Here is a 57,671-nt window from a genome sequence, read left to right as displayed (position 1 = left end):
CTGACCGCTGCTGTCCAACCGAGCCTTCACATCGCCCGCCTGAAACTCCCCGCCACCACCAGCCTGCGACAAACCAGTATCAAGCGCCTGCTGGATAACAGCCAGATTCGAGACTCCATCATTGGAGCCCGTGGTGCCATCGCCATCGACGGTCACATCAATTTCCACACCGTCAACCGTTAAACGGAACGTCGCCGGGCTGGCACCAAAATCAACGCCGGTCGACAAATCCACACTACCCGACGCTGTTGTCGCACCCATACCGTCTTTGGTGATCACCAGGTTTTGACCTGAACCGGTAGCGTTCGTCGTCAACACCAGGCCATCACTATCCAGCGAAGCAGTAATAACGCCGGCACCCAGGGCTCCATCAATCGCGTTTTGGATATTACCAAGGGTATTGCCTTCCGTTTCCGCATTCACATTAACGGTGTAATCGGTACCATTGAGCGAAAACTGGATCTGCGATGGGTCACTGGCAAAATCGACGTTGGTGCCCAGAACACGGCTGCCTTTGGTGGTTTCAGCACCGGCAGCACCCGCAACGACATTGGCATCCGCGTTAATCTGATCCTGAATTGCCTGGGCCAGCGCCTCACCCGTTTCATACGTACCTGCGGGGACTGTTATTGCACCGCTGGTTACCGATGACTGGCGGTTACTGTAACTAAGAGAGAACTCAGCAGGATCTGCCAGGGTGACGCCACTACCGCTCAGCCCTGCTTGTAGGCCGAGCGGGTCGGTACCAGAGGCAGTAATATTACTGATCTCAATGGATTGCGCGCCGGCGTCAGGCTCGGTACGGAACACCAATCGATTCGCACTGTTAAACTCAGCCCTAACAAAGCCGGTTAACCCCGCCCCATTCAATTCAGATTGAATGTAGGCCAGTACATCATCACGATCACGCTCTGTCGTGACTTCACCACTGGTGTTGAGCACATCACTCCAGTCCTCATCCAGCGTAATGGTTACGGGCGAGGGAGCACCGGTGCCGGTGACTGCCAAATCGAAACTCAGTGTATTGGTGCTGAAATCAATACCTTCATCAGGGTTGACAGCTTGGGTACCCGGGAGGGTAGAGGCAGCGAAACTGGCATCATTCAGGCCACTGAAATTTTGTCCGGCAACCTGGCCAGTGCCAGCAGGCGCCAACCCCAGGGTAGCGGCCAGTGTGGGGTCAACTGACGATATGTTAACGGTTGAGGCTGACCCAAAGCGGGATGAAGTAATCGCGAGGCTTTGAGTGGTTGCATCAAAATTGACGGTCGCAGATTGACCGGAATCCACGAACGCTGTATTGATGGCTGATTGAAGCATCAGCGACAGTTCGTCGCCATTGGCATAATTGCCCTGCTCGAGTACGACGGTACGTTCCGTACCATTTAACTGCAACGTGAATTCATCGTTACTGCCGCCAATGACCAGATCGCTACCAAAATCCAGGGCATCGGAACTCAAACCCTGCCATTTGGCCTGGGTTGCAGCCTTTTCGATAAACACATCATACTGGCCAGGCTTGGTTTCGCCACTTTGGGTGACATACCGAATTTGGCTATCGGAGACTTCCTGTTGGCGAGCAAGCAGACCCGCCATCGCATCGGCATTGGCATTTAATGCCGCCTCGAACTTGGTGCGGTTGAACTGGAACTGGAAATTCTGAGTCTGGTCCGTCTCCAGGCCAACATCGGCCAGGCTTCGGAAATTGGCACCCGTCAGGTTGTCGACAATAGCGTTCAATCCGCTGCGCAACTGACTGTAGGTGCTGCGCAGCGTAGAATCACCCAGCAGCAGACCACCCTGATTGGTATCAGGATCGAATTTATTGACCTCATCATAGACAAACTTGAATTCGTTGAAGGCCTCAACGAAGGCCTCCATCTTATCCGCCACATCGCCGGTGTTGCGGTTGACGTTGAGGTTGATGCTACCCGTCGTTTCCTGGTTGACATTAATCGTAACGCCACGAATCACTTCGCTCACCTGGTTACTGGCTGAGGTAATCTCCAAACCATTGACCCGCAATTGGGCATCTTCGCCGCGCTGGGTTTCACGCAGGTTGCTGTCAGGGTCGTTCTGAGCAGCATTGTAGGCCAGTGACTGTATGCCAGCATCGCCAGTAGCGACGATCTCCATGCTCGATTTTTCACCGGTCTTATCGCTCGACATCAGCAAACGGTATCCGGAGCCATCGAATACAAGACTCGCCGTAACGCCCTCTACGTTTTTGTTGATGGTGTCTCGTAAACCAGACAAGGTGTTGTTTTCTGAGGTGATATCAATACTGAAGGACGCCAGATCGGCATTCTTTTCGAATCCGGCATAGTCACCGGTCACATCGTCGTATGACGTCGTGCCGAAATTAAACGTCAGCGTGCCGGTTCCAACCGTGTCACTCACGGATGTATAGGCTTTACTGGCTAACGTATGGGCGCTCGCGACCTGATCGACCGCAACACGGTAATTGCCAGGCTCGGCGGTGGAATTGGTGGTAGCGGTGAGGGCTGAATCGTCACTGCTGGTTGCCGTAGTGCCCCGAATAAGATTGTTACTGGAAAGCGCAGTAGCGGCGCTTTGCACTTTATCAAGCGCGCTGCGAACTTCGCCATAAGCAGTGATTTTGGCTTCAACCTCGGCTTCTTTGCGATCGAGACGCAATTCAGTCGGTGCGCGTTCGGCCTCGATAATGCTTTCGACCAGCTCACTGGTCAGCAAGCCTGAACCGATACCAAGAGACTCAATACTCGCCATGATTCACCCACTCGCTCAAATGTTCAGAACCTGCAAACAGAAAAACAGGATACTCAAGGTATCGGCTAAAATCGCCAACCCTTGATACCCTGTTTGTAAGTTTCTGTAGCGGCGAGCTGAGAGTTTGAAGCTGCAAGCTGCGAGTTTGGAGCTATGAGCTAAAAATCTTTAACTCAAAACTAACAGCTCGCAGCTAACAGCTTTCCCTTCAAACCTGCGCCGAAAACAGCAATAACGGCTCTTCTTCATTCAATTTCTGGGCCAACGATACGGCTTCTTCGTTGGGAATTTGCCGAATCAACTCATCAGTCTGTTTGTCGTAAACCCGAATGATGGTTAAGCCTGCGTCTTCATCCAACTGGAAGTTCAGCTTTCGCTCCGTGTTTTGAACGTAATCGTTCAGCGTTGCCACGGCCTGCTCTAACTCCTCAGCGCCTGAAGCTTTGGCCGGGCCCTGCCCTGCCATGTCTTCCTGTGCTTTGGTGTAGAGGCCGACAGGCGACAAAGCGTTCTTGCCGTCTGCCTGTTTCACAACCTCTGCCGGTAACCTGTTGCCGCTTTCGCCCTGAGGCTGTTGCGGCTTTGCCGTTACCGAACGGCTTTCAGGTGTGGAAGGCCGAGCATTCAGTGCCGCGTTATAGCCACTAAAATCACTCATCTTTAAACCTCCGGTCACACTCAGTTAATCAGAGTGGGTCGCCTCCCTTCTGGTGCCTTACTCCGGTTAGGAGGGGAACCAGGGCTGGGAGCCGACCCGGCTACCGGATTAACCCAGCAGTGACAACACCTGCTGCGGCCGCTGGTTGGCCTGGGCCAGAATCGAGATACCGGCCTGCTGCAGTACCTGAGTACGAGACAGCTCAGCGGTTTCAGCCGCGAAGTCCGCATCCCGGATTCGAGAGTTGGCTGCTGTCAGGTTCTCAGCGGTGATCGCCAGGTTGCTAACCGTAGACTCAAAGCGGTTCTGCAGAGCACCGAGTTCAGCACGCTGGCTAGCTACAGTTTGCAGAGCGTTATCAATTGCAGTAATCGCAGCCTGAGCACCTTCAAAGGTTGAGATATCAACATCTTTAAGGAACTGTCCGTCTTCACCACCACCGTATGAGCCAAGTCGCAAACCCAGGTCCTCTACAGCCGAAGCCCCATTGGTGCCAGCTTCAATGCTAATTTCACTAGCAGACTCAAGAGAGACCGTGCCATAGGTTGTCTCATAGACAAATGCTTCAGCGTCTGCTTCTGCGGTAAGCCCTCTTGATGCTTGCATCTCATCAAAACGTGCCTCACCAATCCCATCAACCGCAGAATCCAAACCAAATAGAGCACCAATATTCGGGCCTTTCTGGGTGTCATCGCTGACGTCTTCAGCACCCACTGTGTTGTTATCAATGGCGACGGATATATTACGGCCATCTGCTGCCGTTAGCGTCAAAGAGACGCCATTATCGACCGCTGTTACACCTGTCTTTCCTGATGCAGCATTAATTGCTTCAACAGTATCAGCTTTTGCCTTATCCAGATCTACATTGCCTGTTCCATCGTCTTGAAGAGACAAAATACCCAGGCTAATGCCGTTGATGAATAACTCAGCGCTATCGCCAACGGCATAGCGATCACCATTCACATTAGATCCATCTCCACCGGTAACCTCAGTTGCATTGGTTTCAGCGGTCACACCTGTTGCATCAGACACGGCGTTTATTGCAGCGGAGATTGCAATGGCACTTTTGGATTTGTCAGAGGAAACAATCGTCGCGCCGGTTGATGACGTCGTTGCGCTAGCAGTGTCAGCTGACTCAATAGCCGCACCGATAGAGACACCGTTTATCGCGAGATCACCAGCACCCAGTCCTTTTTGCACCCCTCCAGATACAGTTACAGACTCATTAGCGCCGGTAAATACCTCAGCAGCCGTAGCTGAAGAGTCAGTGACCGTTACAGTAGCTTCTTTGCCATCTGTGGACACGAACCTGATATCACCAGCCAAAAAGGCTGTATCGGTACCATCAGCAGTCACGGTTGTACCGTCAACGGTTACATCCAGTTCTGAAGTCGCAGCGCTTGACGCGAAAGTAACCTCATCGGCGCTATAGTTACGAATGCTGGCACTGATGTTCCCATCACTATCCAAAGAGGCCGAAATTTCAATATCAGCCGCACTGAAGTCTGCAGCGTTCAGCTTGTCGACCAGTGCAGCGTTGTCGTCACCGGCTTCCAGGGCAATCGCAACGCCACCAACAGTGATCGTGTCAGCCGCCGTTGCTGCAGTGAGATCAAGGGTCGCATCAATCTGCTCCCATGCCTGAATGTTTGCTCCTGCGGCATTGAGCTGGGTTGAGATGTCGCTCAAGGTGTCACCAGCAGTTGTCGCCGCTGCATAGGTCACACCATCTTGTTCGACTGCTAACGTTAAGGCAGCAGTTATTGGTGCTGTAGCGGTACCAACAGTGTTGGTTAAAGTACCACCTAGCCCCAGTGCGGTTCCTGAAGTATCTCCAGTGGTTTCAGAAGACACAATCGCTGCAGTCCCACGCCCGAATGTACCGGCCTTCAAGCCAGCATTTTCCAAATTGCCCAGGCCAGTGCCGTCACCACCATCGATTTGGATCTGCTGAGTATCCCCACGAGCGACCAGTGTGTAGCCACCCTCGACTGTGTTACTGAAAACAGTAGCATCGTTGGGGTCTTCAGTTAGACCACCCATCAAACCTGTTGCCTGATTGAACGTTGTTTCATCAAGTGTCGTTAAATCGTCGGTATCGATGGACAAAGTAATGTTCCGACCATCTTCTGCCACAAGCTGAATGCCATCTGCATCTGTTTCACCAGATACAGCAATCACACCTGTTTGCTCCGAAACAGCGTTAATCGCCTGGGCTACAGAGGCTCTCGTTGATGCTGTATCTGTAGAAGTAGTGAAGTCAATACTTACGCCGTTTAGTGTAAACGAACCACTACCAGCGGTGCCGGTCATCGAGGAGCCTGCTGCCAAGTTTTCATTGGCGAATGCTTCCACACCGGTTTGATCGCTGAATTTATTAATAGCAGCTGCTTTTGCAATAGCAGATGCCCCAGCATTAGCAAAAGAAGCGGTATCATCGCCAGCTTGTGAGGCGGTTATCGAGACACCATTTAGAGTCAAATCACCGTTAGAAATAGCGCGGTCAGATCCAATGGCACTTACACCAACTTGATCGGATGCGCCGAGGCGACCCGCTGTCAATTCACCAATCTGAACATCAACCGTCTGGCCAGCGTTCGCACCGATCTGGAACGTGCCATTAAAGTTACCATCGAACAGGTTACGACCGTTAAAGTTGGTCTCATCGGCTGTACGGGTAATCTCGGCAACCAGAGCACTCACTTCCTGCTGCAGGGCCACACGGTCTTCATCAGAGTTAGTGGCGTTGGCTGACTGAACCGCCAGTTCACGAACCCGCTGCAGGTTATCGGTCATTGAACCCAATGCACCTTCAGCCGTTTGTGCCAGTGAAATACCGTCACCGGCATTCCGAATGGCTTGGTTCAGACCTCGGGTCTGGGACTCGAATTTAGTGGAAATCGCAAGACCGGCGGCGTCGTCTTTGGCACTGTTAATACGCAGACCAGAAGACAGGCGCTCCAGGGCCGTACTGTTCGCGCTCTGAGAGCTGTTCAGGTTACGCTGAGCATTCAGCGAGGCGATGTTGGTGTTAATAATCTGGGGCATGATTCTCTCTCCTACGCTGTCCCGGAGGCCGGATGGCTCTGACCGTCAGCGATGTTCGCTCATTTACAATTGTGTTAACGGCGGAGGAAGAGAAAGCTTTTAGAGTTTTTTGGAATAAAAAGTGTAGTTTTTAGTATTTAGACGTGAGCTGCGAGCAAAAGAAGATGTTGCTACGACTTTCCAGCAACGTTAGAGCTTGCCGACGTCTTTATACCGGCCGGCTTTAGCTCTGCTTCGGGCTGCATTGGGCTGTTGCACGAGGGTATCGAGGATCGAGAGGCTTTCATTTTCGAACAGGGCACGATTTTCCCGGATGACGGCTTGAACTTCGTTTAGCAGGGCTTCGGCGCGGGCTTTTGATAGGGTTTGCAGGGCTTCAACCAGCGCTTCCTGCCAAGCCGGGAGTGTGACGGCAAGGCGGTCGGGCTGTTCGAGTGTCGCCTGAAGCCGTGTCACCAGGATGTGTTGTGCCACCGATACCTCCAGGATATGAAGCCACAAGGGCCTGATTTCGCCCCTGCATCAGAACTAAGCAGGGTTGGGAGTGACTGACATAGAGCATAACGGAACGACAAGACTCTATGCCAGCAGCTTGTCGATCTCCGTTTAGATAAAGTCGAACAGACTGAGTCGACTTGTCTGCGCAAAGCTCTGCTGCGCTGCCTGCAGAATGAAGCTCTCCATCTGCAACCGGCTGACCGCTTCGGCGAAATCGAGGTCTTCTATGCCGGATTTGATGTCTTTTGCGGCCAGTTTGTTGTCGGCATGCTGATTCATCACGCTTTCAGAGGTATTCATACGGGCGCCAATACGCGCTCGGACCTGGGAAACATTCTCAATGGTTTTGTCGAGATTGTTGAGCGTTTGACTGATGTTAGCGTCATAAACCTCATCAAAACCGGTGCCCGGAGGGTAGTTCTCCAGTGCAAACAAGAACTTTTCGAAGGTCGTAAGCACGCCCTGTTTGTTGCTGGATTCGATGATGAACTGATCACCCGCGTTTGGGTTGCCGGTGATGTTAACCGAGACGCCGCCTACCTGAATGGGTGAACCAGGGTTATAGGTCACGTTTTGCAGGCCTTCGAGCACCCGGCCATCGGATTTGCGGCGTACGGTGAAGTTTTGCTCTGGAGGATCGACATCGAGCGGGTTTTCGAAGCTGATGACGGCATCCTCCGGGTAGAAGGCATCGAGCTTTTCCTGATCCAGCGTGATGCCCGCCGAAACAATGCCCGGTGGGTTGCCGGTGTTTTGCGGATTGGCATAGCTGGTAAAGCTGGTTTTGTCGGACGGAATGTCCATAAATACGTCTTTACCGGAGTCGCTGGAGGCCAGGGTAATGGTCTGGCTAACCTGCAGGAAGCGCACACCTTCGTCGCCCTGATAGCCATAGCCACCGCCCGGATTCTCAACAAAAGGCTGAGTGTTGCCTGAAAAACCGGCAAACAGGTATTCACCGCTGCCGTCTTTGCTGTTCATCAGGTCGTACATCTCTTCCACGCGCTCACGTATCTCAGCGGCGATGGCTTGCCTGTCTGACCCGGTGAGTACACCCGCGTTACCGGCCTTGACGGCCAGTTCACGGATGCGGGCGACGCTGTCTTCCACAGCACCAAGCACACCCTCTTCTTGCTCCAGCCGGGCATCGAGCAAGGTAATGTTGCGCTCGTACTGGTCCATGAGCGCGATTTCCTGGTTCAGCTGCAATACGCGCGAGGCCCCTACCGGGTCATCGGCAGGGGTTAATATGCGTTTGCCTGTACTGATCTGCTCTTGCGTTTTGTTCAGGTTGGTTTGCAGTTGCAACATGTCGTTGACCGGCCGCTGGTAGATCCAGTAAGTAGACAGACGATCACTCATGATTTAACCCTCGTATTCATCGGAAAGCCCCTAACAAGGCATCAAAGGTTTCCTGTGCGATACTGATGACCCGGGCATTGGCGTTATAGGCAAGCTGGAACTCAATCAGCCGGGCAGCCTCTTCGTCGAGGTTAACGCCTCTTACGGAATTAAGAGATTCCTCAGTGGAGGCCAGCACACCTTCAGCAGCGTCGGTCTGTATCTGAGCCTGGCGGGTTTTAGTACCCACCTGCTCCACTGCTTGGCTGTAGGCTTCGGTAAAGGTCATGCCGCCATCGCGGTTGTTGACGGTGTCGGTGGTTTCCAGGCCGACCAGATCGAGCACGTTGCGGTTGTCGCTGACACCGCCCTCGTTCCAGTTAATGGTGAATTCGTCTCCGGTTTCCGGGCGACCGCCAATCTCGAACTGAAAGCCCTGATAGGTGGACTTGGCTTCCGGGGTGCCAGTAAAAATGGCCCCCGCTTCAGGCCGGGTTTCCAGTGAAATGCCGTCGGCCATGGTGACATCGACCTGGCCACCCACGTTGACGCCCACCGTATCGTCATTCCCGGTGCCTTCCACCTTCATGAAGACTTGATACTCAAGTTCACCCCGGGCCGTAATTCGAGCCTGAACCCGGCCCGGGCTGTCGAGCAGCGCACCGATTTTGGCTTCTACCTCAGCTTTAACGTCCTCTGCGGTAGCGTGGTTGCCTTCGAGCGTGATGCGTCCAGTTCGTCCATCGGGCAGATACATCTCGTAGGTATAGGGGCCGTCTTCACTGAAATCGAAGCCGGTCAGGTTATTGAGCTGGCCACGGGTATTGCCGGCAACCGGTTCTACTGGCCAACGTTCGCCCGTGCTGATTTCGAAGGTATCGCCGGGGTCGATGGCGCCGTTGGATGGCAAAGAACCGGGAATTGGCGGCGTCCCGACGATCACATCCTGAGGTTTGTCGCCGCGCATTTCGATGAAAATGTCTTCGCCGTTTTCCTGGGTGATCGTCAGCGTGTCGCCATCGCTTTTAGCGCGAATGCCGGCTTGCTGCAGGTCGTAATGCGCATTGATGCGGTCGGCCAGGAAGTTCGGGTTCATTTCTTCCGGCAGCTCTTCCGGGTACCCGTCCATATAGATGTTCTGGTTGGGGCCCAGGTCATTTTCGGTAAGATTAAACCCGTTTACCCAGACCTCAAACGGGTTGTCTGGGTCATAGGGAGTCCCGGAGTTGGTAAAGTTGGCAATCTGCACTTCGCTGTAGGCGCGCGCGGTGACGCCGTCGACCCGGTTCAATTCACCGGCAATCTCGGCTGCGCTGGCGCCACGCGGGGTAATCAGCGTCTCGTCTTGCGTCACTTCACCGGTGTTTGGGTCGGTTCTGGAGAACACAAAGCGTTCGGAATTGATGCCATTGTAGGGCGCTACGGTTGCAGGGCCATCCAACGCCAATGCGGGGTTCTCCGGTAAGCGCGGCCGCCAGCTACTGACAATGGTCTCGCCGGGGTCGTCCGTGAACAAGGTATTGGTGACGCCCGGCACGTACTCGATGTTCTCCAGCGGCGGGTCGAGTGAGACCGGATTACCGGGGTCGCTGTTGTCGTACACGGAGTATCGGGTTGGGCTTTCGAATACGATCACCAAGGGTGGCGACAGTTGTCCGTCGGCCGAAAATATGTTGCTGTCGCGACTCAGCATGGTGCCCTGGTTGATCTCACCGGTCCCCTGATTGCCAACCCCGGTACCCGCTCGCATGGGGTAGGAGAAGGCCAGCTCAGCGGGTTCATCAATCAGCCAGTCGAGTTGGGCAGGCGCGCCGCGCAGCGGATTGATGGTGAATTCATCCCCTTCTTTGAAGTTACCGCCTTCCAGTTGAACGCGCAGGCCATCGAATTCAATCGAGTCCGGGAAGTCGCCGGTCAGAGAGCCACTGGCCACTTCAGCCCCGTCGCTTTTACGAATGACTTCATAGCGCGAATTGCCGGGGCCGGTCAGGCTTAGGGTGTAATCACTCGTGGTCAGTTCCCGTGTGTCTTCAAAGAAAACGCTGAGCACCTGGTTCCTGGGCAGGACATTATCGCTACTGCCCTGGGCCCGGCCAATGGAGGCGAGTTCCGGATCATTCATATCGTGAAAGGCGTTCTGGCCAAAGTTACCGTTCAAGTCGATGCCAAGTTTGTGCTGGTTATTAAATTCCTGCGCGAAACTGACGGCAATGCGGCCCAGATTGTTAAGCGCCGGGTCAAGTGCGTCTGAACGGAAGTTCAACAAGCCGGCGAGCTGCCCCCCGGAAATATCAGCGGTAATGTCATTGCGCTCAATCGGGCTGACAAATCGAATACCAAAGCGTTGGGGGTCTTCGGTACCCGGCACGGCTTCAATACGGTTGGCCTGGTTGGCCAGCACCAGTGCCTGACCATTACCAATGGAAATATTGAACTGGTCGTTATCGACAGTCACGTCAATGTCCATATATTCAGACAACTGTCGAACCATTTCGTCTCGCTTGTCGATCAGATCGTTAGGCGGCTGGGCGCTGGCGCTGCCGCGTGCACTGACGATCTCGTTGTTCAACGTGGCAATGCCAGCCGCGAGCGAATTTACCTGCCCTGCCATGGCCTGCATCTGGCTGTTCAGGGTTTCGTTCTGATCGGTCAGGTATTTGTGAATGGTCTTGAACCGGTCGACCAGCCCCTGGGATTCACCCAGCACCACATCCCGCGCCGGCACATAGGCCGGGTTATCCGCGCCACCCTGCAAGCTGGCGAAAAAACGGTCCAGTTGTGGCTGCAGGCCGGTGCGTTCATCGGCCAGGATGCGATCCACCTGCTCAATGTTGACCTTGTAGGCATTCAGTTGCTGAAATACGCTGGTGTCGGTGCGTTGCTGGGCAATCATGAACTGATCGGTAATGCGCCGTACCGACTGAATATCCACGCCCTGACCCACAAAACCAAAGCCTCGAAACAGGGGGCTGTTGGTATCGAGCACCACTTCCTGGCGCGAATAACCCGGCGTGCTGGCATTGGAAATGTTATGGCCGGTTACCCGAAGGGCTTCCTGTTGCGCTTTAAGACCGGTAATTGCCGTGTTCAGCAGACTCATTCTGTAGCCTCCGGCTTACGCCTGACCCGAGCTGAGAGCAGCATCGGTCGTGGACAGGCTGTTGGCAATGCGCAGAATTTTATCGGCATAGTCCGGATCGGTGGCGTAGCCGGCAGACTGTAACGAGCGAACGAACTGCTCAGAATCGGATGCCTGATCCAGTGCAGCTTGATAACGCGGGTTGGTGCTTAAAAAGTCGACGTAATCGTTGAACGACTGGGACGGGTCTTCATAGGCGCGAAAGGCATCACGAATTGAAATCCGATTGCCTTCAACGTATTCGTGCGTCTGTGTATCGGCCACCGCACCCTGCCAGCGCTGGTCAGCCTTTATGCCAAAGAAATTGAAGCTGTTGGCACCCTGGTCGTCCTTAATCATCGCCCTGCCCCAGCCGGTTTCGAGCGCAGCCTGGGCCACCAATATGCGCGGCTCCACGCCCAATCGCTGGGCGGCTTGTTCGGCATGAGGTAAGAGGGACTCAATAAAGGCTTCTGGGGATTCAAACGCCGACAGTTTATCCAGCTCAGGGTTCGTCAAATCGACACTGGATGTCGGCTCTGTTGTGTCCAGCCCCGCCGGGTCACGGCGCGCGGGTGTAACCGGCAACTCAGGGCGCATGCTGTCGTTCAATGGCTTGACATCAATGTTATGAAAGTCAGCCGGACGCTGGGGCAAATTGGCCGACATCTGCTCAAACATCACTTCCGCCAGCCCATAGCCGCCGGTTTCTGCCAGGTGCAGACTGAGTTGCTGGTCGTGCATGTCGCGGTAGAATTTGGTTTCGTTACTGCTTAACAGGTCAGAGGCCATAACATCGGTGGCATCGCGCATGCTTTTCAGCATCATGTTGATGAACATGGATTCAAATTGCTGGGCAACACCTTTCAGAGCGGCCGCATCGTCTTTACGGGCCAGCGATTTCAGACTGTTTAGGCCATTGAGATCGTTGTAGTTAAAGGCTGCGTCGATTTGTGAAGCCATGATTTGCCGCTCTATGGGTTAAACGTTGCCGGTTCACCGAGGCGAACCGTTACACTCAGTTGTGCACTCAAGATATGTGCCAGAGTCAGATAACGATCAATTCAGCCTTCAACGCCCCGGCTGATTTTAACGCCTCCAGTATCGCCATCAGATCACCCGGCGCCGCGCCCACCTGGTTCACTGCATTCACAATGTCATTCAGGGTAACGGTACCGCCGAACAGGAACATCCGGTTATCACCTTCGTCGATATTAATGTCGGTATCGGGTACGACAACGGTTTCACCATCGTTGAAGCCTTCTGGCTGACTAACTTGCAAGGCGTTGTCGATGGTAACAGTCAGGTTGCCATGGGTAATGGCAACGGGGTCAATGCGGACGTGCTGGCCCACAACGATCGTACCGGTGCGGCTGTTGATAATGACCTTGGCGGACTCTTCGCCGGGGGTGACTTCCAGGTTTTCCAGTACGCTGATGAAACTGACGCGTTGGTTGGGGTCACGCGGGGCGGTTACCCGAACCGAAGCAGCGTCAACGGCAGAGGCTGCGCCGGGGCCAAGCAGGTCGTTGATGGTTTCCGACATGCGCCGGGCAGTGGTGAAATCGGGCCGGTGCAGGTTGAACGTCAGATAATCGCCTTGCGAAAAGGTACTGTTCACACCGCGCTCAACGATGGCGCCATTGGGGATGCGCCCGGCGCTGGTGACATTCACCTGAATGGACGAGCCATCCAACCCTTCAGCGCCAAAGCCACTGACGACAAGGTTACCCTGAGCGACAGCGTAGGTCTGACCGTCCGGGCCGCGCAGCGGTGTCAGCAGCAGGCTGCCGCCGCGCAGGCTGTCGGCATTGCCGATACTGGAGACGGTGATGTCAATTTCCTGACCGGGCTTGGAGAACGGCGGCAAGGTGGCATGCACACTGACGGCAGCAACGTTCCGCAACCGCGGGTCTTCCCCTTCGGGTATGGTGATGCCGAACTGTTCCATCATGTTGCGGAAGGTCTGATTGGTGAAGGGGGCTCTGTCACCCGTACCACCCAGGCCAACGACCAGGCCGTAGCCCACCAGTTGGTTGTTGCGAACACCCTGCACCCCAGCCAGATCTTTAATCCGGTCGGCGTACGCCAGGCTGCCCAGCAGCAGTAGAACCAGTGTGATCGTGAAGCGTTTCATGGTGTCACCTTGTTGGCGGTTTAGGGCGTGCGTTGATGAATTAGCAAGTTGCGGGCCATTCAATGGCCCGCTTAGCGCATGGGTTGTTAAAACGGAAACAATGGGGAATTAAAGAACCGGGTCAGCCAACCGGGCTGACTCGCACTGGCCAGTCCGCCGGCGCCGCTGTAGGAAATGCGGGCATCGGCCAATTTCTGGCTGGAGACGGTGTTGTCCAGGTTAATGTCTTCCGGTCGCAGCATGCCCTGAATGCGAATGAACTCGGCCCCGGTGTTAAGGGTGATCCATTTCTCGCCGCGAACGCGCAGTACGCCGTTTGGCAGTACTTCCGATACGGTCACCGAGATGTTGCCGCTCAGACTGTTGCTCTGATCCGCATCGCCCCGGCCCGAGAAGTTGCGCTCTCCCTGTATAGTGGCGCTCAGCGCTTCAATCGGCGCACCTCCGGCTATAACCGGTGCGTTCAGGCCTGCTTCGCTGGATTTGGACGATGAGCTCTGGGAAGACTTGCTGCCCTGGGTTTCTTCATCCAACACAACGGTGATGATATCGCCAGTGCGCATGGCTTTCTTGTCGCCATAGAGCGACATGCCATAAGCATCGTTGAACAGAGACCCATCGTTACTCGGCGGTGGTTCCAGTGAATCTGACGGAACCGGCGCGAAATCCGGGTCCCCGGGTTTGGGCGAATCGCTGAGGGCAGTGACTTGCATAGTGCCGCATCCCGCCAGTGTGAGGGTGACGAATACGACCAAAAAACTCGGTACGCTGTGTATGTTCATGCTGTGCCCCTTTCGTTTATCAAGGCTATGCCACATCAGGTGTTACAGGTTCTGGTTAATGAAGCCCAACATCTGGTCGGCTGTGCTGACTACTTTGGAGTTCATCTCGTAGGCGCGCTGGGTTGAAATCATATCGACCATCTCTTCAACAATGGTGACGTTGGAAGTTTCCAGCGCCCCCTGAATGATGGCTCCAAACCCGTCCAGACTGGGTACACCCACCTGTGGCTGGCCACTGGCGGCCGTTTCCAGATAGAGATTGTTGCCGATGGCTTGCAACCCCGCCGGGTTAACAAAGTCGACCACGTCGATCTGCCCGATCTCGAACGGAATGTTGTCATTCTCCGAAACGGCAGTAACGATGCCGTCGTTACCCACGGTGATGGTTTTGGTTTGCTCGGGCACCTGAATGTTGGGTTCCAGCAAGTAGCCATTCGCCGTTACGATGTCGCCATCGGCATTCAGGTGGAAGGTGCCATCCCGGGTGTAGGAAATATTGCCATCCGGCATCAGCACCTGGAAAAAACCGCGACCGTTAATCGCCATATCCAGCGGTTGTTCGGTCATGTTCAGGTCGCCCTGGGTGAACATTTTTTGCGTGCCAACGGTGCGCACACCGGTACCCAGCTGCAGCCCCGAGGGGAGCTGGGTGTTTTGGGCACTCTGCCCGCCCGGCTGCCGCTGTACCTGGTAAATCAGGTCTTCAAACACCGCCCGTTCCTTCTTGAAACCGGTGGTACTGGCGTTGGCCATGTTATTCGAGATAGTGGCCAGAGCGATGTCCTGCGCCTCCAACCCGGTTTTACCTACCCATAATGCCTTGTGCATGACTTACTCTCCTGCCGGGCCCGATCAGTTCAGGCGCAACAATTGTTCAGCGGCCTGGGACACATCGTCCGATGCCTTCATCATTTTGATCTGCATTTCATATTGGCGGTTAATGGCCAGTATGTTGGTCAGTTCCGCGACGGCATTAACGTTGCTGCCCTCCACAAACCCAGAGACCACTCGCAATGCCGGGTCGCCTTCCAATACCGCTTCACCCTCTCTCGGGCGAAACAGGCCGTCGGTGCCTTTTTCAAAATTTTGCAGATCGGGATTGACCACTTTTAACGCATCAATCACCAGCATTTCGTTGGGGCCGCCACCCGCGGGGCGAATTGAGATAGTACCGTCGCCGGCGATCTCCAGCTTTTCATAAGGCGGTAAAACAATAGGGCCACCGTTACCCAGAACCGGCTGCCCCACACCGTTGATCAGTTCACCCAGGGGAGTTACCGCCAGATCGCCGCGCCGTGTATAGGCTTCGTTACCTTCGGCATCGAGCACAGATAAAAAGCCATCGCCGCCTACGGCAACATCGAGTTCGTTGCCGGTTTCAATCAGCGGACCGTCATTGAAATCGGTCGCGGGTCGCTCGGTCATCGAATAGGCGCGGGTCGGGAAATGCTCACCGTATACCGGCATTGCCCGGGCCTGCGCCCAGTCGGCCCGAAAGCCTGTGGTTGAGGCGTTGGCCAGGTTATTGGAGTGTGACGTTTGCGCCATCATGTTGTTCTTGGCGCCGGTCATTGCAATGTAGAGGGCACGATCCATACCGGACTCCTGCTGCCGCTTTAATAGACTGTACAGAGGGTATTGCGAAAGGTGTGCCAGGTTTGCTTGAACGGACGCAGGACAGAAAAGACGCGGAACCCAGGGGACGCAGAACAGGGAAAGACGTGATACAGGAAAGGACGGAATAAAAAAACGACGGCCAAACGGCAAGCTTTGGCCTGAATTGCCGGTTTGCGGAAGCGGCACTGAGCAATGCTCAACGCCGCTTCCGTTTTAAGTCACGAACCGTTTATCGTAGATTAATGATCGTCTGAGTCACGGCGTTGGCCGTCTCAATCGTCTTCGCACTGGCCTGGTAATTCCGCTGTGCGATGATCAGATGCACCAGCTGCTCGGAGAGATCTACGGTTGAATCTTCCAGGGCCGCTGATTGCAAATTGCCCAGCAAACCGGTCCCTGGTTCACCAATGGTCGCATCACCGGAGGCGAAGCTTTCTTTCCATTCGGTGTTACCGACCGGATCGAGCCCCTCATTGTTGGCAAAACTGGCCAATGCCACCTGCCCGAGCACCTGCGCTTCGCCGTTGGTGTAACGGGCGAAAATGATGCCATCGTCCCCCACTTCAAGATCCTGCAGCCGGCCACTGGCGTAACCATCTTGCTGGAAATCATAGCGGGCGAATGGACCACCGTACTGAGTCGTGCCATCGAACGAAATCGCGAAGTTCGAGTTGACGTTCGGGTCAGGGATCGGCAATCGACCACCCTGCGCCTCAGGCAAGCCAACATAGGCACCGGTCGGTTCTCCGGTTTCCGGGTCGATCGGGCTCCAGTTGGAGATCAGGAACTCGCCCGTGTTTTCCTCGTCGATGGTGCCATCCGGATTAAAGAACAGCTGGAAAGATGCCATGCTTGGTTCGGTGTTTTCCGGAAATGGCAAACTGGTATCCGGGTCACCAACATTCTCCCCATCAATCTGGGCATAAACCGTCCAGGAGTTGAGCGCATTGGGCCGGTTTTCATCACCCGGATTCTTGACGTAAAACAACTGCAGCTGGTGCTGGTTGCCAATGGAATCGTAAATTGGCAGAGACGCAACTTCGTTGTAGGTTGAGGTATCATCCGGGTTGAAAGCGTTAATGGTGTAGTCTTCAAAACTGCTGTCGGTCAAACCATTGAACAGGCCAGTGACCCGAGGGTCTGGCTCGATCATGGTGTAGCCTTCGTTCAGAATGATGTCGACAAAACCACCAATCTTGGCGTTTACCTCCGCATCAGGCTCGCCGCCAAGGACGACCGGTGCGGTGCCCTGAAAACCCTGAACCGTTAAGGTGTCATTGTCATTGGGCGAGTCAATGGAAACCGATACATCAATACCGGTTGAAGACGTAATAACGATGTCCCCCGTGTCATCATCGAGCGCAGCGGTGATACTGTTCAACGATGATTGCTGATACTGGTTTATCTCATCAACCATGTCCTGATAAGAGTTAGCCGTAATCCGCTGACCGTTGATGATGATGTCCATATCTCCGGAATTGCCGTAGTTTTCAGCCAGCAGGCGAACCTGGGTTTCAGCTTCTGCATCTACGCCAGCTTCTTCACTGAGTAAAGCGGCAATCTCAGCAGCAGTGGCCCCTTCCGGAATGGTAATGGGCGTTCGCTCATCAGCCTCTTCATTGAACAGCACCAGTGATTGTTCCGGGTAGCCATTGGTGATCGCGGCTTCACCCACTTCCAGGTAATTGGCGTCGAATGAATCAACCTGCAACAGGGCGTAGAGTTGCCCAACGTCCAGATCATCGCCCGGCGCCAGAATGTTGGTGACCGACACGATGGCCGCCTCACCTTCCTGAATGGCGACAAACTGCAGCTTCTTGTTGTCATTCTCATCACGCACGACTTCAGCCTGAACGCCGATGTAATCTTCTTCAGGAACGGCGGCCAACTCACGGTTAATAGCCGCTGCGAGCTGATCGACCGACAGAATGGTTTCATCCAGGCTAATGACGACAGAGCCGGACCGGTTATCTTCATCCGGCGCGGGCACGGTCAGGTTAACTCTAAAGCTGTGGCTGCGGTCAACCGGTTCGGTACCAACCGTTTTGGTGCTGCTGGCGAAGCCCAGCGCATCAATTGATTCACCGGTCGCAGGGTCGGCGACATCAATGTCTATCGGAAATTCACCAATATCGGTGCGCTCGAGCGAGAGGCGACCGTTCACATGAGAGGCACTCACTTCACCTGCCAGCCCCGGTGTGGTTTGAATCTGGGTATTAATCTGATCAATCAGTTCGTTGTAGCTGGCATAGCTGCCCGGCGGAATGGTAATGGTCAATGGAGCGCCGCCATCCACAATGACATCGAGCTGGTTGTTAAAGGGCGTGTCCGGCTCACCCAGTACGCGGGTTGGCGCTGGTGAAGAAGACACCGCCATACCCACGGTGTTCATGTTGATGGACGACGTTGTAGCACCCGCATTGTGAACAATACTGATGTCTTCCGGCCCAATGCCAACCGCTGTACCTGTGCTTAATACCAGCCGGTTGGTGGCACCGTCCACATTGGCATTGATGGTGTTGGCACCCAGCGCACCGTTAACCGCTGTTTCTATTGCCGTCGCAAAGGCCGCCTGGTTGGCATACCCGCCAGCGGGAACCGTCATGGTCACGGCACTGCTCAGGGAGCCCACGTTAATATTAAAGGCAATATCGTTACCCGCATCGGCGTTGGCAAACGGGTCGGTATTATCGAGTGTGTTCAGGGTTGTACCACTGGTCAGGGTGGTATTGGTGCCAGGAATGAAGTTGTTGTACTCAAGCTCCATCTGGTCGTTACCCTGGATATTGGCGGCCTGGCCGGGATCAGACGTCAGGTCAATAAAGCCACCTGCGGTAAAGAGCTCGGTACCGGCGACCGGTGAGGTAACGGTCGGAGTTGCAAAGTTCATCCAGCCTGCGTTCAGCAAGGTGCCGGTTGAGTTAACCAGGCCAACAAATGAAGTTCCATCGGTGGCATAGGGTCCATTAGTTTCAAAGGTAATCGTGCCTGCCGGGTTCTCGACCGCCCGGATCTTGCCCGCCAGATCGGAATCCGATTGAATGCTGCCATTAAGAGCGGAGACCATATCGGCCACGCTGTTGTAGGTAGCCGTGTCTCTGAACGGCTGCAGATTCGCGGTAAGGGGAGCAGTGCCACCATTGATGTTGGGGCCCTGAATGGTGACATCGAATGTCCAGGAGGCTTCAACGGCGCTGGGCGTCCAGGGCAGGCCAACACCAACCGGGTCACCCTGGTACGTTGCCGCACTGCCTGCCGTCGTCGGAAAGCCAACGGTGGACAGGGTTGAATTGGTATCGACCAGTGAACCGGTCTGCGCTGCACCAATGGCCAGCCCGTTGGTGCGGGTTATGGTCCCATCCTGTTGCAATACCTGCGCACCGGCTGGTACGTTCACACGCGAATCCACATCGTGAGTGCCGCGCGGAGGCTGGTTACCGGTATCGACTTCAAGATCTGTCAGCACCCCATTCACAATACCGTTTTCATCAACGCCAAAGCCTTGCAACTTGGCTCCGGTGTTGCCGGTAATAAACCCTTGTTTGTCGACACCAAAAATACCGGACCGGGTATAGGTGACAGAGCCGTTCGGGTACTCCATTACGAAGAAACCGTTGCCATCAACCGCCAGGTCCAGTGCCGAGTTGGTTTGACTGATATTGCCCTGATCAAACTTTTGCCCGATGTTGCTGACGCGCACACCGGCACCGGCTTTATCCTGACCGTAGCCGAGGAAGGAGTTGGTGTAGGCATCACCAAATTCGGTACGACTGCTTTTGAAGCCCGTCGTACTGGCGTTGGCAATGTTGTTGCCGGTGACTTGAAGGTCTTTGTTTGCGGCGGCGATGCCGCTCAGGCCAGTACCAAAACTCATGGGTTGCTCCTCGCACTGCGCTGTTCAAATCCGGGATGATGCCATCACCGGTAACGGTTCCTGATGTCTTGCTCGGTCGCTTTATTTACCAGCGCCGATCAGTACACCTGATTAATCTGTTTCACATCAGCCATGGTAATGTTGCCGCCACCGGCCAGGTTCAGCTGCAGGTCACTGTCTTGCCCCAGGGTGACGGAGTCGACCCGTGCGCTGGTATGTGTACCCAGAGCCTGCTGTTCACCGGCCACATTGCCGACCACGCTGAACCGGTAAACACCGGCATCGTGCGGAATGATGTTGCCGTCGTCATCGGTCGGAAATTTGTCGTAGTCAATATCGGCCATTTCACCGTTGACCTCGAGGTTGGCCCCATCCCATTTGAAACTCAGTTCGCCCGCCGGCTGATTACCCAGCGCAACCGACTCAATCATCTCGCCTTCACTATTGGTGATTTGCAGCATCATACCGCTGGCGCCGGATGGCACATCGGCCATGCCAAATACCAGCTCACCATGGCGCAACAAACTCTCCTGATTGCCTTCAATGGTGACGGCACCACCGACCAGAGAGCTGGCTTGCAATGCCTGAGAAGATTTGTAGGAGTTCGATAATGACTCGAACCCCTTGCTCATGTTCTGAATACCTTCGACCTGGGAGAACTGCGCCAGCTGGGCGACAAACTCCGCATTGGCCTGAGGTTCAAGCGGGTTCTGGTTATTCAACTGAGCGATCATCAGCTTCAGAAAATCATCTTTTCCCAGCTCGTTGGACGTATTTTCCTTGGGCTTCTTCTGAGCAATGTCGTATTGGCTCAGCGCCCCGGCACCGGTTACGTCGTTCATGTCAGCCATGATGATTCCTCTTGTGAGCGTTCTGGCCGCGGCTATGGTTGATCGGGTTCATCTCGTTTACTGCCCCATCGTCAGCGTTTTCTGCAGCATGGTTTTGGCCGTGTTGAACACCTCAACGTTGACGGTAAAGCTGCGTTGGGCGGAAATCATGTCTGCCATTTCCTCTACCACGTTGACGTTCGGGTAGTAGACATACCCCTGCTCATCCGCAAACGGATGGGTGGGGTCGTAACGGATGTCGAGCGGATCCTGTTTTTCAACAATGGCGCGAACGTTAACGCCCTGTCCCACATCGTGGTCCAGATCCACATCGGACCAGTCGCGGTCGATACCGGCCTGTTGCAGCACCTGAAAAATCGGTTTGCGCGCCCGGTAGGTGTCTTCCTCACTGGAGCTAACACTCTGGGCGTTGGCCAGGTTACTGGCGGTGGTATTCAGCCGGATGGACTGGGCATTCATGCCGGTGCCGGCGATATTAATTATGTTCGACAGTGACATGGTTATTGCCCCTTGATCGCGTTGGTCAGGCCTTTGAATTTACGATTCAGAAAATCAAAACTGGCGTTGTACGACATCGCATTCTTGGTGAACTCGGCGTTTTCAACGTTTGAATCCACGGTATTGCCGTCAATCGAGGGCTGATAAGGGTTACGATAGAACAGCTCGGCATCACCACCCGACTTGCCGGGAATGTGGTTGGCCTGGGTCCGGTTAACTTCAAGGTTCTGGGTACGCTGAACTTCGCCGCTCAGTATGGCCTTGAAATCAATGTCACGGGCCTTGAACCCCGGAGTATCTGCATTGGCCAGGTTATTGGCCAGCACCTCGGAACGCCGGGCACGCACCAGCAAAGCGTCGTCATGAATACCCAGTGAATTGTTAAAGCCCAGTGCCGCCATGATGGAACCTCATTGCCGTTTTTCTGAATTCACAGAAGGTATTGCAATGGGAATGCCAAGTTATTAAATCCTTATAAATCAATAGGTTATGGACACAAGAGAATGGCACAGCGGCAAAGCGGCAAGCCTTGACCGATGAAGCGGAGAAGGTGGACAGAAGCCGGATGAGGGTAGCTTGGTTGAGCTGGTGTTATTCGGACTGGCGTGGGGTAAGGCCTGAAAAGCCCTCCTACCCAGCCCTCATCCATGAGACGAGGGCGAAGAGTTGGAGCGAGGGGGATGGCGCAGCTGTCTCTACGTGCGACTTCGATCAGGTTGCGGCACCACCGGGCAGAACGATGGCCTTTCACGCCCACCTGACCAGCAACTCACCGCTTACGGTAAATAATGCCAGGCCGGCAATGCACCATCTCATAGAGGTCGTTCAGGCCGTTGACGGCCTCCGAGGCCCCAACCAGTAGATACCCGCCCGGATTCAGAGTGGCGTGAATGCGGGAGAGAATGTCGCGTTTGAGGTCTGCGGTAAAGTAGATCAACACATTGCGACAGAAAACGATGTCGAATTTGCCGAGCAAGGCGTAGCTGTCCTGCAGGTTAAGAGAGCGGTATTCAACCCGCTGGGCAATGCCTGGCTTGACCTTCCAGCGCCCATTGGGGGCTTCGACAAAGTGTTTCTTCAGTCGCTCCGGATCCAGGCCGCGGCCAATGGCCAGCATGGCGTATTCGGCCGACTTGGCGGCATCCAGTACCGAGGCGGAAATGTCGGTCGCGACGATTTTCTCGCCACCGCTGACCAACCGGTTCCGCGCCTTGTATTCTTCGATCATCATGGAGATTGAATAAGGTTCTTGCCCTGTTGAGCAGGCGGCCGACCAGATTCGCAACGGGCGGGCGCCGCGTTGCTGATAGAACTCTGGCAACAGTTTTTCTTCCAGAATCCTGAACGGGTGTATATCGCGAAACCAGAGGGTTTCATTGGTGGTCATAGCGTCAATGACCTCAGCGCGCAACTTTTGGCCACCGGGTCGCTGAATCGCTGTCACCAGATCTTGCAGATTGGTGATGTCGGCTTGCTGCAGTATTTTCCGCAGTCGGCTCGACACCAGATACTGCTTGCTGGCACCCAGACATATGCCACTGTGCTTTTCCAGGTAGTCACAAAATGCCTGGTACCCTTTTTCAACGTCGACCATTAATCCCTGTACTCCTGGCCCCTGGGCACTGAGTTTGCTGACCTGTCAGCCTGATTTTGTCCTTACTCGTCCGACCGGGCGAGAAGAGCCTGATTGCCTGTTGTTTCATGCCTCTCCTTCGATCGCTGGCAAATTACCACCCAGGTTGGTGATCCGTTCTATCACCAGCTGGGCCAGCATATCAGGCTGGAACTTGGCCAGAAAATCGTTGGCACCCACTTTTTGCACCATCGCCTTATTAAAGACGCCACTCAGCGAGGTGTGCAATACGATGTAAGCCTCTTTGAGTTGGGCGTGGTTGCGGATTTCATGAGTCAGGGTGTAGCCATCCATTTCCGGCATTTCGATATCAGAGATAATAATCGGGTAGCGCTCAGTCGGTTGCACGCCTTCGTCAATCAGGGCCAACAAGTGATTCAACGCTTCACGCCCGTCGTTGAGCGCTACGACCGTCAAACCGATTTTCTCCAGGGTGCGTTGAATTTGCTTGCGTGCAATCTTGGAGTCATCAACGATCAGCACTTGTCTCGACACGGCACTGGCGGCGACTTCAGGGGTCAGCAAGTCTTCATTGAAGTCTTCCTGCATGGGCGTGACATCCGCCAGAATCTTCTCGACATCAATGATTTCGACCAGCTTGTTATCGTATTTGGTCACCGCGGTCAGAAAATGATCGTGGCCAGTGCCTTTGGGTGGTGGCTGCACATCTTCCCAGTTGATGTTGATGATGCGCTCCACTCCCTGAACCAGGAAGCCCTGACTCTTCATATTGTATTCAGTGATGATGGTGAACTTGTCTTCAATATGTTCTATCGGCGCATTGCCTGTGGCCACGCTCAGGTCGAGAATGGGGATGGTGCCGCCGCGAATATGGGCAACGCCCTTCACCACCTTGCTGGACTGCGGCATCTGAGTCAGCTTGGGGCACTGGAGCACTTCTTTGACTTTAAAAACATTAATGCCATAAATTTGATCGCCATTGAGGCGGAACAGCAGCAGTTCCAGGCGGTTTTGCCCGACCAACTGCGTACGCTGGTTCACACTGTCCAGAACACCGGCCATAGGATTCTCCACTGATAATACTGTTAACTGCCGGACACCGAGTCCGACTCCCGCCGCGAATCCACGACAGTCGGTACAGCCTTTGTAGAAAGGTCGGCACAGCCCTTGCAGAAGGACTGTAGCACAGGCGCTGCCCGAACCCTTTCGTCAATTTACTGGCGAATGCACCAGCGGCATTTTCAGCCCACTGGCAACGAATTGCCAGCAAGCGTCCTTTAATCGGTGACTTTTCACCAAGCATAGTCGGCAATCGTCCAAGGACAACTGCATGATCAGACATTTATACCTATCGGCGGATGTTTCAGAAGGTTTAACCGGGCGAGACCGGTCAGACCTGGCGTCTCGCGCTGTTGGTAAACCGGGCATCACAATCGCCGGAGTGATCCTGACCATAGCCAGCCTGGCTTTTACGGCCAATGCGACTGAAACGATCAATCTGACGGCGGGCCAGCAGATTACCCAGACCGTGGAACAATCGCTACTGGAGCGCGTCAGGAACGATCACCCGAACGTTCCTGACGAACAGATATCAACAACCATTACCGTTAACGATGCCACGGCCAATCTGGCACCCTGCCCCGCTCCCTTGCAGGTCGATTGGCGTGGCAGTTCGTTATCCAACCGGCTGACACCCCGAGTTGCCTGCGAAAGTCTGGGCTGGCAGGTCTATATTCCAGTTGGGCTGACGGTGAATGTTCCTGTGGTCGTGACCGCGCGCAGCCTGTCGCGCGGCCAGCGCCTGTCGCCGGCTGATATGAGCCTGGCGATGACGGATGTCTCCTCGCTTCGCCATGGACACTATAGCAGTGCAGCCGAACTGAGCGGGTACGAAGTGGCCCGTAACCTGACGCAGGGCACGGTGATCACGCCCTATGTGGCCAAACCGCCGGTGATGATCGAGCGGGGAGACCGCGTTATCATATACGCCACGGGGGCCGGCCTTTCGGTACAGACGGAGGGTGAGGCACTCAGAGAAGGGTCCCAGGGGCAACAGATTCCCGTCAGAAACCTGTCATCCCGGCAAACCATTCATGCCTATGTGAAATCGAAAGGCGTGGTCGAGATCCATACCCAGTGAGGGCGACGCCACCGACTGGCTGGTTTTTAACCAATTTGATACAGTGATTGAAGAAAAAGCTGACTTTTTTCACAAAATTCACTCAAGTTTCTGAAGCCAGGGCCGCTACCCCCTTCAGGAAAAACCAACTTCACATGAGGTGAGCACAATGGCCATTAATCTGAACGGCCTTTCATCGGGACAAACCGGGTCTGCAAAGAGCCGCGAAAGCGACAACGCTGCGTCGACCAAAAAAGCTGGCACAGAAAGTGCTGGAGCTGTAAACAAGAGTGATAGCGGCAAGAACACAGACGATGTGGTCAAGCTGTCGGATCGCGCTGAGGTATTGCGCACCGTCAACAACAAGGTGCAGCAATTGCCAGACATCGACCAGGAAAAGGTCGATCGCATTCGAACCGCCATTCAAAACGGTGATTACTCTATCGACTATAATAAGCTGGCGGCCGCCTTTCGACGCTTCGAGTCGGGCCTTTGATCGTTTAAGGGTTCAGGCAGTCGCCGGGTTAACCGCGGGGACAGGACCATGAATACCGAAACGCTCAACGCCCTGCAGGCGGCGCTCGCCAGGGCGCTCGATGCCAGCCATGCATTTGAACCACTCCTTGCCGATGAACACCAGGCCTTGAAAACCGGTGATCTGACGTTGCTGTCCGCTGTTCTCGATCGAAAGTCCTCCCTGACTGACACCCTGCTCACCGCCTCGGAAGCCCTGCTCGCCTGGTGTTCCAACCAGGGTATCGAGCCCGACTACCCGGCTTTTCACGCCTGGTGCGAACAACAGCTGGACGCCGCGCAACAAGCCCCGCTGCTGACCCAATGGCAAACACTGAAAGCGAGCCTGGACGAAAATAGCCGCTCTACCGCTGTGAACCGGCAAATGCTGGCCTCCCTGTCGGCGCGGAATCAGGCGCGCCTGACTCTGTTGAAAAACCTGGTCGGTGCTACCGACACCTATTCCGCTTCGGGTACTCAATCGCTCAATGATGGCCAGCGTCGCTGGGTCGATCAGGTCTAGGGCAGCGCCGTCTATGTTTATTGATCAAATGACCCTGTTCATCATCGCGGAGATTGCCGTGGTGTATGTGGTCATCACGATCTTCCTCTTTTACCGGCAACGGCTTTACCATGTGCTGGTCGCCATACTCAAAGAGATGCGCTGGGAGAAATTGCGCCGACAGCAGGAGAAACAACAGGAAATCGCAGCCTTGCGGGCTCAGAACCGCAAGCTAACCCAGGATTTCAAATCGGCACAAGTGGCGGCCGACAGCGCCGGCAAGACCATCCCGGAGCAACTCAAACACCACCTGAACACCCTGGAAGCCGAATTGACGGAAGCCGGGAACGACCTGCATCGCACCCCTGAACCGGACGAACCGGCCCATATTCACTGGCTTCGCCGTCGTATTCTGGACCTGGAACAAAAGCTACTCGCCGGCGAGATCGACGATGAGGAGTGGGCACACCAGGCGCACCAGGTATTAAAAGATAGCGGCCTTGAACCCGCCCGCGAGGCGCGTCAGGAAGGAGCCGACTCGGAACTGGGCAAAGACCAGCTCACCCGGGACCTGAAACAGTACGAAGCCCAGTATGCCGCTGCTCGCGACAGGATCCGGCTGCTCGAGCAGGAAATGAACACCCTCAAGTCCATTAACACGGCCAGCCCAAGCAATTTTGAGCGCCCGCAAAAAGGCACGTACGCCGATGAGATCTACAAGCTTAAGTGCGACAAGTACGACATGCAGGAGACGATTAACCAGCTGTCGCTGAAATTGCAGCAAATCGACCCGGATGGCGACGAGTACGCCAACCAGCAAGCGGAGTTGATTCAGGCGCTGAACCGCTATGTCAAAGAGGCTGATGTCAGCGTCAACCTGATGGAGAAGGAACTGGAAGCCGCCAATCATGAGAATGAAGAACTCGAAACCGAGGTTCACGGCCTGAAAAATCGCCTGAAAGACCTGCAAGTAGGCGGCCCCAAAGCGGTGAACCCGGATCATGTCAAAAAGCTGACCTCCAACTCCTCCAGCCAGGCAGAGTCAGTCGCCAGCCTGCGCGATGCACTGGAACAACTGCGGTCAGGCAACGATCCGGAGCGCGCCATGCAGGTTCAGGACGATGAAATCAGCCGGCTGGAATTGCTGGTGCGGGATTCAGAATCGTGCGTTGCCATGCTGGAAATGGAGTTGCAGCAAGCCCAGCAAGCGCTGGAGGAGCTCAATGCACAGCCGGTCGATACCGGAGCACCCGAAGCCGAGAGTTCTCAAGCCGCCACCTCAGAGGAGTTCGAGACGCTCAGCGCTCAGATTCAACTCAGCCTGGATACCTTGCGCAACCTTGTGGACGACCTGCGTGAAGGAGCCGACACCGACGACATACTCCCGGCTCAGGAAAAGGAAATCGATCAACTGCAAGCTCTGCTTCGCTCCACTGAGACGCTGGTTGCCGAACTGAGCACCCGCACCGAGCAGGTCAATGCCCGGGATACCCGGGCAGAAAGCAACGAAGACATTGAAGAGATGGAAACCCTGGTCAAACAATTCATGTCTGACTCGCAAACCATGCTGCAACGCATCAAAGAACTGGAACAGAACCAGCGCGACGACGACCCGGCTTCCGTTAAGGCAGGTTAGATGGTTGCCGCATTCCCACCCAGGTCACGCCTCCTACCTTAGGAGGAGGGCCGCCGCTCCAGCGCTAAACTCCCACCTGAAAGTGCTACACTGCCCGTCAATAAAAACGACAACAACGACGCTGTGAATGCCATGACGGATACCCTTCAAGTTCTGATCGCCGACGACCATCCGCTGTTCCGCAATGCGCTGTCTGAAGCCCTGTCGAACACCGGAACTGCGGTCACGATTCAGCAAACCGACACCCTACAATCGACACTGTTCCACCTGGAAAATAACACCACCGACCTGCTGTTGCTTGATTTAAAAATGCCCGGTAGCGAAGGCTTACTCGGCCTGATTCAGATACGAACCCGCTTTCCGGAGGTTGCAGTGGCGGTCATCACCGCCAATGAGGCCAGCAGAACCGTAGCGCACGTAAAGGCTGCGGGCGCACTCGGGTATCTGCCCAAATCGCTGTCTCTCGAACAACTGGTAGATGCATTGCGAGCGCTGATCAGCGGCAAGGGGTATTTCCCCGCCAACCACCAGGCCGACAGTCACACCATCGATGAAGACATCGACGCCATTACCAAACTCGCCAGCCTGACCCCCAAGCAGCAACATGTGCTGGCGCTGATTGCCCGTGGGTACCTGAACAAACAAATTGCCTACGAGCTGAGCGTCAAGGAAACCACCATCAAAACGCACGTTTCCGAAATATTCCGCAAGCTCAATCTGTATAACCGCACCCAGGCCGCCATGTATAACCAGTATTTGGAAGTGCCTGAGTAGGTGACCTACCTACTCAGTTTCGGAGTTCGTTGCAGAAACGAGCGGCGGGTGCTGGGTGAGCCCTTGTGGGGAAGTTCGCAACATGGAGTTTGCGGTCTGGGCCGAGACGTCGGACCGTCATGGACAAATTCACGCCGACCCTACAAGGGCACACCCTGTGCCCGGCGCGGACCAATGCCTCCCCAGCGGACCCGAACTCCGAAACGTGGATGAACTATCGCAACAAAGACGCCAGCAAAGCCCGCAATTGCAGTGGCCGAACTGGTTTTTTCAATAAGCGATAGCCCCGCTTCTCGATCGCCTGGCGCACTTCTTCCGTGTAATCCGCGGTGATCATAATCACCGGCACGTCGGCCAGACCCTGATTGTGCCAGGCTTCCAGCACGCTTAGCCCGGTTAACGTCTGGTCCAGATGGTAATCCATGACGATCAGGTCCGGCTTTTGTTCAAGGGCCATGTCCCAGGCCTGTTCTGGCTGGCTGGCCACCGAAACACTGAAGCCCCACTCGGCCAGCAGACTGTTCATGCCTTCCACAATCTGCACTTCATTATCGACACAGAGAATGTGATACCCCTGGTGGGAACCGGCCGCCGGTACCGCTGCTTTACCGGTCGCTATGCCGGCAGACGCCAGCGGCAATTCAATGCCGAACATACTGCCCCGCCCAAGCTCACTGCGCACCGTGACCGGGTGTTCGAGTAATACGGACAAACGCCGAACGATGGCCAGGCCCAAGCCCAGACCGCGCTCTTCACTCTGGGTGTCTGGCAGTCGATGAAACTCCTCAAACACTTCCGATTGTTGCTTCTCGGTCAGGCCCGGGCCGGTATCCCAGACTTCAATGCGACACCAGGCTCCGTGTCGCCGCACGCCCAGAGTGACCCGGCCACGCTGACTGTAGCGCAAGGCGTTGCTGAGCAGATTTTGCAGCATGCGCCGCAACAACCGGGCATCGCTGAGCACCCAGAGCGAGGTTCTAACAAAGGTCAGGTGAATGCCCCGGTCTCGCGCCAGCACGTCAAACTCCTCGTGAAGCGAGGCCAGCACGCTGGCCAGAGAAATGGTTTCCGGGTTCGGGTGAATGATGTGCGAATCGAGCTTGGAAATTTCCAGCAATTCGCCCAGCAAGTTGTCGGCAGAGTGCAGGGAACGCTCGATCTGCTCAGCCAGGCCAAGCAGTTCCGGCGTCTGGTCCAGGCGTCGCAGCTTGGCTTGCAGGCTCGCGGCAAACAGGGCAGCTGAATTCAGCGGCTGCACCAAATCGTGCCCGGCGGCGGCCAGGAATCGGGTTTTATTGGTGTTGGCTTTTTCCAGTTCGGTGTTGGTCAACTGCAGTGCCTCGGTGCGTTCAGAAACTTTTTCTTCCAGCATATCGTTGCTACGGCGCAATTGATCTTCAATACGACGGCGGTCGGTAATGTCCGAATAGACTGTGATGTAACCGCCGTCTGGCATTGGGTTCCCCTGAATTTCCAGGTAACTGCCATCCGGCCGCTTGCGCTCAATCCGATAGGACGATCCTGCCTTGAGGTGGCCCAGACGTCGTTCAACCAACTCACCAAGATCCCCGTCCCCCAGTTCGCCTTTCATTGCGTTGTGCCGAAGCAACGCCTCCACGGGCTGCCCCGCTTGCAGCATGCCCTCAGGGTACCGGAACATGCGCTGATACTCCTGGTTCCAGGCCACGATGTTCAAATCACGATCGACAATGCTAATGCCCTGGCTGATCGACTGCAGCGCCGAGTTGAGCAAGTCACGGTTGAACTTCAGCACCTGGGAGGCTTCATCCACCATGGTCGATAAATGCCGCCACTGCCCTGTCATCGGTTGGTCGAAGCGCTCAAACAACAAACGGGTCGCGGGAGCCCCCAATACCGATGACAGAGAACGCTCTGCCTGGTAAAGCAAATCGTCATCGGCGGTATGATCGGTCAGCAAACGGCCATTGAGCGGGTTGGTGTAGCGCGAGAACAATCGGTGCAATTTATCGGCGCTCATAAAACGCCCCAGCAACAGGTGCAGATCACCAATCGACACGGTTCGACTGGCGTTTTGCAGCAAGCCCGAATCGGACCGGTTGGCGTGCACAAACAGCGAGGCCTGCATCCGGTCTTTCAGGGTTTCCCGGCCAAAGGCAGAGCCGAGCAGCAGCCCCAGTACGTTCATCGCCAGGCTCCAGGCGGTGCCGTGCACGATGGGGTCGAGTCCCTCAACACCCATCAACGCCTGAGGCCGCAGAAAGCTCAGGCCAAACAGGCCGTTCATTAGGGTATCGGGCATCAAACCGGCGCGAATCAGCAATGGAATCAGCAAGGTATAGAACCAAACCGCCGACCCAAGCCCCAGCCCCCAGAGCACGCCTTTGCGGTTCATCGCTGTCCAGTACAGGCCCAAAAATAACGCCGGAGCAAACTGGGCCACCGCAACAAAGGAGACCAGACCAATCGCCACCAACCCTTCAAAGGCGACGATCAGCCGGTAATAGAAAAAGGCGGCAAGCACGATGAGCATGATGCCCAAACGCCGCAACCAGACGACGCGGCGGCCCAGATTGGGCGCATCGGCAGACCACCAGCCAAGACGAATCAGCCCGGGCAGAAGGATCTCATTCGAGAGCATGGTGCTGAGCGCAATGTTGGCCACAATCACCATCGACGTCGCCGCCGACAAACCGCCGATAAAGGCCAGCACCACCAGATCATCCCGCCCCATCATCATCGGCAGAATCAGCGTCATGTATTCCAGTTGCTCCGGGTTGGTCGAAAAGTACTCATACCCGACCAGCACCATGGGCAGCACAAAAAGGTTAATCAGCACCAGGTAGAGTGGGAATATCCAGCGTGCCATGCGCAGGTCGCGCTGATCGCGGTATTCCACAACCGCCACATGAAATTGCCGTGGCAGAGCAATGATGGCGACAACGCCCAGCATGACCTGGGTTGTGTAAATATAAGGACTGCTGAAATCGGTCATAATCGACCAGATCTCCGGTGTATTCACCGCCGTTTTAACCACCTCGGCAAAGCCACCACCAACGGCATAGACCGCCCAGTACCCCAGCACCAGAAAGGCAAAGAGTTTGACCACCGATTCAAAGGCAATGGCCAGCATCATGCCAGGGTGGTGTTCAGAGGTATCCAGATGGCGGGTGCCGAACAGCAGCGTAAACAGCCCAAGAATCAACGATACATACAGAGCCGAATCGTTGTACCAGAACTCGCCCGCTGTGATCGTTGGCGCGACCACATTGAAACTCACCGAAATGGCTTTCAACTGCAGCGCTACATAGGGAACGATCCCGACCAGGGAGATCAACGCAACAAACACGGCGACAGCCCGGCTATGCCCAAAACGACTGGCAATAAAGTCGGCAATGGTGGTCACGTTCTCGCGTTTGGCGACCTGCACCACTTTTAGCAAAAACGCATAACCCACCAGAAACAGCAGAATGGCACCGACATGCGAAGGCGCAAAGGCCCAGCCATATTCAGCAAACTGACGTGTAGCCCCGTAGAACGTCCAACTGGTGCAGTATACCGCCAGCGACAAGCTGTACACCCAGGGCTGCCAGCGACGGGCGACCGGATGCCGGTCACCATAGAGTGCGATGACGAACAACAGGATGACGTAGAGCAGCGAAATAAGGATGAAAAACGTCGGTGACATCCGGGAGCGGGTCCTTTGGTCGGGAGTCAGACAGCGGCTTCGTCACTGGTTACATTTGGATTACATTGCTCTTTGCATTCAGTGTCGAGCTACCGGGTAGGCCTGTCCGGGGCCGGCGTGAACCCATCCATGGGGCCTGGACCGCAGCATCCCTGCTGCGGACCTCCCCGGACAGGCCTACCCGGCAACTCGACACGGCCATATATCCATCTGCGCTGTGAGCACGCCTTAATACTCAGGCTTTATCTCGTTCCACCAGATAATCCCGGTAGTCGTCGCGAATGTCTACCTTGCGGAGTTTTCCAGTGCCGGTATGCGGCAAGCTGTCGACCTGGATGATGGCATCTGGCAGCCACCATTTGGCGACACGTTCTGACAGTACCTTGCGCAGGCGAGCTTCATCGAGGGTTTTACCGGCGCGGATGGTCACCAGCATGAGCGGTCGTTCATCCCATTTTGGGTGGGTAGCGCCAATCACGCAGGCTTCGTTGATTGCATCGTCATGCAGGGCAGCATTTTCCAGCTCCACCGAGCTGATCCACTCGCCGCCGGATTTGATCACATCTTTACTGCGATCTACCACGCGCAGATACCCCTGGGGGTTGATAACGGCAACGTCTCCGGTATCGAACCAGCCGTCGATAAACTTGTCTTTGCCCTCGCCCTTGAAATATTGGGCCAGCACCCAGGAGCCCCGGCAGCGCAAATTGCCCCGGGTGCGTCCGTCATGCGGCAAGGGGCGACCTGCTTCATCAAAAATGTCGATTTCCACGCCCAACATCGGGCGCCCGGCCGAGCTTTGCAGTTCGTAGCGCTGTTCGTCGGGCATGGCATCCATCTGCGGTGTGCGGTTGGCGGCAGTGGCCAGCGGGCTGGTCTCGGTCATGCCCCAAATACCCATCCAGTAGACGTTGTAGAGCTTGTCGTAAATCTCGACCAGACTCAGTGGCGAGGCCGCCCCGCCGACGCCAATCACCTTCAGTGAATCGATCGTCTTGCCGCTCTGTTGCAAATAGTTGTGCAGGTTCAGCCAAACGGTTGGCACCGCAAAAGCCTGATTGACCGACTCCTCTTCAATCAGGGACTGTAAGCTCTCGCCATCGAGGTTGCCACCCGGCAATACCAGCTTGGCGCCATATACCGGTGCTGAGAACGGCACACCCCAGGCACAAACGTGGTACATGGGTACGACCGGCATGGCGACCGACCGCTCAGAGAAATCGAGATACTGACTAGAGCCGCTCATCATCGCATGCAAGACCGTTGAGCCCTGCTCGTACATTACCCCCTTGGGGTTGCCGGTCGTGCCACTGGTATAGCAGAGGCCACAGGGGGCATCGGCCGGCAGACGCGGCCAGTGGAATTCCGTCGGCATCTGGGCCAGCAAATGCTCATAATTATCGAGGGGCAGTATGGCGGACTCAGGCATTGAGTCTTCGTCACACAGCACAACAAACCGCTCCACACCGCGAATCTGGTCGGCGACGTCCTCCAGCAGGGGCAAAAACTCCGGATCAAAAAAGACCCAGCGATCTTCGGCGTGATTGATGATGTACTGCAACTGTTCACTGAACAGCCGCGCATTGAGGGTGTGCACAACCGCCCCCATGCCGGAAATACCAAAATACAGCTCCAGGTGGCGATAGTGGTTCACGGCCAATGTGGCTACCCGCTCGCCACTTTGAATACCAGCCCGCGCCAGCAAGTGGGCAACCTGGGCCGACCGTTGCAGCGCATCTCGATAGCGGTAGCGATGCCGGCTGCCATCCGCCATGGCAGACACAATGCTTTGCTCCGGGTACCGTTGCGCCGCATTGCGTAAAATGTCGCTGGTATTCAGCGGGTGAGTCATCATGTTGCCAGCCATCCCAGGTCTCCTGTTGACAGCAATGTCCGGTCTCTGATCTGCCCAAAACAGAGCAGACCGTTAACAATTGAGGTAGATGCTGCCAGTGTAGAGACCGGTCTCGGTTAGACCCATCGGCGAATAGTAGGAGGCGCCCTCACCCAGGGGGGAAGGCTTCCCTGGGAACAGCGGTGGAAGCTGAGGTGTCAAGTTAACGCAACGCTGCCGAGAGATTAACAAGGTGCCAGCAGACAGGCGTTCAGCGCCCGAGCGGTACGTCCATTTCATCCAGAGTGAGCTCGCGTACCTGCTCTGGAATAGCCCATTCAACGTCCTCTTCAACACTGAGTCGGAAGTGAAACATCGATTGCAAAGCCTGGTGATCTTCTGCGCGAAACATCATTTCACCCTTGGGCGTATCGAAGTGCATGCCCTCCAGGGTGCTGATCAGTTCTTCAGTGTCTGTTGAGCCGGCACGGCGAATCGCTTCCACAGCGGCGATACCCGCTGCCATACCACCGGCGGCAAAAAAATCCGGAGGCGTGCCAAAACGCTCAAGGTGGTGCTCGACCAGCCATTGGTTGATGTCGTTGCCCGGGGACTCGTAGTAGTAATATATAGCGCCTTCCAGACCGACAAAAGGCTTGTAACGAACCAGGCCCGACAAAGTAGTACCACTGGCCGCAAACCGAATGTCGAGACGTTCCGGGTTCATCGCCTGCAGTTCACTCATGGGGTTGCCACCACCAGCCCAATAGAAAAACACGACCCGGTCGCCCTGCGCATCTTGCAGCTCGTCAAAAATGCGTTGACCCGCTGCGGTGAAATCGGTGGTATCGATCGGGACGTACTCTTCGTGCACCACTTCGGCGCCGGTAGCGGCCAGTGCATCGCGAAAGGCGGCGATACCATCTCGGCCGTAGGGAGTGTCTTGCGCCAGTGTCGCAATTTTCACACCCGGGCGGCCAATGGCGACCCCGTTGGCGACGGCATCCTGTGTCGCGTTACGGCCCGTTCTGAAAACGTACCGGTTGCTATCCTCTCCGGTTAAGGCGTCGGCCATGGCCGGCTCAACGATCAATATTTTCTCAAATGACTCGGCCACCGGCAGCATGGCCAGTGCCACGCTGGAGGACATCGGCCCAACCGCCAGGTCTGCATTGTCGTCACCGTAGGCCTCTTCGAGCAGGGCACGGCCTTGGGCCGGGTCCAGCCCGGTGTCTTTCTCGATAACTTCAATGGCTCGGCCATCGATTTCAAAGGTACCGCTTGTGGCGTATTCGAGCCCCAGCATGAGGCCATTATGGCTTTGCCTGGCATAGGCTTCGAAGGGCCCGGTTTTGGCATAAACATGGGCAATTTTTATCGGTTCTGCCTGTAGCGGAGCGCTGATCAACAATGGTAAGGCGGTCATAGCCCAGCGGGCTATGCGAAAGGGCTTCATGAATTTCTCCTGTTTCTTTGCTTCAAGAATCTACTAAACTGCCGATATAGACAGACGTCTGCAATGACTGAATTGGCGGTAGGCTCCAACAAGAACGACAATGGCTGGCTAACGGATTGCCGCAGCAACGGTTAGCCTTCAAGTTGCCAGAGAAATGTCTGCCGTGAACACGCCGATGCTGGCATCACTTACTCGATACCAAGGCTAAGCCCTAATGGGCTAACCAGTGGTACTCCAGGCGCCAGTGCAGCATCATTGTTTTGGTCACAATACTATCTCGCCGATGGAGCTTGATCTATGAAAATCACGGTTGTCATGAAAACAGCTCTGGGCTTTGGCCTGATGCTCTTGCTCATCATTGGCATCTCTCTGACAGCACTGAGCAACCAGGCATCCATCGCCAATCTGTTTCGCATCACGACCGATGAGGTAGTTCCTCAGGTTGAAAACGCCTACGAACTCGTCATCAGCATCCAGAATGCCAACAAGGCGGTTTCGCAGCATGCGGCGGTTGAATCAGAAGACGCCCTGGCGCGCTACGAAGCGGATTTTGAAACGGCGCTGGTTGAAGTAGATCGACTGAATCAGCAATTGAGTGATCGATTACGAAATACACCTGAGCTGCAAGAACAACTGTCAGCCGCCTACACCAACGTAGACGAGGCCATGACGCTGGCGGCAGAACACCTGAGTACTCGACGTACCGTCCTAGAAAGTCGGGCCGCTTTTCTATCGGAATTTCAGACACAGAACTCACGCTGGCTGACCTATACCAACGACATGAAAATTGTCGACCGTGTGCTGGAAAACCTGGCCATGGAGACTGACTCGGTCTCACGCCAGGTTGGCGCAGATGCGACCTATGTTCTGGATAGAATTGCGCTTATCCGCTCGGGTGTCGGCGGTATCACCGGCCTTTCCAGTGCCGAACAGGTCGATAATGTACAAGCCAGTCTGCAACGCGAAATCGAGCGTGCCGACACTCGCATGGAGCGATTGGAAGGCAATAACGAGATTCTGTTTCGTTACCTGTCGACCTATATGGATCTGCTCAGAACGGCGGTAACCGGAGAAACCGGCACCCTGCCCCGGTATCGTGCTTCCCTCGCTGCCAGTGAACTCAGTACCCTGCAGCTGGGTCAACTGGCCGACAGCATCAATCGCAGTATTGATGCAGTAACCGAGCTGTCGGTCGACTTGTCCAATCGGCGTGTCGCGCTGGCCAATGAGGTTGCCTCTGCCAAACAACAAGCGGCATTAACGGTATGGGGTGTACTGGCCGCTTCAATTCTGGTGGCTCTGCTGGTAATGGCGTCGCTGATTCGCAGTATTCGGACGCCCCTGAAGCGCATCACCGAGGTACTGCACGCGGTCGCCACCGGTGACCTGACTCAGAAAATGAAGATCACTTCCCAGGATGAATTCGGGCAAATTTCCGCTGGCATTAACGAACTGGTAGAGCAAACACAGGCGGTTATTCGTGACATTACCAGAGCCTCCGGCGAGGTCGATTCTGTTACGCAACAGGTAACGGAAACCACCCGCTCCAGCTCGACCAAGCTGCTGCGCCAGAAGGATCAGTCGGCTTCCATTGCCACCGCTGTGACGGAAATGACCGCAGCAGCCAGCCACATTTCCGACAATGCCAATGACACTCTGATTCAGGTGGAGGCAGTGAATGGATCGGCATCGGAAGGTCAGGCAAACATGAATGCCAGCCGTGAAGTGATCAGCAGCTTACTGGAGGAAATACATTCAACCAGCGACGTTGTATCTGAACTGCAGCAAGAGTCGAGCAACATTGGCAAGATTCTGGAGGTTATTCAGAACATTGCAGAGCAAACCAATCTGCTGGCGTTAAACGCGGCGATCGAGGCAGCCCGGGCGGGTGAGCAGGGTCGGGGTTTTGCGGTAGTGGCCGATGAAGTGCGCAGCCTGGCCAGCAAGACCCAGCAGTCTACGGAAGAAATCTACCAGATGATCGACCGGCTACAACAACGCGCCAACCAGGCGGTAGCCCGCATGGGCACGAATCGGGACAAGGCTGAATCGCTGGTTACCCAGGCCGACAATACGGACAAGTCCATTCAAACGATTCTGGACAGTTTGGGCAGCATCACCGACATGAGCCGGATGATCGCGGAAGGCACATCCGAGCAACAAAAGGCGGCAGAGTCCGTTTCGGAAACCATTCAGGAAATTGCGGAATTATCCGACGCGATCTATTCCAACGCGCGCCGCAACGTATCCAATTTCGAACAACTGAACACGCTAGTCCAGCAACAGAAAACATCAGTAAGCCGCTTCAAATACGACTGAGGTGAGGTACAGACCAGTGGCGGGAATCCGTGTCGACTACCGGGTATACCCCTCCGGGGTCGGCGTAAACCCGTCCATGGGGCCTAGACCGCAGCATCCTTGCTGCGGACTCCCCCGGAGGGATATACCCGGCAGCCACACTCGCTATGGAGTCAATCTTTTTGATCCATTTCAAAAGCTAAATAAATATTACTTCTCTACAAAAGCCCGCTCAATCACATACTCGCCAATATGTCCGGCACGGGTTTCGTTGAAGCCCATCTCGTCCAGAATGGCGGTGGTGTCTTTCAGCATGGCCGGGCTGCCGCAGAGCATGAAGCGGTCATCTTCTTTGTTCGGTGCTGGCAGGCCCAGGTCTGAAAACAACTTACCGCTTGTCATCAGGTCTGTAAGACGACCCTGGTTGCGGAAGGGTTCGCGGGTGACCGTTGGGTAATAGAGCAGTTTTTCCTGAATGACTTCACCGAAGTACTCGTGCTCGTGCAGCTCCTGTTCGATCATGTCGCGATAGGCCAGCTCTGACACATGGCGTACACCATGCGTCAAAATGACCCGATCGAACTGTTCGTAGATTTCCGGGTCTTTGATGATGCTTAAGAACGGCGCCAGGCCGGTTCCGGTCGACAGCAACCAGAGGTTTTTACCGGGCAGCAGGTGGTCGGTTACGAGAGTACCGGTCGGCTTGCGGCCTACGTAGATCTGGTCGCCGGGTTTAATGTTCTGCAACTGGGAGGTCAGCGGGCCGTCGGGTACCTTGATGCTGAAAAACTCGAGTTCTTCTTCATAGTTGGCGCTGGCAATGGAATAGGCACGCAGCAACGGACGGCCGGTGTCCTGCTCCAGGCCGATCATGGTGAAGTAACCGTTCTTGAAGCGAAAACCCGGATCACGGCTGGTCTTGAAGCTGAACAAGGTGTCGTTCCAGTGCTGAACGCTGGTGACCGTCTCTATATTCAAATTAGACATATAAACCTCTAAAAAAAGAATAATAAGTTATATAACACTACTATACCGAGACCAGCCTTATCGGCAAAATGCCTATTATCAATAAGCGTTATCGGTTTTTTAACTATGAAATTTACGTTGCGTCAATTACAGGTCTTTCTGGCCACGGCCCATTACGAAAACATCAGCCGTGCGGCCACCAGTTTGAACATGTCACAATCGGCGGCCTCGGGTTCTCTCAAAGAACTGGAGTCACTGTATTCAGTCCGGCTGTTTGAACGGGCGGGTAAACGCCTGAAGCTGAATGAGCTTGGCAGACAGCTCTGGCCAAGGGCAGAAGCCTTGCTTGCGCAGGCGCTGGAGATGGACCAGGCACTGGCCCATCATCAGGACTTGGGCTTGCTCAAGGTCGGAGCAACACTGACCATCGGCAACTACCTCGCCGTCGGGTTAATGGCGCAGTTTAAGGCTCGTCAGTCCTCGGCGCGGGTACAGCTCAAGGTTGCCAATACCCAAACCATTGTCGACCAGGTACTGAACTTTGAACTAGATCTGGGCATGATTGAGGGCGAAATCAACCACCCCGATCTGGATATCCAGCGCTGGCGCAGCGACACTCTGGTCGCGTTTTGCGCACCGGATCACCCGCTCGCCCGCGTTCAAACCCTGAACGACCAGCACCTGCTGGAGGCAAACTGGATTGTTCGCGAGTCCGGTTCAGGTACCCGACAAACGTTTGAGCGTGGCATGCACGGCATTTGGTCTGATCTGACCATCGAGCTGGAGCTGGAACACACTGAGGCAATAAAGCGCGCTGTTGAAGCCGGTCTGGGCATCAGTTGTTTGTCACATGTCTCGCTAAAAGAAGCATTCAGGCGCGGCACCCTGGTTCCGCTCAGGCTGCCCCACCGGGATTTCAGCCGGGACTTTTATCTGGTGCTGCACCGCCAGAAGTACCACAGCCCCGGCATTCAGGCCTGGCTTGAGTTGTGCCAGGCCGGTGTTGACCAGTTTTGAGGTTTAATACAATCAAGAATTCAGGCTTATAAACGCTCAAGGCACATGGCTGTGCCTTCACCACCGCCAATGCACAACGCAGCCATGCCCTTCTTCCGATCCAGCCGGATCATGTTGTGCAGTAAAGTCACCAGTATGCGAGCGCCAGAGCAACCCAGTGGATGACCCAGCGCACAGGCGCCGCCGGTGACGTTGGTGATCTCCGGACTTAAACCAACTTCCTGCATGCCCAGCATGGTAACCATGGCGAAGGCTTCGTTGATTTCGGCCACTTCGATGTCTTCTGCTTTCCAGCCAGCCTGTTCCAACGCCTTGTTCATTGCACCAATGGGCGCGCAGGTAAAAGTGCTGGGCGCCTGGGCATGGCTGGCATAGCTGCGAATGACAGCCAGTGGCTTTAGGCCCAGCTCTTCGGCCTTGTTGCGGCTCATCAGTGTCAGCGCGGCGGCGCCATCGCTGATCGAGCTTGAGTTGGCCGCGGTGATGGTGCCATCTTTGGCAAAGGCAGGACGCAGCTGCGGAATCTTATCCGGGCGGGCCTGGCCGGGTTGTTCATCCTGTTCTACCAGGGTGTCACCCTTACGCGAGCTGACCGTTACCGGCACAATTTCGGCGGTAAAGTAGCCCTGTTCAATCGCGGTCTGGGCGCGGCTTAGGCTGCGCAGCGCAAACTCATCCATGGCTTCGCGGCTGATCTTGAATTCATTGGCCGTCGTCTGAGCATGCACGCCCATGGCGTTGCCGTCGTAGGCATCTTCCAGGCCATCCAAAAACATATGGTCGTAGACCTTCTGGTGACCCATGCGGTAGCCGGAACGTGCCTTGTCCATTAAATAAGGCGCATTGGTCATCGATTCCATACCGCCGGCAATGGCGATGTCGATTTGGCCGGTGCGAATCTGGTCGGCGGCCATCATCACGGTTTTCATGCCGGAGCCACAGACCTTGTTGACCGTGGTTGCCGGTACCGATTCCGGCAAGCCGCCGCCAAGTGCGGCCTGGCGCGCCGGTGCCTGGCCGAGGCCAGCGGGCAGTACGCAACCCATCAGCAATTCCTGCACCTGATTCGGTGTTACACCGCTGTCGCTCAGGTTGGCGGCAATCACAGCGGCCCCCAACTCGGTGGCCGAGAGGCCACTCAGCGCGCCCTGAAAGCCGCCCATGGGAGTGCGTTTGGCGGCGACAATTACAATCTCTGTGGTCATGACGGGAATCCTCTTGTGACGCACTATTCTTTACTGGGTAAAGACAGTGGGCGCGTTAAATACGCAACCCGCCGTCCACTTCCAGAATGCGTCCCGAATAGTAATCGTTCGTCAGAATAAATGTGACTGCCCGGGCGATATTGTCCGGCTGCCCTACGCGGTTCAGGGGTACAGACTGCTTGACACGCTCCAGCGCCTCCGGCTTCATGCTGCCGGTCATTTCGGTCTCGATGAAACCCGGAGCAATGCCCGCCACGCGAATGCCGTAACGCGCCAGTTCTTTCGCCCAGGTAACGGTCATGGCGGTAACGCCCGCCTTGGCCGCACTGTAATTGGTCTGCCCCATATTCCCGGCCTGCGAAATGGAGCTGATGTTGATAATCACCCCCGGTGTCTGGCCAGCCACCATCCAGGCGGCGGCTTCGCGTCCACATAAAAAGACACCGGTCAGGTTAACGTCGATCACCGCCTGCCACTGAGCCAGGGTCATGGTCTGAATGTCACCGTCTTTGACTCTGACCAGCAAGCCATCGCGCAAGATACCGGCGTTGTTGACCAGCCCGTCAAGCTGGGGCTCGTCCTGTTTGAGTTGGTCAAACAGTGCCTGCACTGAAGCTTCATCGGCGACATTGCAGGTATAGCCTCGGGCGGCATGACCCTGGTCTCTCAACTGCGCCGCTGCCTGCTCAACCAGTGCCTGGTCGATGTCGATCAGCGCAACCCGGGCGCCAGCCTCAACCAGTGATGTGGCCATTTGCAGTCCCAGGCCACGACCACCACCGGTGATGGCGATGTGTTTTCCGGCCAGAGTGTGAGGTGTCGTCATCATTAGGTCCTGTGCTTGGTTACTGGAAAAAAGAATACTGTTATCCATCAATTGCCCGGAACGGATCGGCTGAAATCACTGGCGCATCTGACAATGGCCGATAAAACCGGTCGATCAGGTTCATGGGCACAGATATCACACTGGGGTAAAGCCAGGCCGGTGATTTGTCTTTGTCGACTAACAAGGCGCGCACCCCCTCAAGAAATTCTCGCTCTGCCACCGCATGGGCACCCACCATCAAATCCTGATTCAGCGCCTCAACCCGACTGGCACCCCGCAAACGCCGAAAATGATGCCAGGTCAGTGCCACACTCAGCGACGAGCCGGTCTGCCATTGACGTGCAGCCTGCTTAAAAGGTTCAAATGCTGAGCGTGACACCTGCGCCATCCAGTCACTGAGGCTGGGCTCGGGCAAGGTATCCAGCGCGGCCTGCCAGCCCTCCCGGCTTTGGCGAACGGAGTCGTCTTCACTGTCATCGATTGGCAGGTCGGCCAACGTGCTGCCGCTGGCCAGCCGGTGCTTCAGATCCGCCGCCGTCGACTCATCGACACAGCGGTCGGCATAATCGAGCGCAACCACGTCACTCGCCATCAGGTGAATGCCCGAGCAGCCAATCAGGGTGCCCGCGCGCCAGTCTGGCTTCTGCAGAAAGTGAGCCGCCCCGACATCGGGAAACAGGCCAATTTGCAATTCCGGCATGGCAAAGCGGGCTTCGGCATCCACCAGTTTCAAATCGCCTCCGGCAAATAGACCCCAGCCACCGCCCATCACCAGGCCGCGCCCCCAGACCACAATGGGTTTTGGGCTGTGTTCAATTTTTGCATCCAATTGATACTCCGCTGCAAAATAGCGGACGGCTTCCGCTCGCTGAACGTCGGCGGGTTGATTGACTGACGCCTGATAAAGGGCTTTCACATCGCCGCCAGCACAAAATGCCCGGGCCTGGGAGCTCTGCAACCAAATGCTGCTAACCGTGTCGTCGGCAAAAGCGTCGGTCAGTGCGGCATCCAGTGCTGCAATCAAGCTCAGATCCAGGGCATTCAGGGCTTGAGGGCGGTGCAGGCTGATCACTCGTAATGCACCCTCCTGTTCGGTCTGCAACAGTGAAACGGGGGTCTCTGTCATGGGGCTACCTTAGCAATGCGGGCTCTGGAGGTGCCATCCTGCATTGGTACGACGCGCTTCTCAAGCATCAGACCGGACTCTGCAATTCAAGGGCGTCCAAACCCCGCAATTGCGCGTAATTTGTTATCCGCGGTCATTGATGGCCGCCCTCCGGGTTGGAAAAACAGATTTGACTGGTCAATACTGTGTGCAGATTACGTCACTGTGACCTGCATACTGGCAACACAGCGTTCACCCAATAACACTGAAAAAGGAATCACCTATGAAATACCTCACCTGGTTGGGGCTTGCGATTGTAAGCCTGATTGGAACGGCTCAGGCCTGTGAACTGGACCGGAATGTGCGCCTGGCGGGCATGAGCTGGATGTCGAACCTGATGATGGTCGAAATCGAAAAAGCCATCTTAGAAGACGGCTACGGGTGCGACGTTGTTGTTGAATCCGGCGACACAGTGCCGATGATCGCCGCCGTTGTGCGTGGCGATGTCGATCTGTACAACGAATTATGGATCGATTCCGCGCCTGAAAACTGGGTTAGCGCCAACGAAGCGGGCGATGTCGTCTCTCTGGGTGACGTCTATTCCGGCGGCGTCGAAAGCTGGTGGATTCCCCGTTATGTCGCTGATGAAAACCCGGGCCTCACCTCGGTGTATGATTTGCCAGATTACAAAGAACTGTTCGAAGACCGCGAAGAACCTGGAATGGGCCGAATCTACAACTGCCCGGAAGGCTGGGTCTGTGGTGCCATCAACAATAACCTGTTGCAAGCCTTTGGCCTTGAAGACGACTACATCATGTTTTCGCCGGGCAGTGGCGCTGCACTGGACGCTGCCATTGCCTCGTCCTACGCGCGCCAGCGGCCGTTTGTCACCTACTACTGGTCACCAACGGCAGTGCTGGGCAAGTATGATATGGTCGAACTCGAGATGCCCGCCTACGATCCCGAAGGTCATCGTTGCAATATGGACCCTGAATGCGAAGCCCCTGTGGCCAGTGCGTTTCCAAAGGCGAGTATTCAAAAAACCATTCCGACCGCCCTTCAGGAAGACGCTCCTGAAATTGCCGCCTTCTTTGCTGACATCAACATCCCGACCAATGAGGTGAACACGCTGCTGGCCTGGGCCGATGAACAGGGCGCCGAACCCGACCAGGTTGCAGAGTACTTCCTGGCCAACTACGAATCACTCTGGACTCAGTGGGTACCGGCCGACGTGGCTGAAAAAGTAAAAGCAGCCCGTTAATCGCCCACCACCGGGCGGCTGTGTGCAACAGCCGCTCACTTTCCTGCCCGCCGTAACCAAAGGACGCATGTGTGGCCTTCCCCGAGATTCTTGATGCACGTTCCCTGCGCCAGGGTATTGATGGTTTTGTTAATCAGCTGGTGATTGACTATGCCGATTCACTGGAAAGATTAAGTCAGCCCTTGCTGACGTTTCTGGTATCCGTCGAACAACTGTTGCGCAATTCCCCCTGGTATCTGGTCATTGCTGCTCTGGCGGTCGTCGCCTGGTTTGGCAGTCGACGCTGGACTCTGGTAGTCGGAGTGACTCTGCTGATGCTGTTTATTGGCATCATCGGGCAATGGGATCGAGGCATGCAAACGCTGGCGCTGATGATCGTTGCGCTGATCATGTGTCTGGTTGTCGGCATACCGGTCGGTGTGCTGATGTCGTTGTCCGAACGGTTTCGCAAAATAGCGCTGCCCATTCTCGATGTCATGCAAACCATGCCCAGCTTTGTCTACCTGATTCCGGTGGTTATGCTGTTTGGTCTGGGCAAGGTACCCGCTCTGATCGCCACTATTGTCTATGCTGTACCACCGCTGATTCGCCTCACTGATCTCGGCATTCGCCTGGTGGATCATTCGGTCATGGAAGCGGCAACGGCGTTTGGTGCAACCCGCCGCCAAAAGCTGCTCGGCGTGCAATTGCCGCTGGCTCTCCCCAACATCATGGCGGGTATCAACCAGACAACGATGATGGCCCTCTCCATGGTGGTGGTCGCCTCAATGATCGGTGCGCGCGGTCTCGGGCAGGAAGTGTTGGCCGGCATAAACCGGCTTGAGGTAGGTCGTGGCCTTCTGGCAGGGCTGGCCATTGTTGCATTGGCTATTCTGTTCGACCGAGTCACCCAGGCTTATGGCAAGCGCCTGCAATACCCGAAGCAGGGAGATAAATAATGGCCAAGATCGACATCTCGGGGATCTATAAAATATTTGGCCCGAACCCCAAGCGTCATCTTCAAGCAGTGAAAAAAGGGCTGTCGAAAGACGACTTGCTGGCCGACTCCGGTCACACCCTGGGCTTGCAGGATGTCAATCTGTCTATCGAAGAAGGTGAGCTTTTTGTCATCATGGGCTTGTCCGGTTCCGGCAAATCGACACTGATCCGGCACATCAACCGGTTAATAGACCCGACTTCAGGCAGCATTCGCATAGACGGCGAGAACGTACTGAATCTGCGCCAGGATGAACTCATTCAACTGCGCCGGCACAAGATGTCGATGGTGTTTCAGCGTTTCGCCCTCTTCCCCCACAAAACCGTGCTCGACAACGTTGCCTATGGGTTGACGATACAGGGCATCGATAAAAAAAATGCACGCGTCATCGCGAACGACTGGCTCGAACAAGTTGGTTTGCAGGGCTTCGGTGATCAGCACCCTCATGAGCTGTCAGGCGGCATGCAACAACGCGTCGGCCTGGCCCGGGCTTTGGCTACCAACCCGGATATTCTGCTGATGGACGAAGCCTTTTCAGCCCTCGATCCGCTGATCCGAAAAGAAATGCAGGACTTGCTGATGAAGCTTCAGCAACAGCTGCACAAAACCATTGTCTTTATCACTCACGATCTTGACGAAGCCCTGCGTCTGGGCAACCGCATTGCCATTCTCAAAGACGGCGCGCTGGTGCAACAGGGTGACCCTCAGGACATTCTGCTGTCTCCGCAAAATGACTATGTCGCCGACTTTGTCAAAGACGTGAATCGGGGCAAGGTATTGAAAGCGCATCACGTCCTGGCCAAACCGGTATCTACGCTGAACACCGACACAACCGTTACCAAAGCCAAAGACTGGATGATGCGCCATGGATTCGACTACGCCACCGTACTGGAAGGCAACTACCTGAAGGGCATCGTCACACTGAGCAATTTGCACGCGGCTACGCAGGAAACCCTGCGGGAAAGCGTGTCACCGGTATCCAGCGTTCTCGAATCGGCTGACCTGGAAAGTCTGATGCCCCGGATGATTCGCGACACTGCACCCATTGCGGTAACGACAGATACCGGCGAGTTCGTTGGTTGGGTGTCTCGCAGCAAGGTGATCCGGCTGATTAGCCCGGCGCAAGCGGTCGACCGTGAAGCATCGCTGACTGAACCGGTTGAGTAAGCTGAATCACTCTTCCAACCATTTGTACATAACGAACGAATCGATGTAGCCATGCTCCGGGTGCTTAAACGCCCGGGGCAGGACACCCACTTTGCGAAAACCCAGCTTTTCCCAAAGAGTGACCGCCACCCGGTTGGTGGACACCACTGAATTGAATTGCATCGCCTTGTACCCGAGCTCTAGCGCCCGTTGCTGTGAATGCTCGCACATCATTCGGGCCAAACCCTGGCCGCGCGCCGACAAACTGACCATATAGCCACAGTTGCAGACATGAGCACCCGGCCCGGTGGCGTTGGCTTTCAGATAGTAAATCGCTTTGATCTTGCCGTCCTGTTCAACCACCCAGGATTCATCGGGGTACTCCAGCCAGTCACGCAGGCCTTGCTCCAGCGGCAGGCCCGGGTCCAGTGAATAGGTTTCACGGCGCTGCAATATCTTGGTAAACACCGGCCAGAACGCTTTGAAATCGGCTTCATGCATGGGTCTGAGTACGCTCACGGCCGGGCCTCCAAATTAACTGCTTTGTGAATCGAGCTGGGTGCGCCATAGGCTCGCATAAACGCCGTCGGCCGCCAAGAGTTTCGCATGGGTTCCGCTCTCAACCACTTGCCCGCCCTGCATCACCACGATGGCATCGGCGTCGATGACCGTCGACAGACGGTGCGCTATAACGATGCTGGTGCGGTTACGGGAAACTTCATTCATCGCCGTCAGAATCGCCTGCTCGGCGTGTGAATCCAGCGCCGAGGTGGCTTCATCGAACACCAGAATGGGCGGGTCCTTTAGCAACACCCGGGCAATGGCAATTCGCTGCTTCTCTCCGCCGGATACTTTCAACCCGCGCTCACCGACCTGGGTATGCTCCCGCTCGGGTAGACTGTTGATGAAGTCTTCCAGGTGCGCCATGCGGATGGCGCGCCAGACGTCATCGTCCGGCGCATCGGGGTTGCCATAGCGTACGTTGTTAAACAGGGAGTCGTTAAACAGCACGGTATCTTGTGGGACCACGCCAATGGCCTGGCGCAAACTGTATTGCGTGACCGAGGAAATCGACTGACCATCGATGCGGATGTCACCGGCCAGCGGATCGTAAAAACGAAACAGCAACCGCCCAACGGTAGATTTGCCGGCGCCGCTGTTCCCCACCAGGGCTACTTTCTGACCGGCTTCAATGGTCAGGCTGAAGTGATGCAAAATAGTGCGATCGGCATGGTAGCCAAAGTCGACCTGATCAAACTCAATACGGCCTTCCGGCACGGCAAGTTCGGTGCCACCTTCGGGGTCGGTAATGGCCGCCGGCCGCCTGAGCAATCCAAAGAGCTTTTCAATATCGGTCAGGGCCCGTCGAATCTCCCGGTACACGAAACCCAGAAAGTTCAGGGGGATGAACAGCTGAATCACATAGGCGTTCACCATTACCAGATCGCCGAGGGTGATCGCACCGCTGACGACATCCCGCGCGGCCAACCACATCATCAGCGTCAGCGACGCTGACACAATCAGTGCCTGACCGGTGTTGAGCATCAGCAGAGACATCCGGTTTTTCAGCCGGGCGCCTTCCCATTGCTCAAGGTTCCGATCGTAGTGTTTTGCTTCCCAGGCTTCATTGCCGAAGTATTTAACCGTTTCATAGTTCAACAGCGAATCGATGGCGCGCGTGTTAGTCTGGCTGTCGAGCGTATTGGCCTCGCGCACGAAGCGGTTGCGCCACTCGGTAATGACCACGGTGAACAGCACGAAAACCACCACAGCAAACAGCGTAATCAGTGCAAACCAGACATTGAAATTGATGATCAGAATGGCCGCGACCATCGACAGTTCCAGGACCGTTGGCACAATATTAAATACCAGAAACCGCAGCAGAAAATGAATGCTGCTGGTGCCGCGCTCAATGTCACGGCTCAGACCACCGGTCTGGCGGCTCAGATGGTAATCGAGCTCCAGTTGATGCAAATGTTCAAATACTTCCAGCGATGCTAGCCGCATGGCGCGCTCGGTCACGCGCGAAAAAATGGCATCACGCAGCTCGCCAAAGGCCACTGAGGTGAAGCGGAAAAAACCATAGGCGAACAAAAACGCCAGCGGCACGGCAACCACCTGGGCTTGTTGCGAATCGAGCCCGTCAACGATGTGCTTCAGTGCCCAGGGCATGGCTACCGCCACTCCTTTGGCGGCTACCAGAAACACCAGGGCGATGGACACACGCCCGCGGTAGGCCCATAGATAGGGCCAGAGTGATCGGGCGATGAACCCGAGATCGAGATCGGACACCGATTTGGTCGGTGTTTCTGTCGACTGTTTTTGAGCGTTACCGGGCCTCATTCAATCGGCTTCCTGTCCTGTCGAGACGGTAGTTTGCAGGCTATACCAGCCAAGCTGGCGAAGCAGATCAGTCCAACCGTCATTCAGTCCGGCCCGAAGGCACAGACGCTCGCCCGTTTCCGGGTGCGACAGGCTCAATTCCATAGCGCGCAGGGCTAGTGTACTCAGCACCAGATGTTGTAAAGCCCAGTGATTATGGTGCCGGTCGCCGTAACGTGTATCACCGAGAATTGGGTGGCGCAGGGTTTTAAGATGGCGGCGTATCTGGTGCTTTCGCCCGGTTTGCGGGTGACACTCGAGCAGGCTGAGCCGCGTCTTGGGATAACGGCTGACGGCCAGACCGACTTCGGCAATGGCGAGGCGCCGAAACTGCGTCTCTGCTGGCTGGGCGGCCTTGTTTTGCTGTGCTTTACGGTCCGAAACGGCATCGGGTTCTTCCACCAGCGCCCGGTCACACCCAAAGGCTTCGGCGGTGAAACCACGCGCCAGTGCCCAGTAGGTTTTGGCAACCGTGCGGCTGGCAAACTGGTCGGCCAGATGGCGCGCCACGTCGGCGGTCTTGCCGATCAGCACAATGCCCGAGGTGGGCCGGTCGAGCCGGTGTACGGTATGAACCGGCACCCCATGCAGGTAGTGTTTTACCCGGCCTGCCAGGGTGTCGGTGGCGGACCGGTCAATCCAGCTGGGGTGCATCAGCAAACCCGCGGGTTTGTCGACGGCCAGCAACCAGTTATCTTCATAGAGAATGCGCAGTGGCTCAGCCATCTACGTCATCATCGTCTTCAACCAGTTCGGTGGTAACCGTCGCGCCACACACCCGGCACTGCCCTTCAATGAACAACCGCCCTTTCAGGGTGTATTCAACCGGGTCCGACATGCCCAGATCCACTTGCTGGCAGTGATTACACCAGGTATTTTCCAGAAAAGCGTTTTGTTCTTCAGCATCCCGGTCGTAGAAATTACGGAGCTGGCGTTCATCACTCATCAAACCGACACCCTTTCTTCAGTACAAAGCCGCCAGTATAGGGGATGCCTTGTCCGGTGTCCTGTGCCTCGGGCCTTGCGACCGTTATACTGCGCGCCTTTACTGATGACGGAAACGAACCCGATGCAATTACCGGTTTTTATCGCCTTTGAAGTGACGGATGAAGATCAGGGGTACCCCTATTCGGTCGCCTGGAGCCTGAAAAGCGGCCAGTACAAAAGTGTCCTGCTCAAGCCGGAAGACGCCTGGCTCATCGACTGGGACAGCGGGCAGAATGCCGCCGGCGCCCCGCCTCTGCAAGACTTGTTGGATCGCGGCGAAACCGTGCTGGATGTGCTGAAGGAGTGGGCCGAAGACCTGAACGACGGCGAAGTCTACTGCGAAGACCCGGCTCTGGTGGAATACTGCCTCGACATGATGTACGACGCCTACGACAAAGAAGTCGCCGCCGAGGTTGTCCCGGTTAGCGAGCTGTTTACCGATATCGACCCTCTGGATCTGGATGATCAGCGCCGCTGGATCATGGATACCGAAGGCCTGATGGCGGTTCAGGCGGAAGACTCGGTGCGCACCTTCATCCACCTCTATGCGCAGGTGCACGGCCTTGAGCCTGAACCGGCAGACGACGAGTCAGACCATGAAGAGGACGCCCCGCGGGACCCGAATGAGGACGACTGAGCTCAGAGCCCGAGCTCGGATTTCACAAAGGGAATGGTCAGCCGGCGTTGCTGAGCGAGAGAGCCGTGATCGAGCCGTTCGAAGGCATCCACCAGTGCGGTCATCGATCGCGCCGCTCTGTTGATCAGAAAAGCCGCCACATCCGGTTCCATGGTTAGCCCCCGGCGCCGCGCCTTCCAGATCAGCCAGTCGGTTTTCTGTTCGTCGGTCAGCGGCTGAATGTGAAAGGTTAAGCCCCAGCTCAGGCGCGAAGCCAGATCGGGCAAGGCGACGGTGGGGTTTAGCGGGCTGGTGTGGCTGGTGACCAGTAATACCCGACCACTGTCTCGCATCCGGTTGAACAAATGAAACAAGGCCTCTTCCCAGTCGGGCAGTCCCGCAATGCTGTCGATGTCATCGAGGGCCAGCACCGCCATTTCATCCAGCCCTTCCAGGGCGTCCGGGCCGTATTGCACACAGTCGGCCAGCGGCAGATAGAGACTCTCCAGACCCTGCGATTGCAGGTCGTGAACACAGGCCTGCAACAAGTGCGTAAGGCCCGAGCCGCTCGCACCCCAGAGATAGATCAGGGTCTCATCCAGGCGCGCCAGAGCATGGCGCAATGCGCCCAGCGTTTGGGCATTGTCACCGGGCAGATAGTCTTCAAAAACGGCATCTTCCCGAAAGGTGACGCCAAGAGGGAGTTGTTGAATCGCCACTCAGTATCTCCTGGCGGCCGGCACGGAGCTTAATCCTGCCGGGTGGTTGAAATCAGTCAGTGCTCGCCCTGGAAAAAGACGGGTAATCATTGCCAGCGATACACCAGTTCGCTATCCAGCTGGGCTTCGAGGGTCAGCTCTTCTACCGGCAGAATCCGGCGGTCCAGCGCTAACACGTCCCGTAGCTGGTTGCGGTCACCACTGATCTCCAGGTCAAATTGCACTGAGTCTGCCTCAACCTGGCGCAGGGTGATCTGGGAGACCACATTCAAGGATTCGAGATAACGTTCTACGGCGGCCAATGTCGCCAGTTCAGTGACGTTATTTACCCGCAAAGCCAACTGCCCGGCCATTGCCGGGTCGCGCAGCACGGCGTACTGATCGGCAATCCGGTTCGACAGTTCATCGGCCAGTGCCTGCATCAGTTCCGCTTCGGACTCTCCAGTGACTTGCAAACGCTCACGATTGTCGCGCACCAGAAACACCAGATCGGCCTGAAAGCCACCGCTTTGCTGCGCCACCCGGCCGACCGCTATGGCATCGTTCGGGTATCGCTCCGATGCGGCTTCAATATCGCCCGTAAACAGACCGTAGACGTCGGTAAAAGAGACATTAAGGGTATCGGTCAGGTCCATGATCGGCAGCAAGACCGGCAAGCCGCGCTCCTCGAGCCGATTACCCAGCGCCACCGCCAGTTCATGGTTGTCACCATCGGTCAAAATGCGGTCTTGCCCCTGCAGACGGTCGCCCAGCCACAGCAGCACTTCCGGGCGCCGCGTTCCCCAAACCGGCAAACGCTGGTTCACCAGCCATTGTTCAATGGCCTGCTGGTCAAATTGCATGACCATACGCTTGGTTGCAACGGATTCACCGAGCACATTGGTCAGCAAGGTGTCGCTCGCCTGGAAGCGGAAAGTCGACAAGTAATCGGTTGCGTTGCGCAGCAAAGGTTCTGTACGCCCCTGGCTGGCAATATCGGCATCACCGGTCGCTCGAATCAGCACCCGGCCCAGTGCTTCTCGTACTGCCTGATTCTGATCCCGGTCGGAGGCATTCTGAGCAAGAATGGCTGAGTCGGAATAGACATCTACCGTCCGGGCCGCCCAAACAGGCAGTGCCAGTAACAGCAAACAGGCAAGGGAGACAGTTCGAAAAAGCATAAGTCCGGCTTCTATTAGGTGATGATCGACTATTGTGACAGAGCGCGCGGTGAAAATCAGGTCGTGTCGTCGATATTATTGTGCAAAGCGACCGTCATTTCCTGACCGAACAGACAAGCTGATTCCACACACAGGGCCTGCTACAATCCGCGCGCCCAAGAGGGCTGTGGCCAGGATCGTCACCCGCTGACGCAACGGTTCTGACCAGACCCTTCTTTTATTCGAATTGCCGCAATGGAGCCAGTGATGTCAGACGCGCCCAAACCCCTGAGTTACAAAGACGCCGGTGTTGATATCAACGCTGGCAATGAATTGGTGGAACGCATCAAAGACACCGTGAAACGTACCCGACGCCCCGAAGTCATGGGTGGCCTGGGTGGTTTCGGCGCCCTCTGTCGAATTCCCAGCCACTATAAGAAGCCGGTTCTTGTGTCTGGCACTGATGGGGTTGGCACCAAATTGAAACTGGCCATGGAACTGGGACGTCACGACACCATTGGCATCGATCTGGTCGCCATGTGCGTGAACGACCTGATCGTCTGCGGTGCCGAGCCGCTGTTCTTTCTCGATTACTACGCCACCGGCAAACTGTCGGTCGATATCGCCTCTCGGGTGGTGCAAGGCATTGGTGAAGGCTGCCAGCAGGCGAACTGCTCGCTGGTCGGCGGCGAGACCGCAGAAATGCCCGGCATGTACCAGGGCGATGACTATGACCTGGCTGGTTTCTGCACCGGCGTGGTCGAAGAAGACAACATCATTGATGGCACTCGGGTGCGCGTTGGCGACAGCGTGATCGGCCTGCCCTCCTCTGGCCCGCATTCCAACGGCTATTCGCTGATTCGCAAGGTCATCGAAGTCTCCGGCGCCGACCTGCAACAGCCTATGGGTGAGACCACCCTGGCCGATGCGCTGATGGCCCCCACCCGCATTTACGTTAAATCGGTGTTGCGTCTGCTGGCCAACCAGTCCGTTCATGCCATCTCTCACATCACCGGCGGCGGTTTCTATGAAAACTTGCCAAGAGTGGTGCCCGAGTCGATGGCGATCCGACTGAATGCCCACAGCTGGACTCAGCCACCGGTTTTCGACTGGCTGAAGAAAGCAGGCAACATTGATGCCCATGAAATGTACCGCACTTTCAACTGCGGCATTGGCCTGGTGCTGGTTGTGCCCGCCAGTGAACAGGAAGACATTCTCAGCCAGCTGAAAGCCAGCGGCGAAAGCCCGGTGGTGATGGGTCAGGTTGAGCAACGCACGGGCGACGCTGTCATCATCGACGGAGTTTAACCGTGACTCGCATCGTTGTGCTGATCAGTGGCGGGGGCTCCAATCTGCAATCACTGCTTGATCAGTGCCAGACTGGTTCACTGGATGCCGATATCGTCGCGGTGATTTCAAACCGTCCTGACGCCTTTGGTCTGTCAAGGGCACGTCAGGCGGGCGTAAAGGCGCTGACGCTCGACCACACCGGCTATGCCAACCGGGCAGCCTTCGATGCTGCCCTGGCTGAGCTGATCGAAGCCCAGCAACCCGATCTGATTGTTCTGGCCGGTTTCATGCGCATTCTCACCGACGATTTCGTCAGGCGATTTCCAGGGAAGATGATCAATATCCACCCTTCTCTGCTGCCCCGATACCCTGGCCTGAATACCCACCAGCGTGCGCTCGACGCCGGCGATTCACAAGCGGGTGCTACCGTGCATTTTGTAACCGCCGAACTCGATGGTGGCCCGCCGATTGCCCAGGTAGAAGTCCCTATTTCAGACCAGGACGATGCCGAGTCGCTGGCTCGGAAAGTACTGGCTCAGGAACACAGACTCTACCCGACGGTCGTTGACTGGTTTGTAAAGGGGCGGCTGCGTCTCGACGCCAACCAGGTGTTACTGGATGACCAGCCCCTTCCCAAAGGCGGGCGTCTGCTGGATACTGCATCGCTATGAAACGATTGCTCATCAGCTCACTCATCTATGCTCTGTCCCTGACGGCCCTGGCCGAGGGCATGCAACCGTTCACGGCCGAAATGGAAGCCATACGGCATGGCGCCATCGATATTAAAGCCCGCGGCACGCTGCAATTGCGGGAAACCGCGCCCGATGAATGGCACTATCGCCTGAGTACCGATGGCCGCACCCTGTCGCTTCGCGAAGAAAGCTGGCTGACGGTGGTTGACGACCAGATTCGGCCGACGCGCTATGAATTCGAAAGCAAGGTGTTCTGGGTCAAAACCACCAAGTCATTGCGCTTCGACCATGAACGTCAGCGTGTCACCGGGCGTGTGGAAAAAGACCGTATCGACGAAGGTTTCGCAGCCCCCATTTATGATGCCATCGGCTACCAGTTGGCGTTGCAACAGGCCCTGGCTCGCGGTGAAGAATCCATCACGCTGAATGTGCTGCGCCATAAGCGGCCTGACGACATGTCGTTTCGGGTTATCGGTGAAGAAATGCTGCAACTGCCGCAGGGCGAGATCTACACCTGGATCGTTGAGCAGACCGAACCGGTCAGCCGCGATGAACGCAAGCTGATCTGGATCGCGCCCGGCCTGGGTTACACCCCGATGCGTTTCGGGCGCTATGAAGACGGCGACCTGAAAGAGGAAATTCGGGTTCTGTCTCTGCAGCTGAATGGCCAGCGGGTTGATTTCAGCCAGCAATAGGGCAATGCTGGCGTCAGCCGGGCCAGTCACTCTTTACTACGCCCTGCACTCACACATCCACGGACCGGCACAGGGAGCTCGTCAACCATGAAAGTCGCCGTCTTCAGCAGTAAACCTTATGACATTCGCTTCTTTACCCAGGTCACGCAGTCACAGCACCAGTTCACCTTTCTCGAACCCCACTTGAATGCCCAGACGGCAACGCTCAGCCAGGGGCACGATGCGGTCTGCTGCTTCGTCAACGACAGTGTCGACCGACCAACGCTGGAGCAACTGCACAAGCAGGGCATTTCACTGGTGGCGCTGCGTTGCGCGGGATTCAACAATGTGGATTTGCCAGCAGCCGTTGAGCTGGGCATCACTGTTGCCCGGGTACCCGAATACTCGCCCTTTGCCGTGGCCGAGCATGCCGTCGCGTTGATTCTGGGACTCAACCGTAACTCGCATCGGGCTTACAACCGAGTTCGCGAAAACGACTACAGCCTGCACGGCCTGCTTGGTTTTGATGTGCATGGCAAAACCGTCGGTGTGATCGGTACCGGTAAAATCGGCCAGGCATTCATTCGCATCATGCATGGCTTCGGGTGCCGGGTCATCTGCTACGACCCCTACCCCAGCGACGCAGCCGTTACCGCTGGTGCCGAATACGTTGAACTGGATGAGCTGTGGGCCCACAGCGACATCATTTCTCTGCACTGTCCGCTGGTCGCCTCAACCCGGCACATCATCAACAAAGACACCCTGGCAAAAATGAAGCATGGCGTCATGGTGATCAACACCAGCCGCGGTGCGCTGATCAACACCAGCGATGTCATCACCTCACTGAAAACCGGCGCGGTGGGTTACCTCGGGCTCGATGTCTACGAGGAAGAAGCCGACCTGTTCTTTGAAGACAATTCAGACGACATTTTGCGTGACGATGTGTTTGCCCGCCTACTGACCTTTCGCAATGTGCTGATCACCGGCCACCAGGCGTTCTTCACCAAAGAAGCGCTGCAAGCCATCACCGCGGTCACGCTGGCCAACCTGGATGCCTTTGAGCGTTCTGACCTGAGCGCACTGCACCAGGTATTGCCGCCGGCCTGAACCCCGGAAAACCTTGCGCGCTCATAGAATCCTGAGCCATAAAAAAACCCGCCATCCGGCGGGTTTTTTTTAACCAGTCAGTCTCAAGCCAGCTTGGCTTTTGCCTGCTCGGTCAGTGCAGCAAAGGCAACCTTGTCGTGCACCGCCAGATCCGCCAGGATCTTACGGTCGATTTCGATCGCTGCTTTCTTCAAGCCATTGATGAACTTGCTGTATGACAGACCGTTCACCCGGGCTTCGGCATTGATACGGGCAATCCACAAGGCGCGGAACTGACGCTTACGCTGACGACGGTCGCGATACGCATACTGTCCTGCCTTGATGACCGCTTGCTTGGCCACACGGAAGACTCGTGAACGAGCACCGTAATAGCCTTTAGCCTGGTCCAGTACCTTCTTGTGGCGACGACGAGCCACTACACCACGTTTTACACGTGCCATATTTCTTTCCTCCTAATCCTGTTTTTCAGCCTGCTGTTTTTAACAGCAAGGCCAGACCTTAAATGTAGGGCAGCATGCGCTTGATCAGCGCTACGTCGGACTCAGCAATAAGCTGGGTACCGCGCAGATGACGCTTACGCTTGGTGCTCTTCTTGGTCAGGATGTGGCTGCGGAAAGACTGCTTGTGCTTAAAGCCGTTGGCCGTCTTCTTAAAGCGCTTTGCAGCGCCAGAGTTGCTCTTGATCTTAGGCATTTTCAATCTCCCGATCTACTTCCAATAACCGTGTCGCATCCCCGGTGATGCCTGGTAAACCCGACATCGGGAGCTAACGGTTGCCATGTCGCCCAGTGATGCTTGCGCACCCCGAGCCCCTTCAACGATGGTCTAACCGGCCAAAAGCCTTTCAACCCACCATAAAAAACGACGGCTCCAGGCCGTCGCAGCGCGCAGGATACCAGACCCTGCCGGAATAACCAGCCGTTAAGCTGATTATTCCTGTAAACGCCTTATTTCTTCTTGATTGGCGCCATCACCATGGTCAGCTGACGGCCTTCCATTTTTGGCCGCTGCTCGACTGTTGCCAGATGCTCAAGATCTGTCGCAACGCGAGCCAGCAACTCCATACCCAGTTCCTGGTGAGCCATTTCCCGGCCCCGGAAGCGCAGGGTGACCTTAGTTTTGTCGCCATGCTCAAGAAAACGAGTCAGATTACGCAGCTTGACGTTGTAGTCACCAATGTCGGTGTTCGGCCGGAATTTGACTTCCTTAACTTGCACCTGAACCTGGTTTTTCTTGGCCACTGCCTTGGCTTTCTTCTCTTCGTAGAGTTTTTTGCCGAGGTCCATGATCTTGCAGACCACTGGATCGCCGTTCGAAATTTGCACCAGTTCCAGGCCTTCCTGCTCAGCTTTCTGCAGGGCCTCTTGCAAGGGAACCACTCCGATTTGCTCACCGCCGGAACCGATCAGGCGAACTTCGTCCGCCTTGATCTGATCATTTACGACATGACGGTTAGCCGCCGCTTTTGCACCTTTCGCGTTGCGTTTTATAACTCACTCTCCATTTCTACCAGACGGCCTTTTCGGGCGTTATCCGCGCTGAGTATCTCGATGAACGCGTCAATGGACATGACACCAAGATCTTTGCCCTCTCGGGTGCGGACCGCTACGGCCTCGTTTTCGACTTCCTTATCACCAATAACCAGTAAATAAGGAACTCGCTGAATTGTATGCTCGCGGATTTTAAAGCCGATCTTCTCATTTCTCAAGTCGGCTTTGGCTCTAAACCCTTCAGAAATCAAGCGATTTTGCACTTTTTGTACGAAATCGGCCTGCGCATCGGTGATGTTGCACACCATGGCCTGCACCGGTGCCAGCCAGGGGGGCATCGCCCCGGCATGCTGCTCGATCAGGATGCCAATGAAGCGTTCAAAGCTGCCCAGTGTCGCCCGGTGCAGCATAACCGGTGTCTGCCGGTCGCCATGTTCATCCACATATTGGGCGTCCAGACGACCCGGCATTGAGAAGTCGACCTGAATGGTACCACACTGCCACATC

The 57,671-nt window shown here is 55.8% G+C and carries 49 protein-coding genes (2 of these 49 cut by a window edge); 15 read left to right on the top strand and 34 right to left on the bottom strand.

Annotation, left to right across the window (positions count from 1 at the left end; genetic code table 11):
* From fliD to EP166_RS02090, 17 genes are all read right to left on the bottom strand, one after another.
* On the bottom strand, window positions 1-2,751 hold the 5' portion of the coding sequence (gene fliD, locus EP166_RS02170) for a flagellar filament capping protein FliD (protein WP_127555170.1). It extends 1,152 nt beyond the left edge of the window; 2,751 of the gene's 3,903 nt are visible here — the first part of the coding sequence; it begins with the start codon at window positions 2,749-2,751; its stop codon lies off the left edge, out of view.
* Between the two features lie 208 nt (window positions 2,752-2,959).
* Window positions 2,960-3,409 (bottom strand): flagellar protein FlaG, encoded by a 450-nt coding sequence (locus tag EP166_RS21415; protein WP_246026198.1) that lies wholly within the window; start codon window positions 3,407-3,409, stop codon window positions 2,960-2,962.
* Between the two features lie 108 nt (window positions 3,410-3,517).
* Window positions 3,518-6,457, bottom strand: coding sequence for a flagellin N-terminal helical domain-containing protein (locus EP166_RS21600; protein WP_127555169.1), 2,940 nt, complete (start codon window positions 6,455-6,457; stop codon window positions 3,518-3,520).
* 189 nt (window positions 6,458-6,646) lie between these two features.
* Complete coding sequence (locus tag EP166_RS02155; RefSeq protein WP_127555168.1) at window positions 6,647-6,931, bottom strand: hypothetical protein; 285 nt, start codon at window positions 6,929-6,931, stop codon at window positions 6,647-6,649.
* 132 nt (window positions 6,932-7,063) lie between these two features.
* Window positions 7,064-8,317 (bottom strand): flagellar hook-associated protein FlgL, encoded by a 1,254-nt coding sequence (gene flgL / locus EP166_RS02150; RefSeq protein ID WP_127555167.1) that lies wholly within the window; start codon window positions 8,315-8,317, stop codon window positions 7,064-7,066.
* Window positions 8,318-8,333: 16 nt separating this feature from the next.
* Window positions 8,334-11,396: a flagellar hook-associated protein FlgK gene (gene flgK / locus EP166_RS02145; protein ID WP_127555166.1), complete on the bottom strand. Its 3,063-nt coding sequence runs from the start codon at window positions 11,394-11,396 to the stop codon at window positions 8,334-8,336.
* Between the two features lie 15 nt (window positions 11,397-11,411).
* The gene (gene flgJ, locus EP166_RS02140; RefSeq protein WP_127555165.1) at window positions 11,412-12,377 is read right to left on the bottom strand and encodes a flagellar assembly peptidoglycan hydrolase FlgJ; all 966 of its coding nucleotides are present in this window, start codon (window positions 12,375-12,377) and stop codon (window positions 11,412-11,414) included.
* An 85-nt stretch (window positions 12,378-12,462) separates the two neighbouring features.
* Window positions 12,463-13,551 carry a flagellar basal body P-ring protein FlgI gene (locus EP166_RS02135; protein WP_127555164.1) on the bottom strand — a complete coding sequence of 363 codons (1,089 nt, stop codon included), beginning with the start codon at window positions 13,549-13,551 and terminating at the stop codon, window positions 12,463-12,465.
* An 86-nt stretch (window positions 13,552-13,637) separates the two neighbouring features.
* Entirely contained in the window at window positions 13,638-14,333 is a 696-nt protein-coding gene (gene flgH / locus EP166_RS02130; RefSeq protein WP_127555163.1) for a flagellar basal body L-ring protein FlgH, read from the bottom strand.
* A 42-nt stretch (window positions 14,334-14,375) separates the two neighbouring features.
* Window positions 14,376-15,161: a flagellar basal-body rod protein FlgG gene (gene flgG / locus EP166_RS02125; RefSeq protein ID WP_127555162.1), complete on the bottom strand. Its 786-nt coding sequence runs from the start codon at window positions 15,159-15,161 to the stop codon at window positions 14,376-14,378.
* 24 nt (window positions 15,162-15,185) lie between these two features.
* The gene (locus EP166_RS02120; RefSeq protein WP_127555161.1) at window positions 15,186-15,929 is read right to left on the bottom strand and encodes a flagellar basal body rod protein FlgF; all 744 of its coding nucleotides are present in this window, start codon (window positions 15,927-15,929) and stop codon (window positions 15,186-15,188) included.
* A 250-nt stretch (window positions 15,930-16,179) separates the two neighbouring features.
* Window positions 16,180-19,824 (bottom strand): flagellar hook-basal body complex protein, encoded by a 3,645-nt coding sequence (locus EP166_RS02115; protein WP_127555160.1) that lies wholly within the window; start codon window positions 19,822-19,824, stop codon window positions 16,180-16,182.
* 98 nt (window positions 19,825-19,922) lie between these two features.
* Window positions 19,923-20,675, bottom strand: coding sequence for a flagellar hook assembly protein FlgD (locus EP166_RS02110; RefSeq protein WP_127555159.1), 753 nt, complete (start codon window positions 20,673-20,675; stop codon window positions 19,923-19,925).
* Between the two features lie 57 nt (window positions 20,676-20,732).
* Window positions 20,733-21,173, bottom strand: a complete 441-nt coding sequence (flgC, locus tag EP166_RS02105) for a flagellar basal body rod protein FlgC (protein WP_127555158.1) — start codon at window positions 21,171-21,173, stop codon at window positions 20,733-20,735.
* Window positions 21,174-21,175: 2 nt separating this feature from the next.
* Window positions 21,176-21,574, bottom strand: a complete 399-nt coding sequence (gene flgB / locus EP166_RS02100) for a flagellar basal body rod protein FlgB (RefSeq protein WP_127555157.1) — start codon at window positions 21,572-21,574, stop codon at window positions 21,176-21,178.
* Between the two features lie 368 nt (window positions 21,575-21,942).
* The gene (locus EP166_RS02095) at window positions 21,943-22,767 is read right to left on the bottom strand and encodes a CheR family methyltransferase (RefSeq protein ID WP_127555156.1); all 825 of its coding nucleotides are present in this window, start codon (window positions 22,765-22,767) and stop codon (window positions 21,943-21,945) included.
* Between the two features lie 105 nt (window positions 22,768-22,872).
* Entirely contained in the window at window positions 22,873-23,829 is a 957-nt protein-coding gene (locus EP166_RS02090) for a chemotaxis protein CheV (RefSeq protein ID WP_127555155.1), read from the bottom strand.
* A gap of 268 nt (window positions 23,830-24,097) precedes the next feature.
* Between EP166_RS02090 and flgA the strand changes: the two genes are divergently transcribed.
* From flgA to EP166_RS02065, 5 genes are all read left to right on the top strand, one after another.
* Entirely contained in the window at window positions 24,098-24,907 is an 810-nt protein-coding gene (flgA, locus tag EP166_RS02085) for a flagellar basal body P-ring formation chaperone FlgA (RefSeq protein WP_127555154.1), read from the top strand.
* A 148-nt stretch (window positions 24,908-25,055) separates the two neighbouring features.
* Window positions 25,056-25,382 carry a flagellar biosynthesis anti-sigma factor FlgM gene (flgM, locus tag EP166_RS02080; RefSeq protein ID WP_127555153.1) on the top strand — a complete coding sequence of 109 codons (327 nt, stop codon included), beginning with the start codon at window positions 25,056-25,058 and terminating at the stop codon, window positions 25,380-25,382.
* 48 nt (window positions 25,383-25,430) lie between these two features.
* Window positions 25,431-25,922: a flagella synthesis protein FlgN gene (locus tag EP166_RS02075; protein ID WP_127555152.1), complete on the top strand. Its 492-nt coding sequence runs from the start codon at window positions 25,431-25,433 to the stop codon at window positions 25,920-25,922.
* A 13-nt stretch (window positions 25,923-25,935) separates the two neighbouring features.
* Window positions 25,936-27,537: a hypothetical protein gene (locus tag EP166_RS02070; protein WP_127555151.1), complete on the top strand. Its 1,602-nt coding sequence runs from the start codon at window positions 25,936-25,938 to the stop codon at window positions 27,535-27,537.
* A 132-nt stretch (window positions 27,538-27,669) separates the two neighbouring features.
* Window positions 27,670-28,311 (top strand): response regulator, encoded by a 642-nt coding sequence (locus EP166_RS02065; protein ID WP_127555150.1) that lies wholly within the window; start codon window positions 27,670-27,672, stop codon window positions 28,309-28,311.
* Window positions 28,312-28,525: 214 nt separating this feature from the next.
* Here the strand turns inward: EP166_RS02065 and EP166_RS02060 are convergent, their stop codons facing one another.
* From EP166_RS02060 to EP166_RS02050, 3 genes are all read right to left on the bottom strand, one after another.
* Window positions 28,526-31,978, bottom strand: coding sequence for a hybrid sensor histidine kinase/response regulator (locus EP166_RS02060; protein ID WP_127555149.1), 3,453 nt, complete (start codon window positions 31,976-31,978; stop codon window positions 28,526-28,528).
* Between the two features lie 235 nt (window positions 31,979-32,213).
* Window positions 32,214-33,845 carry a long-chain fatty acid--CoA ligase gene (locus EP166_RS02055; RefSeq protein ID WP_127555148.1) on the bottom strand — a complete coding sequence of 544 codons (1,632 nt, stop codon included), beginning with the start codon at window positions 33,843-33,845 and terminating at the stop codon, window positions 32,214-32,216.
* A 238-nt stretch (window positions 33,846-34,083) separates the two neighbouring features.
* Window positions 34,084-35,268 carry a substrate-binding domain-containing protein gene (locus EP166_RS02050; protein ID WP_127555147.1) on the bottom strand — a complete coding sequence of 395 codons (1,185 nt, stop codon included), beginning with the start codon at window positions 35,266-35,268 and terminating at the stop codon, window positions 34,084-34,086.
* A gap of 297 nt (window positions 35,269-35,565) precedes the next feature.
* Here EP166_RS02050 and EP166_RS02045 point away from each other — a divergent pair, with 297 nt between their 5' ends.
* A complete protein-coding gene (locus tag EP166_RS02045; protein WP_127555146.1) occupies window positions 35,566-37,587 on the top strand; it encodes a methyl-accepting chemotaxis protein in 2,022 nt (673 codons plus the stop codon).
* Between the two features lie 189 nt (window positions 37,588-37,776).
* Here EP166_RS02045 and EP166_RS02040 read toward each other — a convergent pair whose 3' ends face one another.
* The gene (locus EP166_RS02040; RefSeq protein WP_127555145.1) at window positions 37,777-38,553 is read right to left on the bottom strand and encodes a ferredoxin--NADP reductase; all 777 of its coding nucleotides are present in this window, start codon (window positions 38,551-38,553) and stop codon (window positions 37,777-37,779) included.
* A 105-nt stretch (window positions 38,554-38,658) separates the two neighbouring features.
* On the opposite strand from EP166_RS02040, the gene EP166_RS02035 reads away from it, so the two are divergent.
* A complete protein-coding gene (locus tag EP166_RS02035) occupies window positions 38,659-39,549 on the top strand; it encodes a LysR substrate-binding domain-containing protein (protein WP_127555144.1) in 891 nt (296 codons plus the stop codon).
* A 26-nt stretch (window positions 39,550-39,575) separates the two neighbouring features.
* On the opposite strand, the gene EP166_RS02030 is transcribed toward EP166_RS02035, so the two are convergent.
* Genes EP166_RS02030 through EP166_RS02020 form a run of 3 tightly spaced genes read right to left on the bottom strand, consistent with a single transcriptional unit; the run spans window position 39,576 to window position 42,706 of the window.
* Window positions 39,576-40,754 (bottom strand): thiolase family protein, encoded by a 1,179-nt coding sequence (locus EP166_RS02030; protein WP_127555143.1) that lies wholly within the window; start codon window positions 40,752-40,754, stop codon window positions 39,576-39,578.
* 55 nt (window positions 40,755-40,809) lie between these two features.
* Window positions 40,810-41,583 (bottom strand): SDR family oxidoreductase, encoded by a 774-nt coding sequence (locus tag EP166_RS02025; RefSeq protein ID WP_246026197.1) that lies wholly within the window; start codon window positions 41,581-41,583, stop codon window positions 40,810-40,812.
* A gap of 37 nt (window positions 41,584-41,620) precedes the next feature.
* Window positions 41,621-42,706 (bottom strand): enoyl-CoA hydratase/isomerase family protein, encoded by a 1,086-nt coding sequence (locus EP166_RS02020; RefSeq protein WP_127555141.1) that lies wholly within the window; start codon window positions 42,704-42,706, stop codon window positions 41,621-41,623.
* A 262-nt stretch (window positions 42,707-42,968) separates the two neighbouring features.
* On the opposite strand from EP166_RS02020, the gene EP166_RS02015 reads away from it, so the two are divergent.
* The 3 genes from EP166_RS02015 to EP166_RS02005 all read left to right on the top strand — a co-directional run bounded on the left by EP166_RS02015 (window position 42,969) and on the right by EP166_RS02005 (window position 46,089).
* Window positions 42,969-43,946, top strand: coding sequence for an ABC transporter substrate-binding protein (locus EP166_RS02015; protein ID WP_127555140.1), 978 nt, complete (start codon window positions 42,969-42,971; stop codon window positions 43,944-43,946).
* Window positions 43,947-44,017: 71 nt separating this feature from the next.
* Window positions 44,018-44,884 carry an ABC transporter permease gene (locus EP166_RS02010; protein WP_220432472.1) on the top strand — a complete coding sequence of 289 codons (867 nt, stop codon included), beginning with the start codon at window positions 44,018-44,020 and terminating at the stop codon, window positions 44,882-44,884.
* A complete protein-coding gene (locus EP166_RS02005; RefSeq protein WP_127555139.1) occupies window positions 44,884-46,089 on the top strand; it encodes a quaternary amine ABC transporter ATP-binding protein in 1,206 nt (401 codons plus the stop codon). The genes EP166_RS02010 and EP166_RS02005 overlap by 1 nt, the downstream gene beginning before the upstream one ends.
* Before the next feature lie 6 nt (window positions 46,090-46,095).
* On the opposite strand, the gene EP166_RS02000 is transcribed toward EP166_RS02005, so the two are convergent.
* From EP166_RS02000 to EP166_RS01985, 4 genes are read right to left on the bottom strand one after another with little or no spacing between them, the layout of a single operon-like run.
* The gene (locus tag EP166_RS02000; RefSeq protein ID WP_127555138.1) at window positions 46,096-46,587 is read right to left on the bottom strand and encodes a GNAT family N-acetyltransferase; all 492 of its coding nucleotides are present in this window, start codon (window positions 46,585-46,587) and stop codon (window positions 46,096-46,098) included.
* 15 nt (window positions 46,588-46,602) lie between these two features.
* Entirely contained in the window at window positions 46,603-48,411 is a 1,809-nt protein-coding gene (locus EP166_RS01995; RefSeq protein WP_127555137.1) for an ABCB family ABC transporter ATP-binding protein/permease, read from the bottom strand.
* Window positions 48,412-49,176, bottom strand: coding sequence for a pseudouridine synthase (locus EP166_RS01990; RefSeq protein ID WP_127555136.1), 765 nt, complete (start codon window positions 49,174-49,176; stop codon window positions 48,412-48,414).
* Window positions 49,169-49,396 (bottom strand): hypothetical protein, encoded by a 228-nt coding sequence (locus EP166_RS01985; protein ID WP_127555135.1) that lies wholly within the window; start codon window positions 49,394-49,396, stop codon window positions 49,169-49,171. The genes EP166_RS01990 and EP166_RS01985 overlap by 8 nt, the downstream gene beginning before the upstream one ends.
* Before the next feature lie 123 nt (window positions 49,397-49,519).
* Between EP166_RS01985 and EP166_RS01980 the strand changes: the two genes are divergently transcribed.
* Window positions 49,520-50,074 carry a hypothetical protein gene (locus tag EP166_RS01980; RefSeq protein WP_127555134.1) on the top strand — a complete coding sequence of 185 codons (555 nt, stop codon included), beginning with the start codon at window positions 49,520-49,522 and terminating at the stop codon, window positions 50,072-50,074.
* Window positions 50,075-50,076: 2 nt separating this feature from the next.
* On the opposite strand, the gene hda is transcribed toward EP166_RS01980, so the two are convergent.
* Together hda and EP166_RS01970 are read right to left on the bottom strand one after the other, a co-directional pair.
* Window positions 50,077-50,772: a DnaA regulatory inactivator Hda gene (gene hda, locus EP166_RS01975; RefSeq protein WP_127555133.1), complete on the bottom strand. Its 696-nt coding sequence runs from the start codon at window positions 50,770-50,772 to the stop codon at window positions 50,077-50,079.
* A gap of 86 nt (window positions 50,773-50,858) precedes the next feature.
* Window positions 50,859-51,932, bottom strand: coding sequence for a DUF2066 domain-containing protein (locus EP166_RS01970; protein ID WP_127555132.1), 1,074 nt, complete (start codon window positions 51,930-51,932; stop codon window positions 50,859-50,861).
* A gap of 246 nt (window positions 51,933-52,178) precedes the next feature.
* On the opposite strand from EP166_RS01970, the gene purM reads away from it, so the two are divergent.
* The 4 genes from purM to EP166_RS01950 all read left to right on the top strand — a co-directional run bounded on the left by purM (window position 52,179) and on the right by EP166_RS01950 (window position 55,674).
* Complete coding sequence (gene purM, locus EP166_RS01965; RefSeq protein ID WP_127555131.1) at window positions 52,179-53,219, top strand: phosphoribosylformylglycinamidine cyclo-ligase; 1,041 nt, start codon at window positions 52,179-52,181, stop codon at window positions 53,217-53,219.
* A 2-nt stretch (window positions 53,220-53,221) separates the two neighbouring features.
* On the top strand, window positions 53,222-53,872 hold the full coding sequence (gene purN, locus EP166_RS01960; protein ID WP_127555130.1) for a phosphoribosylglycinamide formyltransferase: 651 nt from the start codon (window positions 53,222-53,224) through the stop codon (window positions 53,870-53,872).
* A complete protein-coding gene (locus EP166_RS01955; protein ID WP_127555129.1) occupies window positions 53,869-54,588 on the top strand; it encodes a DUF3108 domain-containing protein in 720 nt (239 codons plus the stop codon). The genes purN and EP166_RS01955 overlap by 4 nt, the downstream gene beginning before the upstream one ends.
* An 87-nt stretch (window positions 54,589-54,675) precedes the next feature.
* Window positions 54,676-55,674, top strand: coding sequence for a 2-hydroxyacid dehydrogenase (locus EP166_RS01950; protein WP_127555128.1), 999 nt, complete (start codon window positions 54,676-54,678; stop codon window positions 55,672-55,674).
* Window positions 55,675-55,757: 83 nt separating this feature from the next.
* Here the strand turns inward: EP166_RS01950 and rplT are convergent, their stop codons facing one another.
* The 4 genes from rplT to thrS all read right to left on the bottom strand — a co-directional run.
* Window positions 55,758-56,114 (bottom strand): 50S ribosomal protein L20, encoded by a 357-nt coding sequence (gene rplT / locus EP166_RS01945; protein ID WP_127555127.1) that lies wholly within the window; start codon window positions 56,112-56,114, stop codon window positions 55,758-55,760.
* A gap of 58 nt (window positions 56,115-56,172) precedes the next feature.
* Window positions 56,173-56,367: a 50S ribosomal protein L35 gene (gene rpmI, locus EP166_RS01940; protein WP_127555126.1), complete on the bottom strand. Its 195-nt coding sequence runs from the start codon at window positions 56,365-56,367 to the stop codon at window positions 56,173-56,175.
* A 254-nt stretch (window positions 56,368-56,621) separates the two neighbouring features.
* Window positions 56,622-57,164 carry a translation initiation factor IF-3 gene (infC, locus tag EP166_RS01935; protein ID WP_127555125.1) on the bottom strand — a complete coding sequence of 181 codons (543 nt, stop codon included), beginning with the start codon at window positions 57,162-57,164 and terminating at the stop codon, window positions 56,622-56,624.
* On the bottom strand, window positions 57,161-57,671 hold the 3' portion of the coding sequence (gene thrS / locus EP166_RS01930; protein ID WP_127555124.1) for a threonine--tRNA ligase. Its footprint extends 1,427 nt past the window's final position; the window shows 511 of its 1,938 coding nt (coding positions 1,428-1,938); its start codon lies beyond the right edge, outside the window — the gene reads right to left on this strand; it ends in the stop codon at window positions 57,161-57,163. The genes infC and thrS overlap by 4 nt, the downstream gene beginning before the upstream one ends.

Source organism: Saccharospirillum alexandrii (assembly GCF_004000275.1).
In the GTDB taxonomy this organism is placed as follows: domain Bacteria; phylum Pseudomonadota; class Gammaproteobacteria; order Pseudomonadales; family Natronospirillaceae; genus Saccharospirillum; species Saccharospirillum alexandrii.
This window is presented reverse-complemented; position numbering and strand designations above follow the sequence as displayed.

Coding starts and splice junctions, on each gene's coding strand:
- EP166_RS21415 (WP_246026198.1), bottom strand. CDS start 3,409: ATGAGTGATTTTAGTGGCTATAACGCGGCACTGAATGCTCGGCCTTCC.
- EP166_RS21600 (WP_127555169.1), bottom strand. CDS start 6,457: ATGCCCCAGATTATTAACACCAACATCGCCTCGCTGAATGCTCAGCGT.
- flgL (WP_127555167.1), bottom strand. CDS start 8,317: ATGAGTGATCGTCTGTCTACTTACTGGATCTACCAGCGGCCGGTCAAC.
- flgK (WP_127555166.1), bottom strand. CDS start 11,396: ATGAGTCTGCTGAACACGGCAATTACCGGTCTTAAAGCGCAACAGGAA.
- flgJ (WP_127555165.1), bottom strand. CDS start 12,377: ATGGCTTCACAAATCGACGCAGCCTTTAACTACAACGATCTCAATGGC.
- EP166_RS02135 (WP_127555164.1), bottom strand. CDS start 13,551: ATGAAACGCTTCACGATCACACTGGTTCTACTGCTGCTGGGCAGCCTG.
- flgH (WP_127555163.1), bottom strand. CDS start 14,333: ATGAACATACACAGCGTACCGAGTTTTTTGGTCGTATTCGTCACCCTC.
- flgG (WP_127555162.1), bottom strand. CDS start 15,161: ATGCACAAGGCATTATGGGTAGGTAAAACCGGGTTGGAGGCGCAGGAC.
- EP166_RS02120 (WP_127555161.1), bottom strand. CDS start 15,929: ATGGATCGTGCCCTCTACATTGCAATGACCGGCGCCAAGAACAACATG.
- EP166_RS02115 (WP_127555160.1), bottom strand. CDS start 19,824: ATGAGTTTTGGTACTGGCCTGAGCGGCATCGCCGCCGCAAACAAAGAC.
- EP166_RS02110 (WP_127555159.1), bottom strand. CDS start 20,675: ATGGCTGACATGAACGACGTAACCGGTGCCGGGGCGCTGAGCCAATAC.
- flgC (WP_127555158.1), bottom strand. CDS start 21,173: ATGTCACTGTCGAACATAATTAATATCGCCGGCACCGGCATGAATGCC.
- flgB (WP_127555157.1), bottom strand. CDS start 21,574: ATGGCGGCACTGGGCTTTAACAATTCACTGGGTATTCATGACGACGCT.
- EP166_RS02095 (WP_127555156.1), bottom strand. CDS start 22,767: ATGGTCGACGTTGAAAAAGGGTACCAGGCATTTTGTGACTACCTGGAA.
- EP166_RS02090 (WP_127555155.1), bottom strand. CDS start 23,829: ATGGCCGGTGTTCTGGACAGTGTGAACCAGCGTACGCAGTTGGTCGGG.
- flgA (WP_127555154.1), top strand. CDS start 24,098: ATGATCAGACATTTATACCTATCGGCGGATGTTTCAGAAGGTTTAACC.
- flgM (WP_127555153.1), top strand. CDS start 25,056: ATGGCCATTAATCTGAACGGCCTTTCATCGGGACAAACCGGGTCTGCA.
- EP166_RS02075 (WP_127555152.1), top strand. CDS start 25,431: ATGAATACCGAAACGCTCAACGCCCTGCAGGCGGCGCTCGCCAGGGCG.
- EP166_RS02070 (WP_127555151.1), top strand. CDS start 25,936: ATGTTTATTGATCAAATGACCCTGTTCATCATCGCGGAGATTGCCGTG.
- EP166_RS02065 (WP_127555150.1), top strand. CDS start 27,670: ATGACGGATACCCTTCAAGTTCTGATCGCCGACGACCATCCGCTGTTC.
- EP166_RS02060 (WP_127555149.1), bottom strand. CDS start 31,978: ATGTCACCGACGTTTTTCATCCTTATTTCGCTGCTCTACGTCATCCTG.
- EP166_RS02055 (WP_127555148.1), bottom strand. CDS start 33,845: ATGGCTGGCAACATGATGACTCACCCGCTGAATACCAGCGACATTTTA.
- EP166_RS02050 (WP_127555147.1), bottom strand. CDS start 35,268: ATGAAGCCCTTTCGCATAGCCCGCTGGGCTATGACCGCCTTACCATTG.
- EP166_RS02045 (WP_127555146.1), top strand. CDS start 35,566: ATGAAAATCACGGTTGTCATGAAAACAGCTCTGGGCTTTGGCCTGATG.
- EP166_RS02040 (WP_127555145.1), bottom strand. CDS start 38,553: ATGTCTAATTTGAATATAGAGACGGTCACCAGCGTTCAGCACTGGAAC.
- EP166_RS02035 (WP_127555144.1), top strand. CDS start 38,659: ATGAAATTTACGTTGCGTCAATTACAGGTCTTTCTGGCCACGGCCCAT.
- EP166_RS02030 (WP_127555143.1), bottom strand. CDS start 40,754: ATGACCACAGAGATTGTAATTGTCGCCGCCAAACGCACTCCCATGGGC.
- EP166_RS02025 (WP_246026197.1), bottom strand. CDS start 41,583: ATGATGACGACACCTCACACTCTGGCCGGAAAACACATCGCCATCACC.
- EP166_RS02020 (WP_127555141.1), bottom strand. CDS start 42,706: ATGACAGAGACCCCCGTTTCACTGTTGCAGACCGAACAGGAGGGTGCA.
- EP166_RS02015 (WP_127555140.1), top strand. CDS start 42,969: ATGAAATACCTCACCTGGTTGGGGCTTGCGATTGTAAGCCTGATTGGA.
- EP166_RS02005 (WP_127555139.1), top strand. CDS start 44,884: ATGGCCAAGATCGACATCTCGGGGATCTATAAAATATTTGGCCCGAAC.
- EP166_RS01995 (WP_127555137.1), bottom strand. CDS start 48,411: ATGAGGCCCGGTAACGCTCAAAAACAGTCGACAGAAACACCGACCAAA.
- EP166_RS01990 (WP_127555136.1), bottom strand. CDS start 49,176: ATGGCTGAGCCACTGCGCATTCTCTATGAAGATAACTGGTTGCTGGCC.
- EP166_RS01985 (WP_127555135.1), bottom strand. CDS start 49,396: ATGAGTGATGAACGCCAGCTCCGTAATTTCTACGACCGGGATGCTGAA.
- EP166_RS01980 (WP_127555134.1), top strand. CDS start 49,520: ATGCAATTACCGGTTTTTATCGCCTTTGAAGTGACGGATGAAGATCAG.
- EP166_RS01970 (WP_127555132.1), bottom strand. CDS start 51,932: ATGCTTTTTCGAACTGTCTCCCTTGCCTGTTTGCTGTTACTGGCACTG.
- purM (WP_127555131.1), top strand. CDS start 52,179: ATGTCAGACGCGCCCAAACCCCTGAGTTACAAAGACGCCGGTGTTGAT.
- EP166_RS01955 (WP_127555129.1), top strand. CDS start 53,869: ATGAAACGATTGCTCATCAGCTCACTCATCTATGCTCTGTCCCTGACG.
- EP166_RS01950 (WP_127555128.1), top strand. CDS start 54,676: ATGAAAGTCGCCGTCTTCAGCAGTAAACCTTATGACATTCGCTTCTTT.
- rplT (WP_127555127.1), bottom strand. CDS start 56,114: ATGGCACGTGTAAAACGTGGTGTAGTGGCTCGTCGTCGCCACAAGAAG.
- rpmI (WP_127555126.1), bottom strand. CDS start 56,367: ATGCCTAAGATCAAGAGCAACTCTGGCGCTGCAAAGCGCTTTAAGAAG.